Source organism: Coleofasciculus sp. G3-WIS-01 (genome assembly GCF_040223135.1).
GTDB lineage: Bacteria > Cyanobacteriota > Cyanobacteriia > Cyanobacteriales > Coleofasciculaceae > Coleofasciculus.
Window position 1 is genome coordinate 1 of record NZ_JAVJZI010000253.1, and the last position, 54,961, is coordinate 54,961.

Sequence of the window (54,961 nt, forward strand, 5' to 3'; positions counted from 1 at the left end):
GGATGTGGGTTTGGGGCATAACGGCATCGATGGAAACGTCTACTTAATCTATTTTGACAGATTTCGCTCTAATAATTCAAGCTCAGCGGCTCAATTGCTAGAACAAGAGTACAGGTTCTAAATGACCCCCAATATCCTCTAATTGCTCACGTTGGCTCAAACCTTCCGTCTGTACTAACCTGTTATTCGGTCAGGCAAAGGCTTGTGGGTGTTGGGTTTTGTCCCTCAACCCGCACGATTCAAACGGCGGCTCTTTACACTTTAGCCCAATCCCCAACCCAAACTTTCACAAAATTTTTACATTTATAGTTTATAGTGTATATGGGCTATTATAAATTAATCAATAATTGGCTTTTAAATCTATTAAACATAAGATATAATTATTGATAGACAATTAAAAATTTGATAAGGCAATAATGATTACAAACCATTTATATAGGATTGTCTATATAATCGTAAACAGCTTCTAATAAATAGATGATCTGACAGCAGTAAGTCAGACTATTTATTAATCTTCATCCACGATAAATTCATGGTAACCCGAAAACAGGTCAGCACTTTTCTGGCGGCTACAGCCGTAGTTTTCCTTTCAGGTTTCTGGAGTCTTAAACGGCTTCACGCCCAGCCGATAACGGCAGCCGATGACGGGATAGGAACGGTGATTACAACTCCCGATGGTCAAACCTTTAATATTGAAGGGGGAACGCTTTCCGGTGATGGCGCGAATCTATTCCATAGTTTCCAGGACTTTGGACTCGATGCTAATCAAATCGCTAATTTCTTATCCAATCCCCAAATTCAAAATATTTTGGGGCGAGTGGTAGGGGGGAATCCCTCTATCATTCAGGGGTTAATTCAAGTCACGGGAGGAAATTCTCATCTATTTTTAATGAACCCGGCTGGGTTTGTTTTTGGTGAAAATGCCAGTTTAAATATACCCGCTAGTTTTACCGCCACCACGGCGAATGGGATTGGTTTTGGCGAGGGTTGGTTTAATGCGGTGGGGGACAATAACTATCAAGATTTAGTCGGGTCTCCGACTCAGTTTGCCTTTACCGGGAATTCATCGGGAAGTATTGTCAATGCGGGAAATTTGACTGTCGGCGGGGGAGTGGATTTAACCTTTCTGGGCAGTAATGTTATCAATACTGGGACCTGGGGGATTCATCCTATATTGAACCGATTATTTCGACTGAGGCTGATGTGTCATCGTTGGCGGTGGCGGATATCTTTAGCCAGAGTCTGTCTAATCTCTACCAACCCACCACCGCTAATCTGAATGCCTTTGCCTCTAATGGTCGCGGCGGTGATGTGACACTGGCGGCAAAGGGGAATATTACCACGAGTCATATTAGTGCCTTTGGTGGAATCGGGAGTGGTAATGTCAGTGTGGCGAGTCAAGTCGGTGATATCCAGACGAATGTGATTTTCTCGCAAACGACGACGGGTTCTAGTGGTACGGTGAATCTGGATACCCCTGGGGGTGATATTTCGGTGAACCACATTGCCAGTTATGCCCAATTGGGGAGTGGGGGTGATGTGAATTTAAAGGCGACTGGTGGCGTTAGGATTAATAATATTGCCTCCTTTGGTCAGATACGTAGTGGCAACGTTAGCATTCAAAGTCGCGATCGCACGATTACTACGGCTGATATTCAAACCTTAGCTCCCAATGGCAGCAGTGGCAATATTTCCTTGAACACCTTTGAGATTGACGGCGATATTCAATCAGCCAACTTAAGAACCATCGCCGACGCCAAATCCGGACAAATTCAGGTTGTTGCAGCAGATGGGGCGATTCTTACTGAAGATTTAGAATCCATTGCCGAAACTGGAGACTCCGATGATATCACGGTTGCAGCCAATCAGCAGGTAACAACTCAATCGATTCTATCCCTAGGAGGTGAAGATAGTGGAGATATCGCCGTCACCAGTAGCCAGAGTACCGTCACCACAGAAGATATTGAAACCCTTGCCGAAACCGGGAATTCCGGAGATATCCAGGTGACGGCTAAGCAGGATGTGCAGACTCAGGCGATTCATTCCCAAGGGGGTCAAAATAGCGGAGATATCGCCGTTACCAGTAATCAAGGGAACATTACCACCGCCGATATTGCAAGTCAAGGGAAAACAGGTGAGGCAGGTAACATTATCCTCTATGCCGAAAAAGATATCACGACCCATGATATTACCTCCACTGGCGCGATTAGCAGTGGTGATATTAACTTAACCACGCTAACGGGTAGGATTAATACTGGGTCATTACATACCGATACGGGTTCGATTCATCTCAATTCCCCGTTAATGAATGCAGCTAATTTGACGGTTCATTCCGTTGTCGCTAATTCCGATAAAACCCTATCCGAACTGGAAACCCGTCTGGAAAAAGAGTTTGCCGCTTATTTTGGCAAAAACTTACAACCTACACCCGTTACCGCCAACCAGATTCAAACCCATTTAGTAGATATTCAGCAACAAACCGGGAATCGTTCAGCCGTGATTTATGTGAATCTCCCCGATATCACCTCACCTCAGTCCAGCCTAGCGGGTGATGTCAAACTGGTGGTAATTACTCCCGAAGGAGAAACTCAGACAATTACAGTGACTGGGGTAGAACGCGCCCAGTTACTGGATACCATTAAAGACTTTAGGGCGAAAATTGCCACATCCTATAGGCGAGAAAATCACAGTTATTTACCGATAGCGCAGCAATTGTATCAATGGTTAATTTCTCCCTTAGAAGAGACATTCAAAACGGCTAACATTGATACCCTAGTCTTTTCCATGGACGGTGGGTTGCGAAGCCTACCCATTGCCGCCCTGCATGATGGGGAACAGTTTTTAGTCGAAAAGTATAGCTTGGGGATTATTCCCAGTTTTGGCTTAATTAACCCAACCTATAAAACTCTCGAAAATGCTCAAGTTTTAGCCACGGGCGCGAGTCAGTTTACCGATAAAAATGCTTTACCGGCTGTTCCGGTTGAGTTATCCGTGATTAACCAAATGTGGAATGGAGACGTGTTTCTGAATGAAGACTTTATCCGGTTTAATTTAGTTGAATCCCGTCTGGGGAATCGCTATCCCATTGTTCATTTAGCTACCCATGCGGAATTAAATTCGGGTTCTGTGGAGAATTCCTATATTCAGTTATGGAATGAGAGATTAAGCTTATCGGATATGCCTCAACTGGGTTGGAAAGACGCTGAGGTGGAATTATTAACCCTGTCCGCTTGTCGCACAGCCGTGGATAATCCAGGGGCAGAATTAGGCTTTGCCGGATTAACGGTAGCATCAGGGGCAAAGTCAGCTTTGGCGAGTCTTTGGTCGGTGAGTGACGAAGGAACATTTGCGTTAATGACGGATTTTTATCATCAGTTACAATCAGCAAAGGTTAAATCAGAAGCCTTACGTCAGGCACAACTTTCGATGATTCAGGAACAGATTCAAATTGAAGCGGGTGAATTACGCAGTGCGGGGATGCGAGGAACGGTAATATTACCCCCAGAATTAGCCGATTTAACCAATACCAGTTTATCCCATCCCTATTATTGGGCAGGGTTCACATTAGTAGGGAACCCCTGGTAATTGTGTGTAGGGGCGGGTTTAGGAACCATTGTAGGGGCGGGTTTAGGAACTAAAATTAGCTAGTCAGAACTAACTGAACAACAAAACCCGCCCTACCGCACAGATAACTGAACAAAAAATAGCCCTAATTCCGAATAGAGTAATTTTTTGGTAATGAAAATGTTGAAGTGTTTTGCGGGTTTTAAAGTCTTGATAACCGGAGGAGTTATTATGTCGAGTGTCCTAGTTTCATCGTTAGGGTATAGCTTGAAATTTCCACCAACGGATGGGACAGGGGCACCGGAACGAACGGCGAGTGGGGGGCGACGTGATTTGTCTTGTCTGCAAGCGGATTCGATGTCGTTAACGGCGTTAGTTCCTCGGAATAATTTGGTAACAACGGTTAGTGAAACACCTAGCTTATTCTTTGATATTCCCCAAACCCGGGCAAAGACGGCGGAATTAGTGCTGATGGATAATCAGGGGAATGAACTTGCCCAGAAAATGATTCCGTTAACGGGTGAAGCGGGTGTGATGGACGTTAAGTTACCCGCTACGGCTAAACTGGAAATGAATCAGATTTATCGCTGGGAATTGGCGATTATTTGTAATTCTCAAGATAGAACTCAAGATGTATTTATTCAGGGGAAACTCCAGCGCCGGGAATTACCAGCAGAATTAGTCCGTCAGTTGGAGACATCGGATTTACCCCAGCAAGCCCAACTCTATGCAGAAGCCGGAATTTGGCATGAGTCACTTGCGATCGCGCTACGATTACGTGATACCTATCCTAACGCTTTGGCAGGGCTTTTACAATCAGTTGGGTTGTAGAGACGTAGCTACCATCATCCCGATACGACTAAACCTGCCCTAACCGAATTGTGTGTAGGGGCGGGTTTTACTATTATCGTTTCTGATACTCCCCAGATGCAACTAAACCCGCCCCGACTGAATTATTTTTAACACCAATGTAGCAGAGGAGGGAGAAGGATTGGGGCAAAAATTGTATAAAATTATGGAATAACCAGAAACAATAGTATTAAACAAAAGATGTGGATTGCTGCTTGAATAGCAAGTATGACGTATGACAAATAACGCCTAACGTATGACAAAAGACCAATGACGTATGACGAATGACCAACCTGAAAAAATGGCTTTGGCAAGGACGAGGGATATGGATTACTGCCCCAAGTGTGACGGTATGTGTTATCCTATTCCGAATGCTGGGATTGTTGCAGTTATGGGAATGGGCAGCTTATGACCAGTATATGCGCCTACGTTCACCTGAACCACAGGATCAACGGATTGCCATTGTCGGAATTGATGAACGGGATATCCAAAGTTTGGGACAACCGATTCTAGCAGATGGGGTTTATGCCAAACTGATTCGGAAATTGAAAGCCAGACAGCCTCGAGTCATTGGCTTGGATATTTTTCGGGATATCCCCATCGAACCGGGACATGACCAATTAGTCAAGGTCTTTGAATCAACGCCAAATCTGGTGGGGATTGAAAAAGTCGTCGGTGAGACAAAACGGGAAATTGTTGCACCACCACCGGCTTTGAAGGTAAGAGGACAAGTCGGGGCGAATGATTTAATCGTTGATGCGGATAATAAAGTGCGACGGGGGTTAATTTCTGTTGATAAACCCACCGGGGAAACCGTCTATAGTTTTAGCCTACATTTAGCGTTACGTTATCTGAAGACAGAAGGAATTCAGCCAGAAATGATACCCGGAAGCCAAAATTGGAAATTAGGCGAGACAATATTTCGACGCTTTCAACCCAATGATGGCGGATATGTGCGGGCGGATGCTGGGGGGTATCAGATACTGGTGAATTATCGGGGTGGGGCGAAGCACTTTGAGGTTGTTTCCCTCAAAGATGTTCTCAATCATAGATTACCACCCGACTGGGGACGCGATCGCATTATTTTAATTGGCGTTGTCGGTGATAGTTTTCCTGACTTTTTCACCACGCCTTATAGTAGTGGATTATTTTCTGGGGTTAAACCCATGGCGGGTGTAGAGGTTCACGCCAATCTCACTAGCCAAATAATTAGTGCGGCGATGGATGGGCGCCCTCTGATGCGAACCGTCTCAGACGTGGCGGAAGGGGTATGGATTTTCCTGTGGGCGGGAATTGGGGCGGTACTAACCTGGTTTTGGCGCCATACTGGCTGTTTAAGCCAAAAATCTTATCACAGAAGAGTGGGACAAGTTTTCGCGGCTGGGATTTTACTGGGAATTACTTACCTGGCTTTTCTATACGGCTGGTGGCTAACTATTGTACCACCATTAATGGCATTTACTGGATCATGTGTCGCCATTACTGCCTATATTGCCCACACCGCTGCGGCGATTCAGAGAACCTTTGGACGGTATTTGAGTCCTGAAGTGGTGGTGAATTTACTGGAAAATCAGGATGGCTTGAAACTGGGGGGGAAGCGACAAAAGGTTACGATTCTCACGGCGGATTTAAGGGGGTTTACTGCCCTGTCTGAAAAGATTCTCCCGGAAGATGTGGTAAATATATTGAACCTCTATTTGGCATCGATGTTAGAGGTAATTTTATCCTATCAGGGTACCATTGATAAGTTTATGGGAGATGGCATTTTAGTCATCTTTGGCGCACCGACGATGAGAGAGGATGATGGGGAACGGGCGGTGGCTTGTGCGGTGGCGATGCAGTTAACCATGAGTCGGGTTAACGCCAAGATGGAAGAGTTGGGTTGGTTTCCCCTCGATATGGGTATTGGGATTAATACAGGGGAGGCTGTGGTTGGTAATATTGGCAGTGAAAAACATAGTGAATATACGGTAATTGGTAACCAGGTTAACTTGGCGTTTCGCATCGAATCTTGTGCCATTGGCAATCAAGTTTTAATTTCTGAATCCACGTTACAGGAGGTGGGAGCGTTTCGTTTGACCATTAATGGTTCCCAACGGGTGCAACCGAAGGGGGTACAACAGCCGATTACAATTTATGAAATTGGCGGGATTGGTGAACCTTATAATTTAGTTTTGTCTCAGCACAAAGACGTATTCTGTTCTCTGCGTCATCCTATTCCCATTATTTATACCCTGTTGGACGGAAAAACGCTGACGAGTGCAATTTTCCGAGGAAAGATGATTAAACTATCTAACCAAGGGGCAGAAATTTGCATTCGTTCTCAGGATGAGCCTTTTATTCCACCCCCGTTGAGTGATATTAAGATTAATTTAATCAATATTAATATTGATGATCGCAGGACTATTAGTGAGGATATTTATGCTAAGGTTTTAGAATGGTCTGAAACGGCTGGCAGTTTTTACATTCATTTCACGTTTATACCGACGACAGTCACGGGAATTCTATCAAGTTCGGTTGAATAATTTACACGTTGGTGAAAATAAGGCAGAAGATAGAGGGCAACAGGGAAGGTAAGGAGTAAGGAACTAATGTACTACACCGAGCCTAAATCATCCCATCCCTAGAGACGTTCTGCTGAAACGTCTCCTCCGGGTGCAATGTCTGCTCAAGTTCCTAATCACCAATCAGCTTACAGCTCGATCATGGGACTTTAACAATTTCTTTACAGTCTCGACGATTTCTTGGGGATGACAAGGCTTGGCTAAGTAAGCATCCGCCCCTTGCTTCATCCCCCAGTAGCGGTCAAAATCCTCTTTTTTCGCCGAACACATTAACACCGGGATAGTCTGAGTTTCCGGTTCCGATTTCAGGCGACGACAGACTTCATAGCCATTCATGCGGGGGAGGACAATATCCAAAATCACCAAATTTGGGTGAAATTGCTGAATTTTCTCCAGCGCCTCCACACCATCCCCAGCCACAATTACCGTCAGCCCTACACGCTCAAGCAGCTTTGAGAGCAAATGTTGTTGGGTGAGATCGTCCTCTACGACTAACACTGTACTCATAAAAACCTATACCTACCCTGGCTCTCTAGCTTTCAAGCATTATAACATTTACTCTCTGGCAATAAATATCGCCATCAGGCGGATTTTGGTGACTCCGGTTCCGCAATCTGGCTGAATTGGGGGGAGATGGGACATCAAAACTCGGTCAGGGCGGGTTTGAGAAAAGGTTATCATTAGTAGCTGGCGATCGCATCACCTAAACCCGCCCCTATACATTCAACACTCTCTGTTCTTTCATCCGTGTGGTGTCTTTTTCCACCTCCGGTTGCACTTGCCAGAAATCCCCCAGAATCCTAGCCACTCAATCCCCAACGCCCAATCTCTGTTGATAGACTTCTAAATGAAAATAAATAGCAGCGATCGCAATAGGGCTCATTAGGACTAGAGGTGCTGAATGGTTTATTTTATTATCACTTGGCTTTTTCTGATTGGTGTTTGTTTCTCAATTGGCACAGCTATTGTGAATCGGTTGAAAGCCGATCGCATTGATCGTCGAGGCGATCGCTTCATCGCCGCCGTCTGGCTGGGAATCATTTTCCTGTGTGTCTCCCTGCTGGCAACTTCCTTGATTTTACCGTTATCTAGCGCCGTTGGCTTCCTCCTTGCCATCGGTTTAGTCGCCCTATCTCTGTTGTCTCAGCCAACCCGGAGTGAACTGGCTGCGGTGCGATCGCGTCTTTCTCCCAGCTTTATCGTTGGATTTCTTACCTTAGAACTAATTATTGCCGCTTTTACCAGTCAAAAAATAGTCTGGTTTGACACCGGACTCTATCACTTTGGTTCTATGCGATGGATGTCTCAATTTGGCGCGGTTAATGGATTAGCGCTAATCAATGCTAAGTTTGGCTTTACCTCTTCTTGGTTTGCTCTCGCCGCGCCGTTAACTTCACCAATTTTTGGCAGTCGAGTCAGTGCGATTACCAATGGCTTTATCTTCCTTATCGCTATTTTACAATCTCTAATTACGCTCAATCAAATACTCAGCCGTAAAGGACGCTTATCGGACTGGTTTTTATTGATTTTTTCAGCTATTGCCATTCTCGTTTACACGGGGACTGTATTGACGGGTTCACCAATACTCATCTCATTTTCTCCTGATGTCACAGTTGCTTTCCTTATTGGAGTGACAGCCTGGACAATTCTGGTTATTTCACATAGCGCTCAGTCTTCTTTAGGAAATACTAATGCCAAAACGCCTCTTTTCGATGCTAAAACTATCCCCCTAATTCTATCAGCCGGAGCCGTAACCATTAAGCTTTCGGCTCTACCGCTGCTCCCCATAGGATTTCTTTTTTATCTAATCGGTAATCAGTTTAAACTACAAATTAAGCGGCTATTGACAGGTGGTGCTATTACTATATTAATCCTATCACCCATGGTTTTATATAGCCTGACCACATCCGGATGCCCCCTGTATCCTTCAACCTTTATGTGCCTCGACCTGCCTTGGTCAGTTCCCATCGAAAAAGCCATAAAGGAAACTCAACCCATCAAGTTCTGGTGGGTGTTTTCGGATTCAGAGGAGTCAGGATTAACGGCTATAGCTTTAGGAGTTTGGCGATGGCTAAAAGGTTCAGTTAAATCTCAAATCATGGCTTTGATTACAATTTTTGTCATTCTTTTCTCTATCCCTATATTCCGTCAATTTAGAAAACACCTTAAATTAGGGACTGTCTGGATATTATTATTAGGATTACTCGGTATTACATTTATTATGATTCAAAGTCCTTTGCTCCGGTTTGGCTTGGGCTATTTTCTGCTTATTCCGGCTTTATTTGGGGCAATATATGGTCAAAGACTGTTTGAAAAAATTCCCTCTAAATTGACCCAGCCCCTGTCTCGATTCACTCACACCCTAAAACAACCTCAAACAATCTTATTGGCTTCCCTATTTGTCATTGGCTTGACTACTGTTGGTCTGATTCAGGATAATGCTCAATCCCGATTAATTTTACCTCCTCCCTTACCTAGTGCTAATCTAGTATCTGACCAAGTGAATGATGTTACTTATGTCTATCCAGCAAACTGGAAAGTCCGATGTTGGGCATCTCCATTACCCTGTTCAGCAGTACCGATTAAAAATATCAAGCTTCGCGACCCATCACAGGGAATTGGTGCTGGGTTTGTGTATGTGAAATAAGCACCTAGACATCTATTTTGTCGGGCTGATTTAAAGATTAATCACCCTGAAATAAGCATTTTTAGATCGCCGAAACCCTTGATATACCGTAGGGTGGGCACTGCCCACCAGCATACCAGTCATTCCCATTCGAGTTAAAGATTGTCAAAACCCGGTTTCCTATGCGCGAAGTGAAGGGTCATTTCTGTACCCTGTTCCCTAGTCTCAACAGTAAACTTTAATGAAAGTCCGACCACTTAGTCTATTGTCAGATATGGCGACTTATCAAGACCGAGAAGCATTTATTCCCTATCGTCGCAGCGACTTAATCGAACTGTGCCTAGACGATGGACAGTTGCCTAACGAGAAGGTGCAACAGTTCCGGGATTTCTGTACTTTACTTTCCGCCTATTATCATTTTAAGTTTCATGCCTATTTGGAACGGTTAAAGAATAATTATGATCCGTTCAACCCTGATGCTGATACTCAATCGAGAGTTGAACTCACTCCCGATAAATTAGCCGAACGCGAGGCGAATGTGGTTACAGACTTTCAGACGATTCTCGAACGCGCCAATTATGTTCCCCTCTCTCCGAATAATTTACAACGCGCCTTTAAAGAAAGGTCATTAATTCAACTGAAAACTGCTGTTGATTTTGATGAATTTGACCAACTCGTCTGCTACTGTCGCGGGGATTATGAAGAAACCATTCAGGTCAAAAAGTTTATCAGAAAAAAAGATAAAAAAATCAATGTTTTTGAACGAGTCGTTTTATTGATTAAATTCAAAGACGCCGATTATTTTCAAAGCAAAGGTGACAAATTAGACTCCCTCCAGTTCACACCAGGGAAGATGTATCTCTATTTTTACAAGAATATCCCTAAATTTGACCTAGAGCTCCTCTTCCCCAATATCAAAATTAGCATGACCTGGAAAGACCGTCTCTTCTTAATCGTTCCAGCTATTGGTGCCGCTATTCCAATCATCCTGAGAGTTCTGCCTAAACTTCTCATTGTTATTGGGGCTATTTTATTTTTTACGATGGGACCATCGGTTTTGGAGATAGTCCAGGCAAGTGAAGAAGATGTCCGGGATATTATGCCCGTCCTCGTTGCTGTGTTATCGCTACTGGTGACATTAGGGGGATTTGCCTACAAGCAGTATAGCAATTATAAGAGTAAGCAGATTAAATTCCGCAAAACCGTAACCGAAACCCTATTTTTTAAGAATATGGCAAATAATGCCAGCGTGTTTCATGCCTTAATTGATGCGGCGGAAGAGGAGGAATGTAAAGAAATCATTCTGGTTTATTACCATCTGTTAACTAGCCCTAAGCCCCTAACCCCTGAACAGTTGGATAACCTAATTGAAACCTGGATGGATGATAAGTTTGGCACAAAGATTGATTTTGATATCAATGGCCCGATTCATAATTTAGAAGAGATTCGGGGTAAATTGGTGCAAGATGGTAAAGATACGGCAAGTCTTTCGGAAATCCCCTTATTGACGAAAGATAAGCAAGGATGTTGTCAGGTTCTGCCTTTAAATGATGCTAAACGATTAATTGATTACATCTGGGATCATATCTTTCTTTACACCTGAATCATCAAGCGCTTCGTTTAGGGAACAGAGAATAGGGAACATCGTTGGGGGGATTCTCCCGTGAATGAGGATGGTGTTCCGATTTGGACACAGGAAGATTGGTATAATTCTGCTTGGCAACCCTTTCAAGTTCCTGGCAAACTTGAAGTGCCAAAGGGGGAACGTTTTGCTTGGTTGCGGGTTAAATTACCCCCAGGTCAATGGCAATATCCTAGCTTAGATAGGCGTGGTATTCCCTATCTAGAAGCCTATCTGAATAGTCAGCTTATCGATAAATTTGCCGTAGTTAATGGTTCAAAATTGATTAGTTAAAGTTATCACACCAAGTACGGGAGAGCCCAAAAGACTGACGTTTGCCTTATGGTACATCTGTAGGGGCGGGTTTTACTATTATCGTTTCTTCGCCTAACCCCGATGTGACTAAACCCGCCCCCTACATCATGGCGACTATTCAACTTCCCATTCAAAGCGGGTTAAGCTAGATTCAGTCCTCAATTTGCCCAGGTGTTAGGATTGCGGGAGTCGCTGTATGTCCAGATTGCTGATAACGCAATATCAAGCAGAAGTTGAAAAAATACAAAGAGAAGAAACCCAGAGATCCTACCATCCGCGAAAAATTCAATACCTACAAGTTTGCCGATTACAAAGAACAGGTGATTAATTTGCTCCAACGAGTCTGCACTGTCAGCGTTAGAACAATGGAAATATCCCCCACACGCTTCCTAACCCTTCCCCAAAGAGCGCTACACTAGAAAACGCTGCCTCACATTCGAGACTTATGCCATCTTCTCACCAACCTCTGACCTACCCCACCACCCGCCAAGCTGACCAAGTAGACGACTATCATGGCACGAAAGTCGCTGACCCCTATCGCTGGTTAGAAGATCCCGACTCCGAAGAAACCAAAGCCTGGGTAGAAGCGCAAAATAAAGTCACCTTCGGCTATCTCGAAGACATCCCCCAACGGGAATCCCTGAAGCAGCGCATCACCAAAGTCTGGAATTACGAAAAATATGGCATTCCCTATAAAGAAGGGAACCGCTACTTCTATTTCAAAAATGATGGACTTCAGAACCAAAGCGTTCTCTATACCTTAACCTCTCTCGATGGAGAACCCAGAGTCCTGATTGACCCCAATACCCTCTCCGAAGACGGGACTATCGCCCTATCGGGTGCCGCTATGAGTGACGACGGGAACCGCATGGCGTATGGTTTATCCACCTCCGGTTCCGATTGGCAAGAATGGAAAGTGCGGGATGTGGAAACGGGAGAAGATTTATCGGATCATCTCCAATGGGTAAAGTTTTCCGGTGCATCCTGGACAACGGATAATCAAGGGTTTTTCTATAGCCGTTATGACGAACCCAATGATGCCACAAAATTAGAAGATGCTAATTATTATCACAAACTCTATTATCACAAACTCGGCACAGCCCAATCCGATGATCTGCTAATTTATCATCGCCCTGACCAGAAAGAATGGATGTTTAATGGCTCAGTAACAGAAGATGGTCATTATCTGATTATTTATGTCAGTCAAGGAACTGATCCGAAGAATCTGGTTTTCTACAAAGACTTACAAACCCCCGATTCTCCCATCGTCGAATTGATTTCAGAATTTGAAGCGAATTTCAGTCTGATTGACAATGACGGGTCAATCTTCTGGTTCCAAACTGACTTAGATGCTCCACGAGGTCGGGTGATTGCCATTGATATTCATAACCCAGCACGAGAGAACTGGCAAGAACTTATTCCCCAAGCCGAAGAAACTTTAGAAGGTGTCGGCGTTCTGAATAACCAATTTGTCGCCGATTACCTCAAAGATGCCCGTTCTGCCATTAAGATTTTTGACCTCAATGGTGCCTTTGTTCGGGAGGTAGAATTACCGGGAATTGGTTCAGCCGGGGGATTTGGCGGGAAGCGTTATGATACGGAAACCTTCTATGTGTTTACCAGTTTCACTACCCCAGCAACGATTTACCGCTACGATATGGTAACGGGGGAAAGTTCCCTATTTCGCCAACCGACAGTAGACTTTGATCCGACTCAATACGAAACGCGGCAAGTGTTTTACCCGAGTAAAGATGGGACACAAGTGCCGATGTTTATTACCCACAAGAAGGGGTTAGCATTGGATGGCAATAATCCCACCTATCTCTATGGTTATGGTGGTTTTAATGTCTCCCTAACTCCCAGCTTTTCGATTAGTAATCTGGTGTGGATGGAGATGGGAGGCGTGTATGCGATTCCGAATCTCCGAGGCGGTGGAGAGTATGGCGAAGATTGGCATCAAGCGGGAACAAAGCTGAATAAGCAAAATGTGTTTGATGATTTTATTGCCGCAGCGGAGTGGTTAATTGAGAATAAATATACTCGTCCGCAAAAACTGGCAATTGGTGGGGGAAGTAATGGTGGTTTATTAGTCGGGGCTTGCATGACTCAGCGCCCAGATTTATTCCGTGCTGCCCTTCCTTCAGTTGGTGTCATGGATATGCTGCGCTTCCATAAGTTTACGATTGGTTGGGCTTGGTGTTCTGATTATGGTTCACCGGAAAATCAGGAGGAGTTTAAGGCGCTTTATGCCTATTCTCCGTTACATAATCTCAAGCCAGGAACGGCTTATCCAGCAACATTAATTACGACAGCGGATCATGATGACCGCGTGGTTCCAGCCCATAGTTTTAAGTTTGCGGCGGCGTTACAAGCTGCCCATTCTGGGGATAATCCAGTCTTAATTCGCATTGAAACTAAGGCGGGTCATGGTGCGGGAAAACCGACGGCTAAGATTATTGAAGAGATTGCCGATAAGTGGGCATTTTTGCTGCGCGTAATGGAGGTATAGTCTCCCATGACGAATGACTAACAATAAGCACTGATATCTTCCCCACATTGGTCAGCCAAGTAGCAAAGGGCGCGAAAGCGAAGGCTAACGAATTCGTCATAGAAAGGATTGAGTTTGCACAAGGGAGGAATGTGAGCAACCCGACGCCCAAAGAGGCAGATATCTCGTTCAAATGGGCACTGGGCGGGAATCATTTTGCAGAAGAATCTAGCTTTGGCGGGGTTGTGAATTTCGATGTTCTCTAACCATTGCTTGATGGTTTGCAGTGGCTTGATGGGTTGTTGGGGTGAGGTGGGAGAGTTGGCGGGGTTTGTCTGGGTTTCAACAGGGGTGGAATTGAGCAGTCCGTTTTGGTAGGTGGTATACATGGTTTGATTTGCTCCGTGTGGTTTGTTTGTCTCTATTCATAATGTAAACCAATTTCGCTCTAGTGCAAATATAAAAAACTATTATCATTGATTAGCTCTGCTTTTAGGCATCGTCCTGTTGGGAGCAGTGTAGAGACGTGCCATGGCACGTCTCTTAGCTGGGGGAGAGAAAGTTGTATCTTTGAATGCAACTTGGTATTAATCACCTGTTCATCCCATTGTCTTCTAACCAGTTTGATAATTCTTCTAGACTATTGAAGTCTAAAACATCTTCTCCTAGATGTTCCAATTGTTCAGAAGATAAATTTTGAATCTGGTTAATGATTTCTGGAGACATTGACCCAAACTGTCGCTCCAGTAAACGTAACATCGCTCGGATTTCTCCCTCTCGACGCCCTCGTTCTAATCCTTGCTCTAATCCTTGCTCTAATCCTTCTGCTAATCCATCCTGCTTTGCCTTAATAATAAAACCTCGTTGGTCTTCGAGAAACATTTCTTGCTTACGCAATTTTTCCAATTCCTCTACACTTAAATTCGCTTGATTCGCGATATTCATGGCTTTATCCAGTTCCGGAAGTTGCCTAAATGTGGGTGGAATGACTTCCAAGCTGGGAGCCTCTTTAATAAAGTAAATCCATTTATCAGTTAAACTGTCTAATTCATCAAGGGTTTTAGTAAATTTGGGTAATTCAACAAAGATTAACTCGATTTCCGGATCAGGATAATCAAACAACTCCTGTTTTTCCTTTAAGCAAAAGCGCGTCAGGAATCGTTGAGTCTGGTCAAACATTGGGAAATCGGTAATGGTTAAGGCAATGGCTGGTTTAAGGTGAGAATATCCTTCCCCATATTTTAATTGATTCGCATAAGTTTTAGTCAGGTTATAAATGACGCGCTTCTCAAAGAACGCCACATTGAGTACCTGCATTTCAATTAACACCGTTGAGCCATTATCCAGCAAAGCTTTGACATCTAGATAGCTATCTTTTAGATCAACGACATCCCTGGGATTATAGGGATCAATGATTTCTAAATCCTGAATCATTGAATTGCTCTCATAAATCAAGGCATTTAAAAAGCTAATCAGAATATCTTTGCTGTCCTTTGACCCAAATATTTTCTTGAAGGCAAAGTCAGTTTTTGGGCTAATAAATCTCAGTGTCATAATTTCTCAATAATTTAAGAGTAAAAAATGATTATATCTTTTCCGTTACACCCAGATGCGACTATCGCGACCCCTATAAAGATTTGCAAACAAAACTTGACTCAAGGGAGTTGATCAGCGAAACTACAGACAAGAGCGTAATACGTCTGTTTTCACTGTATTACGTCAGTTGTGGTTAACTCGACTAGGCTGATTGATCCAAAATTAGCTGGAAGCTGAGATGGAACAGCATGTCTTGCCCAGAAATACTGTCCCCATCCAGGCAACCTGCGAGATTGGTTGAGGCGAGCCTATTGATGAAGGATAACCTCTGCTATACCGTTTGCACCTCCTCAATTATTTCAAGTGTGTCTCCCTTTTGGTGACCGGTATGGTAAGCAGCGAGGAGAATTTGGCTGGTTTTGCCCCAGGCGATCGCACCCGTAGCATCAATCGCGATCGCACCTAAATCCCGCCGATTCTCCTTTGCTTCTTTTATGGAACGTGCCATGGCATCGGCTAAGGATAAACCGTCGGTGACGCGCACCACAACCCGTGCGGCGAAGCATTCATCAATGATATCTTCACCAATGCCGGTACAGCTTACGCCGGCTTTCAGGTTGGCGTAATTCCCCGCAGGCATTGCCGAATCACTGACCCGACCAATCCGTTCAAACCCTTTCCCGCCAGTCGATGTACCCGCCGCCAAGCATCCCTGACTATCTAACGCGACTACCCCAATCGTACCCCGTCCGGCTTCCGAGGAAAGGAGTTCAGGTTCGCTAACCACATCCGCCATCGCCCGTTCAAAGTTATCCTGTCTCTCCTGTAGCCACTCCTGTAATCGTTTCTCGGTTAACGGGTTGTAAATGGGTGCATTCACTTCCCGCACCAGTTCCGCCGCTCCATAATCCGAGAGGACGCGATCGGGACAATCTTGCAAAATCTTCGCCAACTCGATGGGATTTTTGATCCGCGATACATTAATCACACCGCTAAAGCGCTGATATTTACCATCCATCAGTGACGCACTCATGCGAATCTGTCCATCAGATTGCAATACCGAACCCGTTCCGGCATTATAGCGAGGTTCATCTTCTAGGAGTTGACAGCCTCGAATCACTGCTTCACGGGCATTTGCACCGGCTAATAACAGAGCATATATCTCATCGAGTATTTTATAAAGAGAATCGCGCACCGCTTGGGTGGCGTCTTTGGTTTTCAGGGCGCTTCCTGCACCACCATGGATAATTAATTTGGGTTGCATCGAATTCACGAACCTCCTTTATGGCTTAAGACAGTTAACTGGCTTGGGATTTGCGTCGGCGACAGCGTTCCGAGCAGAACTTCACATTATCCCAGCATTTTGCCCATTTTTTGCGCCAAGTAAAAGGACGTTCGCAGACGGGGCAGATTTTAGTCGGTAGATCTGACTTAGAACGAACTCGTGCCATCTTGGGTTAAGGAGCCATATAAGGTTGAAATCATTGTACTGTGTACATTTTGAACTTGTCAGGCTGGCATTTTTCTCAAAACACTTCACATCTTCCCTAGCCCTGCTTTTGCCCAAGAAACATTAGCCTCAGGAAAGGCAAGACTATTTTTATCCAGTCAACTGAAAAATTATATAAATGATCTCCCCAAGCGGAACGGAAACAGGCAGTTGCTTGGGGAGAAAATCAGATAATCTGATCTCAGAAGTTAGGCAACAGTTAAATCAACCTGGAAGGTTAAATCATTAAAATCATTGTCACCACCTCCATGCAAATCCTCAAAGCCAAAGGTGTTATCACCCAATAGGCGAATGTGATCAACTTTATCAGGATTCGCACCCAAGTAGGCAAAGTAGGCAATGGGTTCTCCATAACCCAGGTACTGATTCGTTGAATTCTCAGTTAGCCATTCCTCCGTCGTGCCATTAGCAATAATATAAGGAGCGAGAAGACTTCCTCCCTGTAACTGGGTGTTAAACGTCACCATACCTCGATTCACATCGCTAACCACCCGTTGGGCAAGGGCAGCTTGGGCATAACCCTCGTTTCCTGGGTGAATTAGTTGACCTGTCATTGGGTCTTTAACTGCTCCCTCTTCATTTTCAATCACGTACAAGCCGACAGAATTATCAAAGCGAGCCTCACTCTTAATCTCGATAAAATTCGCCTCTACCGGACTGGTTTGCCCGCGTAAATCAATGAGTTCTTTTTCCCCTTGTAATTGAGTTCCTAAGACAGGAGACTCATTCGTTGGTTCACCTGTTAGGGTAAGACTCTGGTTACCCTCTGCCATTGGGTTTTGCCCATTGAGAGTAAACTGATTGCTGTCCAACCAATCATTTTGGGGACTGAGTTGAGGCTTGGCATTGCCGTTATTCCTTGTCCCACGATTTACCGTTAAGTCAAAGACATCACTGATTTCTCCTCCATTACCATCATTAGCGGTGAGAGTAATCGAATTCGTGCCGACGGCTTTGTTGCGGAGATTGCCACTAATTAAACCCGTTTCCGGATTCAGGTTTAATCCTTTGGGTAAGCCGATAGCCGAGTAGGTGAGAGAGTCGCCATCAGGGTCAGTGAAATAGTCACTGATGTCTAAACTGTAAAATTGTTTGGTTTGAGCTGTTTGGTCAGCAATAGGAGAGAGTAAAGTGGGGTCATTGTTAACCACAGGTGCGGCGGCGATATCGAGTTTAAACCCATCGCTTTTTGTCCCACCTTGACTATCCGATGCTGTGACCAAGATATTCAGGGTTTCATCCCCATTATTCGGTGTACCTCTGAATATACCTTTATCTGGGTCAAAACTTAACCAAGAAGGAAGTGCGCCTCCATCTTTTAACGTGGCGCTGTAGGTTAATCTATCGCCATCAGCGTCACTAAACTTATTGGTGATATTTAAACGGAAGGATTCGTCTACCTCAACCGTTTGGTCAGCAATGGGAGAGAGTAAAGTGGGGTCATTGTTAACCACAGGTGCGGCGGCGATATCGAGTTTAAACCCATCGCTTTTTGTCCCACCTTGACTATCCGATGCTGTAACCAAAATATTCAGGGTTTCATCCCCACTATTCGGTGTACCTGTGAATGTACCTTGATCTGGGTCAAAACTTAACCACGAAGGAAGTTCGCCTCCATCTTTTAAAGTGGCAGAGTAAGTTAAATCCTTGCCATCAGTGTCACTAAACTTATTGGTGATATCTAAAGTGAAGGATTCGTCTACTTCAGCCGTTTGGTCAGCAATAGCGGTGACTAACAGGGGAGCAGTATTAATCACATTACCGCCACCAGTTAAGCCGGAATTTACCAATAAAGCCCCCACTTTAACCAGGGGGTTCCCCACAGTATGCGTCGGAACTAGACCACCGTTATCCTGCAACGGATTCAGTTGGGCATCGATAATTTTAATCCCGGCAGTTGCATTGTAATCATTCCAGTTCTTTGTGGCTTTCGGCGGAAACTGAACATTCCCACCCTTGTCAATTAATTCCTTATTCGTGTGTTGTTGAATTCCCCAATCGTTTGTGCCATTATCTGCTGTATTCTTGTAAAAGATGGTGTTCTTGACGCTGACCTTAGCATTCTTACCAGCCGATACACCGCCACCAACCCAGCTAGCGTTATTGTAAGCGATGGTTGAGTTGGTAATTTCGGTGGGACTGTAGAGTGTCATTCCACCACCGACACTCCCTGATGTATCTCCAGTGGTTTGATTACCCGAAAAGGTGCTGTTAATAATTTTAGTTGGAGCGTCATAAGTCCATAAAGCACCGCCCTGATGGGCTGCTTTATTATTGGCAAAGGTTGTATCGCGGACGACTAATCCTTTGTTGAGTCCATTACTGAGTTGAACAACGGCACCTCCGTTCCCTTTATTTCCTCCATTAGGGAGTGCTAAAACTTCGTTATTTTTAAAGAGGCTACCTTGAATACTTACATTGTCTTGCGTACCCGTGTAGAGATAAGCTGCACCGCCTTCAGCCCGACCTTTATTCCCGTCAAAGACACTATTGATAATCCGAATTGTGCCAGAGGTTGAATCACTTCCACTACTGGCGCGGTCTGTGTAAACTGCACCGCCGTAACCTCTTAAGGATGGATTTTTGTTTCCCTTGTCATAAAATGCTGCAGTGGTATTGTTGTTGATGAACTTCGAGTTTTCAATGGTTAACTTGCCTTGGAGACTATTAATTGCCCCACCGTTAATGCCTTGGTTGTTGGTAAATTCACTATTGGTAACGGTGAATTTTCCGGGACTGACAAAGGCAATAGCACCGGCGCCGCGTTCATCATTTCCAGCAACGGCTTTATTTTTATCAAAGGTACTGCCATTAATCGTTAATTCGGTTTCCCAGGCGCTGTAGATTGCGCCGCCACCATTATCAGCGACGTTGTTCTTAAATTGAACATTATCGACCGTTAAGGCGCCTTGGTGAGTGATCTCGATCGCGCCGCCGCGTTCCTTAGTATATCCGTTGATCAGGTTAAGGTTTTTTAAGGTCAGGCTGGCGTTGAAATCTTGATTTGAGTTAACAAAAAATAGGCGGGATTGTTTGTTCCCGCTAATCCTCAGCCCTGGAGCGTCAGCCCCATCAATTGTTATATTTTTACCTGGGCGGATTTCCAGTTGACCTGTTCTGAGGGTAATGGTCTTTCCGGCAAGGCTGGAACTGAATTTAATCGTATCTCCTGATTGAGCTAAGGAAATCGCATCTCTTAAGGAACCTGAGCCATTGTTTTTTGTATTGGTCACAATGAGCTGTTGTGGCATAATTCAATCTCCGAGAATTTTTGGCGAATTACGGTCTTTTTGTCGTTTTTAGCAGGTTTAAGGTAGGAGAGAGTAGTGTGGCGATATGTGATGAGTTATTCTTCTCCAACAAAATGAGATAAACAAGTTCCGCTCCTGTTTCTAGTTTAACGCATTGGAATTACACCCTCTATATCTATCAATAGGACAAGAATCAAAAAATGACAGGTTGAATTGACGATACTTTACTAAATCTTAATAAAATTTTTGTATTTCTATGATGAAGGCTTTATCAAGCTAAAGTAGAATAAACCTGAAGACAGGGAAGGGAACGGCTGGAGAAGAGGGTTTAGGCGATTGTGTGGGGAAAAAGCCGCGATTTATCCGAGAATAGGAACAAAGGCAGTAAATTAGCAGACTATCTGTCCGCAGACAAGGCATGACATTAGCGAATGTGCGAATTATCTTGGTTGAACCCGCAGGTGCTTTAAATATAGGATCAGTTGCCCGTGTGATGAAAAATATGGGGTTGCACCAGTTATGGCTTGTCAATCCCCATTGTAATCCGAAGGCATCACCAGCGCGGCAGATGGCGGTTCATGGTGTCGATGTTTTAGAATCAGCCCAACAGGTGGCAACGTTGCCTGAGGCGTTACAGGGATGTCAACGCGCGATCGCAACCACTGCCCGTACTCGTCATTTGCCGACGACTCTGGAGCCTCCCCGCTTGGCATTACCCTGGTTATTGGAGGATGATATCACCTCTGCCTTGATTTTTGGACCCGAAGATCGGGGGTTAAGCAATGATGAACTCAACTATGCCCAGCGATTTGTCTGTATCCCAGCCAATCCAGAGTATCCCTCGTTAAACTTAGCTCAGGCTGTGGCAATTTGCTGTTATGAGCTGGCTCAACTCGCCTCCCCATCTTCTCAGATGAGCCCTGGTAAGACGCACCATGGTGCGTCTCTACATACTCCCCAGACGCACCATGGTGCGTCTCTACATACCACCGCTTCCTTAGATGAAATAGAGGCTTACTTCCAACACTTAGAAGCCGTATTATTAGAGATTGGCTACCTACATCCCCACACCTCGACATCCCGCATGGAAAAGTTCAGACGCCTGTATTACCGAGCCATGCTCACCCCAGAAGACGTCGCCATGCTTAGAGGTATTCTCCGTCAGACAGAATGGGCGGTACAATTTATGCCGAGGTCACAACAGGATGAGTCAGAATCCTAGCTACTGTCTTAGGATATAGACTTTTAGTCGATAAATTGTGAAAATAGCCATGTTCACACCATCAGGAATATGACTGCTTGAAGAGTAAATATCTAGAATTTAGTTGTGTTGGAGGTATTTTCAGTGGCAGTGTCTAGGGGCAGTAAGCATCAAACCGATCGCATCGAGTCTGAACAACGACAAACCTATCGTTATCGTCGGCTTTCTCGTCAACGCCGCCCTCGACAAACCTTGCCCCTGGGAGAGGATATTAATCCTCCCTCATCTTCCCCATCACAACGCCGTCAGCACCCCATTCAACTGCGTGCGGTTCAGCCTAATTCTCAAAACCCCAGTCGCCCCAAAGCCATACCCCTAAACCGTTATGCCCAGTATCCCAGTGAATCCTCGATTTACCCAAATCTGAAGCTACCAAAACTCCGGGCGATTAACGGGATACCCATCAGAGAAACTTCTCTGGGGAATCGTCGGATGAGTCACCCTCCGGCTGCAACTCCACTATCCCAACCTTTGAACCCACGTCAGGAAAATAGCCTCCGTCGGCAAAAGCGGCGCTCAACTGTCTCGACTCCATCAGAGGCGAAACCGAAGCGTCAGTCATCTCGTTCTCAACCCGCCCAGACGGGAAAATCCCGGCGCACTCGGCATTCCCAAAAACGCTTTTCGGGTATATGGATTCAGATTATCCGCCTCCTGATTCTCGGCGTTGGCATTGGCGCGATCGCAGGAACTCTATTATCAGTATTAGATCCCACCAGCAAAATGTCGATGCGATCGAGTGAAGCGGCGGAGGGGAACCCTCAAGAAAGCCCGACGAATCAAAGCATTGCCTCAACCCTCCCCCTGCGCCAAGAAATCACTCCCCTGAAAGCCCAAGTACAAACATTAGTCGCCAAAAATCCTAAATTGCAACCTGGTGTTTTTGTGGTGGATTTAGATACAGGCGCCTACTTAGACTGGGAAAGTAACTCCATCTTTCCCGCCGCCAGCACGATTAAAGTCCCGATTCTGGTGGCATTTTTTCAGGATGTCGATGCGGGCAAAATTCGCTTAGATGAACCCTTAACCATGACACCAGAAATGATCGCCAAAGGTTCAGGGGACATGCAATATCAAAAACCTGGGACGCAGTATAGTGCCTTGGAAGTGGCAACCAAGATGATTACGATTAGTGATAATACCGCCACCAATATGATTATTCATCGCCTCGGCGGTATCCAAGCTGTTAATCAACGGTTCATATCCTGGGGATTAACCGCAACGGCAATCAATAACCCCTTACCGGATTTAGAAGGAACGAATACCACGAATGCCAGAGACATGGCAAACTTGCTGTATAAGGTGAATCAAGGGGAATTATTGACTTTGCGATCGCGCGATCGTTTGTTGGATATCATGCAGCGTACCGTAAATAATTCTCTGATTCCTCAAGGATTAGGTAAAGGGGCGATGGTTGCCCATAAAACGGGGGATATTGGTTCAGTGTTGGGAGATGTGGGTATTGTGGATATGCCCACAGGTAAACGGTATCTCATTGTCACCTTGGTGAAACGTCCCCACAATGATGCGAGTGCCTCGGAGTTAATTCGTAACCTTTCCCGCACGGTTTATGACTATTTCAATAAACCAACGGCGACACCGAGTCTGAACTCGATGCCGATTAGCACACCTGCCATGATGGTGAGTGGATTGCTGATTGGTTTGCAGGGGACGATTTTGTAATTGTCTTATGTCTTATGTCCTTTGTCATTCGTTCAAGCAAAAGGGGAATTCATGCTTCAAGTTGACGTTGAGCGATATGCAATACACAACTATTGATTTATTTGCTGGTGCTGGAGGCTTGACTACAGGGTTTCACTTAGCTGGTTTTCAGACGATATGCGCTATCGATCAAAATCCAAAAGCTTTAGCAACGTTTAAGCACAACTATCCACAAACAACGTTTATTCTGGTAAAGGATATTCGCACAGTCAACATAAGAGAGCTGCGACTAGCGCTTCAATTAGACCGAGAAGAGTTAACCGCCATAATTGGAGGACCTCCATGTCAAGGATTCTCTCGGAACATTCCGGCTGGATACCGATACCTAAAAGATGAGCGAAACCAGCTATACAAAACTTTCTTAGAATTCGTGAAAGAATTCAGACCGTTGTATGTTGTAATGGAAAATGTCCCTGAAATCCTCAAAGCCTATAATGGCACAATTAGAGAAGAGATAACCCGACAATTAGACCGAATGGGCTATGGGGTGACATCCAAATCATTAAATGCGGCAAACTATGGCGTTCCCCAAACCAGAGCCAGAGCTTTCTTTGTTGGTGGTTTGAACGGTACGGCTCCTACACTGCCGGAACCTACTCATCAGGGAGATATTAAATCACTCACCTCTAATCAAAAGACTATTCAATTAAGTATTTTACCAGCGATTGCCTTGCCAATGGTGACTGTCAGAGATGCTATTGGAGATTTGCCCGTACTAGATGCTGGACAAGACTATACCGCACAAACCTATATTTGCGAACCAAAAACTGACTATCAAGCGTTACTACGTCGTGGTAGTAGTAAGCTGGTTAATCACATTGCTCGTCAATTAAGTCCTATACAAATGTCCAGAGCTAAAGTATTAAGAGAAGGGCAAGATGCAAGAGATTTACCGCCAGAACTAGCTCCGAAGAAGCATTACAGTGGCGCTTATGGCAGGCTTTACTGGGATAAACCCGCTAGAACGATTACTCGATGGGTTTTTCATCCGGGTTCGGGCAGATTTTTTCATCCCACACAAAATCGAACTATTACGATTCGTGAGGCGGCACGGTTACATTCTTATCCCGATAAATTTCACTTTCTGGGTTCATATACTCAGATGGCTGATCAAATTGGAGAATCAGTACCTCCTTTATTGGCGAAAGCGATCGCTGATTCTCTTCTTCAGAGAAATCCTCATCATCATCTTACCTTGAATTAAGCTTTTGCTGAAGAGTTGACAAGATGGCGTTCACATACTCGTCAGGTGTAAGACGGTTTCGCTCAATTGTGATCCGAATGGGTTGCTCTGGAATCGTTTGAACTTTGAAGAGTTGTTTTTGATTTTTGTACCAGATTAGTGTTAATTTACCATTAACGGTTCCCTGGAGTCCTTTACCTGCTTTTCCTGTACTTCTATTTATAGACCAGTTCCAGGCAAACTGAGCCGGATCAAGTGGAGTTAGAGGATACTCAGCATAGACATAATCAATGGCATTTTTCTTCTTGCAGAGAATGCCTTCGTAACTATTAGTTACTCCCTGTAGATTGCAATCCTGTATTAATTTTTGATTCCAATGCTCAATGATAGCTTCTCCTAAAGTTGATGGTGGCGAGTCTACTGTCAAGCCAGGAAAACCAAGTGTTGATGCTTTTGTGACTACATCAGCTCGTTGAATTACAAATTGAAAAGTAAATCCCGGATTAAGGTTTGATAATTGAATTGTTTTTAATGACCAACCTGTTTTAGTTCTGATGTCAACAGCATCATGCAGAAGTTTAGTCCGCCCAGATATGGGATCAGAAAGCGGAATTTTCTTAACATAATGAAATATAGCTTCCCAGGAATAATCCTCGATCGAACCAACAATCGGAACGGCAATTGTAGCCGTGATAGCTTCTTTTAGTCTCTCAACTTCATCACTCGTCAGCATTCAGAGATTCCTCTACTATTTCTAGCAGCTCACTCATCGTTATGCCGAGGGCAGTAGTGATTTGATAGAGAATCCGGACAGATGGACTTTTTAATCCTCTTTCCAGTTGGCTAATATACGTTCTATGCAGATCGGCAACCTCTGCAAGGTACTCCTGTGACCAACCTTTCGCCGTGCGAAAGCGCTTGATTTGGGCACCTAAAAGACAATCTAGTTTTTTGAGTGGCATTAAAGATAAGTTAATGCCTTGAATACAATAGTGCTACAGACTAAAGTATTCAAGCCCGGTCAAGTATTCCTAGATGCAAGGATAAGGCAGCCTTGATAGAATAAGTACTTCAAGCTGTATCGTCCTTGCCCACCTATAACTATTTTGGGAACTCGCCTAGGTGGGCAAGATGTCAACTTTAAGAAAATGATCGAGAAACTGAACATGGAAAAGAAAAACTTTAAGGCTTTTACCAATCTAAATCCATTAAAAAAGAATGCTATTCAACTGTGCGGTCAAGAATTTGTTGATTCGTTAACAGCAAACGGTATATACGCGAAAAATGATCAATTTTGGATAGAGGTTAACAGAAAACTAAATATTCCATACGATGCCTACGATCAAAGAAAAATTAGAGAGAAAGTGGATAGGGAACAAGCTTTGGCAGAAGAAAGAGCGAGAAAGAAAGCCGAAATGGAAAGATTACTATCCCACAAGGAAGAACGTTGCTCTAAAAATATAATGGACTGGACAATTGTTGTTTCCGAGATGCTCGAAACAGACGAACATGGAAATAAGTTTGTTGCTGAATGTACGAAAAGTTCAGGCTTTAAACTACCTCCTCAGTTATCTAAGACTTTAGAAGAAGCCTACGGTAGAGCTTGTAATCTTGTCCATGAAAATGAAAAACAGTTACAACAATACAGAAACTTTATAGAGCATTACCAGGTTTTGAAGCCTTTATATCTAATGCTTATATATCTGTCGGGTCGGGATGAATACAATCCTTATCTGGAAAATTACCAAGAAAAACCTTGCAGAGAAAATTTTATCGGTGTCAGGTTTGGTGTCATATTTTACAAGAGCAAGAGATTTGACTATGATATAATTGATCAGTTAGAAAAAGAAGGACTCCTAGAACGTTCAAGCACTGGCAAGAGCGTTATCCTGTTAAAAAAAGGGATGCAAGTTGCAAGAGATATGCTAAAAACAATTAATATGGATGGAGTGGAGAGGTTACTCGAACAGAGAAACTATCATGAAGACTACATTAATTACAAAAGTCAATCAGAAGAAGAGTAGAGACGTTGCATGCAACGTCTCTACAAGGTTTTTAGGGAATTTTAAACATTCATAATTAAGATGGGGGCGGGTTTATTTACATCCGGGTGAGAAAAGAAATCATAGTTGTGAAACCTACCTCCAAACAATCGGTCAGGGCGGGTTTATTTACATCTGGGTAAGAAAAGAAATGATAGTTGTGAAACCCGCCCCTACATTGTTATTCTTCAGCACAGGCGAAAAGACACCTACAGTTCCTCGTTCCCTGTTCCCCCTGAAGATTATCTAAAGTTATAGCCGACTCCCAGCAACAGTCCCACAGCAGGGTTATCAAACAGCGAGGCGCTCACGGAAGCCGTTGCTGTCAATTGAGTCGCCAAAGGTACATCCACACCTCCCGTAGCCAGGAAATCCACTGAACTGTCATCTCCTGTAGAGATAGCGATTCCAGCGCCGATATAAGGAGAGACTCTAGCACCCACGTCTTCGGTGATGTCCGCCGTCACGTCGGTGACACCAGGGGTAAAGTCAAGTGTTACAGGTAGCATAATCGTGGGCTCATCTTCAATGAGGACTGATGGACGAACCGATACATTGCTGGTTGAGCCAATTTTGCTGAAGATAGCGAAGCTTGTTTCACCCAGAGCCGTATCACCATCTCCCAGTCCAATATTACCGCCAATTCCGATATAGCTTGAACCTGAACGAGTCGCTCTACCCGGCGATATCTCTGTTGTATCAATGTCTAGGGGTTCGGTTGGAGCATCCGGTGGAGGTACGGTTTGCTGAGCCAGGTTGGGTGGGGGAGTTGCAGGGAGTATATTTCCTGCATCGCGAGTTCGGTTGAGTTCTGAATGATTGGTGGGTAAACTCCTCTCATCGAGAGACACTGCGGAACCTTTTAAACTCTGTGCACTGGTTGAAACATTTTGCCACGGATATGGCGAATCCATTCCCTGGTGAGCAGAGGATTCCGCTGTTTCTGCTCGAACTGACGGTATACTCGACACTATTATCAACGCAATAGTACTGAGCAACGAACAAGTTTGTCTAAAAGCGAAACTATTCATACTTATACCTTCTGAGTAGAGAAATCCTGTCAAAACGTGCTATTAAAATCTATGGGTATCCTTAACCACCAAATTGGGCAGAAAATGGCACGATTCCCTAGATTTAGCTAGAAAAAGCTTAGCGGTGATTACTTGGTTTGACTTCTACCTAGAGAAAATATAATATCTACCTAAAGGTAGATAGAGCAAAGAGCGTCGGTATAGTAAAGACAGCAGTCTTTAAAAAGGTTTCTGTAACAAGCCGTCACAATCTGAGTATTTGTCATGGTTTGCGCCCCGCTCCGTTCAGAATGGCGTATTATAACCGTGCAAAGTATACCTTAAGTTAAATTGCCTGTTTCACTGCATTCAGTTCAAAATGCCAGTGAGGGACGCTGAATGGGAAATCAGTATTATTTATTATGGATATCAGCACCGTTTGGGAAGACTTAGCTTGGCAACAAGGTGGCAAAATTGTTTATTTAATTCTAGATGGGGTGGGCGGATTGCCTGATCCAGACCGAGGCGGGACGGAATTACAAGTCGCCCAGACGCCGAATTTAGACGAATTGGCAAAAGAATCCAGTTGTGGTCTATTAGAAATTGTCGGTCCGGGAATTACACCGGGTAGTGGTCCGGGTCATTTGTCTTTATTTGGTTATGATCCCCTGAAATATAATGTAGGTCGCGGTGTTTTATCAGCGTTGGGAATAGAGTTTGATCTCAAGGAAAATGATATCGCGGCGCGGGTGAATTTTGCCACGATTGATAAAGAGGAGAATGTTACCGATAGACGAGCGGGTCGAATTGCTACCGAGAAGAATCGCCGTCTCTGTGAAAAGATTCGGGACAAGGTTAGCTTGGATTTTGAAGGGGACTACTTCTTTGAAACCGTCAGCGAACACCGGGCGGTATTTGTGTTAAGGGGTCAGGGATTAGGGGGAAATTTAGCGGATACTGATCCGCAAACCACAGGCGTTCCCGCTAAAGAACCGACGCCTGCATCAGAGGACTCAAAGAATACCGCCGAGTTGGTGCGATCGTTTATTGATCAGGTACGGCAGGTTTTAGCGGATGAAGATCCTGCCAATGGCATTTTAATGCGTGGGTTTGAGCAATATCAACCCTTGCCGGCAATCCGCGATCGCTTTAAACTTGATGGTGTTTGCGTGGCTGATTATCCCATGTATCGGGGAGTGAGTCGCTTAATCGGCATGGATGTTGTCCCGCGTCCCGGTGGAATGAAACAACGGTTTCAGGCGCTGCAAAAGGTTTATGGGGAAAAGTACAATTTCTATTTCCTCCATGTTAAGCATTCCGATAGTAAGGGAGAAGATAGTAACTTCGAGGGTAAGGTAAAGGTCATTGAAGAAGTCGATCAGCTTTTGCCTTTAGTTACTCGACTCAATCCTGATGTGTTAGTCGTGAGTGCAGATCATTCTACACCTGCGATAATGGGACAACACAGTTGGCATCCTGTCCCAGTCATGATTCATAGCAAATATGCCAAAGTGGATGACGTGGCGACATTTGATGAATATGCTTGTGGGCGGGGGATGTTAGGATTACGTCCTGGGGTGCAGTTGATGGGGTTAGCGTTGGCACATGGGGGACGGTTACGCAAGTATGGGGCGTAACCAACATAAATCGGACAGGTAGGGGCGCACGCTCCGTCATCCGTGTCAACTTAAGACTTTGTATGACTAGCGAGCAAAGTTTAGATCCCCCTAAATCCCCCATGGAACAAAAGCGAAGCATCCTTTGGCTTCCCCCTTTTTAAGGGGGACGGGAGGGGGATCAAAAGGGGGACTTTGATTACATTTGATGTAGCCGATGATAATCTCAATGCCATTCAAAATTTATTAGATGTCAGGTTTGTATAAAATGTTCAAGTTAACCAAGGGAGTTGGGTTTCGTTCCAAGGGCTCAACCTACTCTCGTTGACGTGCTTCCTAACCCAGTATTGGACTTTGGACAATGACCTGGACTCCGGAACAAATCCTCGCACTCGCCCCCGATGCTAAGTCTGCCCAAAATGGTCAAGGCTTGGCACACTTATCGAAATGGCAAGGATTGGGACGGAATCAGGATGCGGTGTGGGGAGAATTCCTTGGAAGTGGAAGTCAACCCTATCAAACCCAAATCGATTTAGGCGAAACGGCGTTTAAATGCAGTTGTCCGAGTCGTAAATTTCCCTGCAAACATGGACTCGGACTCTTATTACTTTTCGTCAATCAACCCGATAGTTTTAACCCAAATCAATCCCCCGACTGGGTAAACGATTGGATTACCACTCGCCGTCAAAAACAAGCTAAAAAGGTAGAAAAATCAGAAAACGTTGCTGATCCCGTTGCTCAAGCCAAACGCGCCGCCAAACGGGAGGAAAATGTGACAGGGGGTGTGCAAGAATTAGACCGTTGGTTGCGCGATTTAGTCCGTCAGGGATTAGCCAAGTTACCGGAAAAAGACTATAGTTTTTGGGATACGGTCGCCGCCCGGATGATTGATGCTCAAGCCCCCGGATTGGCGCGTCAGTTACAGGAGATTTCGGGTATTCCTTATACGGGGGTGGGTTGGCAAGAACGCCTTTTGCAACGGTTGGGACGCCTGTATCTATTACTCCAAGGATTCCAACGCCTAGAAAGTTTACCCCCCCCCAGACAAGCCGATATCCGCACGGCGATTGGTTGGGGGCAAAAAGAAGAAACCGCTACCTCGATTATCCGCGATCGCTGGTTAATTTTAGGACAGTGCATCGAAGACCAGGATAACCTTAAAGCGCAACGGATATGGTTACAAGGACAACAGACGCAACGATTCGCCCTCATCCTTACCTTTGCCCATCATTCTCAACCCCTAGATACCAGTCTCATCCCCGGTACTCTCCTCGACGCCGATTTGGGATTCTTTACCAGTGCTTATCCGTTGCGGGCAATTGTCAAAACCCGTCACGCCCCAGCCATACCGTTTACAGAGATAGAGGGGGAACGCGCGATCGCAACTGCCCTAACTCAATACACAAATGCTTTATCTTGTCAACCCTGGTTAGACCAATTTCCCCTAAGTTTACAAGGCGTTATTCCCCAGAAATATAACAAAGGTTGGGCATTGCGCGACGGTGCTAATCAGGTATTAAGCCTCACCCCTAGCTTTACAGAGGGTTGGCAGTTATTTGCCCTGAGTGGGGGACATCCCATTACCGTGTTTGGCGAATGGAATGGTGATGACTTTTTTCCCTTAAGTGCTTTTTCCCAAGATCAGTTTATCGCGTTTTGATGGATAAGAGCGGGTTCGTAGTCAGGGCTTTAGCCCTAGATTTGGTTAGATTTACTGGTGTTAACGCAAATTACAAGCCTTAAACCCTTGTATACAAAGCCTTATGGCACAAAATTGTAAAACTTGTCAATTTTGTAAATTAGCGCTATATTGCCTAATAAGTCATAATTGGGTTAAAACAATATAGTACTTTAGTACTATTGCACTATAAGGAAAGCCTGTGAGTTCTTTCAAGCAACTCCCATTGTCAGACCTAAGAGAAAGCCTGCCAAAATTTAAGCGCCAGGTTCAGCTAGGTATGAAGAGAATTGCTGCTACCTATTACGGTCAAGTTGTTGCGTTTTTAGTGCCTTTGAAGGATTTAGAAGAAGCTGAAAAAGATGGTGCTATTGGTAAGACTGAGGAAATATCTTTATCAGGTTTCCGGCTAAATATGACGGAATGTTGGGAGCGTTTACAGGTTGACGTTGATTGCATTTATGTAACCTATCATACACGCCGAGCTGTTGCCTTTGTTAGTCCTCGTCTCACAAATTATCTTCCAATCCCAGTTTCAGAAGTTGCTCACAAAATTCTTGCCATAGATAATGGTCTTATTGAAGTAGAAAATTTACTTGAGGAGAAATAATTAATGTTCAAGATATGCGCCGATCCAAAGCTGCAAGAAAAATTAAATAATCCACAGAAATATTTTCCTTCTGAAGTATGCCAAGAGCTGAATCAATTCCTAAAGGTTTTAGAAAGGGATGGTCAATTTACTAAGACAGATTTCTACGACATAAACACTAATAAAATTCCGGGTATAACTTGTAGTTTGTTTTATCGACCTGATTTTGTCAAAGGTGAAGTATTGATAATTGATGTAAAAATAAAACAAGCAGACTTGTTCAAAACAAGATTTAAAATTACGGATGATTGGGATGATAAAAATGTTGTAGAATCTATACCTCAGTATGATCAGCCCAAGAAAATAGTTAAGGCTCTAGTGTTAATTCACCAGGGAATCACCGATTCGTATAATTTAGGTTACGCATTAGGGCATACAGGAAAGAAGAAAGAATATATTTCGCGACATGGACAGTATGCACAACATGCTTTAGAGCAACTCAAGTTGATTGTCAGAAAACGACAAGGCAGGCAATTATCACCAGAGTTAACTGAGAAAGGAAGACTAATTGCCGAAGGGTTCGATGAGGATTTACAGTTCAGACTACTCATTGAAGCAATGTTGAATTATCCTCCTGTCTGGCGAATTATTACTGCCGTTTCGGAAAAAGAGAGTCAACTGGATAATGAACCGATCTTAAATGATGATCTTGTTAAAAAACTAGCTTTTCCAGAAATATTGCGGGCTGCTGATACAAGTAATCGTCGTTCTCAAACCCTGAAAAATTGGATTAAATGGATTGCTAAATACTCTGGTATTCCTATTCGTCTGCATAAAGGTGGTGTACAACTGACTATTCCAATGCTATATAGTGAAGGGAAGAAAGATGAAAATGCCGATACAGACTGAGAAGAAAATGTATGATTTTAAGAGCCAAGAATTTATAGGTAAACATGGTGAAATGATACTTGATAAATGGTTTGGTTCTGCGTATAAAATTCTAGATGTTTCTGGTATTAAGAAATATCAGGATAACTGTATAGATAGAATATTTATGCGTCTAGATGGAACTACAATTAGTGTTGAATACAAATTTGATCTAGCTTCCTCTAGGACAGGAAATCTATTTTTTGAAACTGTCTCGGTAGATAATAAAGATATTCCGGGCTGGGGATGGCGATCACAAGCTGATTACTGGATATTTCTACTTCCTTCAGTGGAAGTTTTTGTAGTTGAACCTGGAAAGATGAGAAACCTAGTTTGGCAATATCGTGGGGAAGCTAAAGAGAAAAAAGTTCAGAATTTAGGCTACAAAACTTTGGGGATTCCAATTCCTTTATTCAAGGTTAAAGGAATTGCTTATTGCGTTAGTCAGCTTGATCAAGAAATTCCAGACTTAAAATAACGCTCTTGTGTCACTTTCGGAAGAATGAAAACTGAAACCCTTATTCTGAAAAGGGTTGGTAATGTGTCCTTATTGGCTCTTCGGGAATTATGGTGATAATAAAAAGTTATTGAAGTGGGTCAAAAGCTTGCGGTATATGACTTTTTCTGTTCCCTATTACCTAAAAACTAGGGGTTCCACCACAAGTACCAAAGAGCCATCCCATCTTCGGTAAAGCCTCAATGAGTCTCTGGCAAGACGTAATCACCACCGCCTTAGTTGGCACAGAGAGACGAACTCTCACGCTTACTCCAGCAACAAATCAACTCGGTCAACTTTTATCCCAACTTAATCCTACTGACCCAGAAGCCACATTACTCAGCGCGGCTGGGGCAATTTCTCTCTATCACCGCGCCGGACAACGCCCGATTACCGATAATCAACCCCTACCCCAACCTTGTCCACCTGAAGATAAACCTCCCTGTAGCCCCCGCGCCGCCCACTATCTGAAATTGATGCTACAAAAAGAACGGGCAAAACTCTTACCTGAATGGTTAACCGCCGCCGCTACAGCCGGATATCGTGTCCCCGACTATTGTTTGCCAGAGTTACTCGAACTCGGACGCACCTCACCTCAGTTACGCCCTGAGATTCTCCCCATTTTAGGTCAGCGGGGACGTTGGTTAGCCGCCCATAATCCAGATTGGCATTATGTGGGAGATGAGGATATCGAACAAACTTGGACAAGGGGAAGTCTAGACGCCCGCAAACTCTTATTACACCATCTGCGGCGTGAACATCCCGCCTCGGCACGGGAACGACTTGTGGCTGTGTGGCAACAAGAATCGTCAGATGGCAGAATCGCCTTGTTAGAAACCCTGCAAATTGGCTTAAATCGAGAGGATGAGCCATTTTTAGACACTGCGCTGGATGACCGCCGCCAAGAGGTGCGACGCCAAGCGGCTAATTTATTGGCGCAGTTACCGGAATCGGCTTTATGTCAGCGGATGCAGCAACGCATCCAATCCGCTATTACATTTCGACGCAGGCGCAACCGTTTGCTTCTAGATTTTATCCTCCCTGATTATAATGAACAAGAGATAACCAGAGATGGTATTGATAGCAAACAGCCGCCTCAGTTATTAGGGAATAAAGCCTGGATGATTTTACAAATTGTCGCCGCGACTCCCCTTTATCTTTGGTCAGAACTTCAGGAAGAATCCCCGGCTGAATGGATACAAGCCGCAAAACGGAGTGAGTGGGATAGTTCTTTGGTTGAAGGATGGGCAGTGGCGGCGATGGGACAACAGAATCCGGAATGGGCAGAGGTTTTACTGCCGTTTTCTAGTACGTTTAAGGGCTATTTAATCCCGCCAAATCAATTAATTTCTGGGTTAATCGATGTCCTGTCTCCTGAACAACGAGATAGCTTTTTCTTAAATTTATTTCAATCTAGAAAAGTCCCATTTGACAGCAAACATCCGGCGTTCACTTTATTAACTCATTGCCACTCTCCTTGGAGTACCGAACTGACGGGTACTGTTTTAGACGGTGTACGCCGCTATTTGGCTACAACTGATAATCCTTACGATTGGTCGCTGTCTACGGCTTTAAAAGAGTTTGCCTATTTTATGAGTCCTGATGTTGTCCCCGAACTCTCGACCCGTTTCAGCAATATTGTTCCGGAAGGGTCGGCTTTAGCCTCCTACTGGACGGAAGTGATTGATGAAGTAGTGGCAGTTCTGAGTTTGCGCTATGAAATGAGCAGAGAAATTTGAGCGTCAACGGTTTCTTGGTTTATTGGTCTATATCTGCCAATAAAGTTAATAAATCATCCCAATTATTCAACTCAAACATAGCATCGCTTAACTCTTCTAAAGCTGACAAAGACAAACCTTCTACTAAGCTATTGAGTTCCGCTGTCTTGTCTGGAAACCGCTTATTCAGCAGACGCAGGACTAAAGCGCGTGCTTCTGTAATGCGACCTTCTTGGCGACCTTCTTGGCGACCTTCTTGACGACCTTCTTGACGACCTGCTTGACGACCTGCTTGACGACCTTCTTCCAGCGCCTCCTCCCGTGCTTCTTCGGTAGCATATTTGATGCGTCCTATCTCATCTCGCAACTGCATGGCTCGACGACTGACTTCCTCAGCTTCTGCTGGTGTCAGGTTCGCTTGATTGGCTATGGTTAAAGCTTTTTCTATTGCCGTAACTTCTGCCAAACTTTCTGGAATTTCTTCTAAGTCTTGAGCCTGGGTCATAAAATAAATCCATTTCTCTGCCAATGTCTGTAACTCTGGTAATTTTTTCACAAATCTCGGTAATTCTAAAAAAATTAGCTGCAATTCATGTTCAGGATATTCCGATGAGCTTTCTTTGTCTTTGAACACAAAATGATGAATACATTTATGGCTTTCTTTGAATAGAATAAAGTCGGTGATTGTTACCGCAATCACAGGGGTAATTTCCAGGTAATAGTCTCCTGATGCCAACTGATTAGCATAAGCTTTGCAGAGATTGTAGGTCACTCGCTTATGAAAAGCGGCTACCCTGGCGACCTGCATTTCAATGAGAACAATTTCTCCACTGTTTAGAATAGCCCTGATATCCAAGTAACTATCTTTTAAGGTTTCGACTTGACCGGGATTGTAAGGGTTGACAATGGTTAAACTAGAAATGACACTTTCTCCATTGTAGACAATTGCATTTAAGAAGCTGATGAGAATGTCTTCACTTTGGTCTGAACCAAATATTTTTTTGAAGGCATAATCGATTTTGGGGCTAATAAATTTCATCTTAGTCATAATTTATTCATCGCTTAAACTAAATCGCTTTCCACCCCTGACAAGATTACAAGAATGGACTAAATCTAACGAGTTGAGATAAATGGTGAGAAAGTTAGTTTAGTATAGCAGGTACGGAAGAGCCTTTTTCAGGACAAACAACTGTGAATCGTTCAAAGCTAAACAATCAAAACTTTTTATTGCGTGAACATGCCGAACAAGAGTTTGCCGAAGAATTGGCGGAACTGGCAAAAGCGGATCAACGCCAGCGCCCCCCAAACTGGAATTTATCCCCTTGGGCTGTCACCTTATACCTATTGGGAGGTACACTAGAGAACGGGTTTGTGGTATCGCCTAAGTATATCGGCGATCGCAGACTCATAGAAATAGCTGTCGCTACCCTAACCACCGACCGAGCCTTACTGCTGATGGGGGTTCCGGGAACCGCTAAGTCTTGGGTATCAGAACATTTAGCCGCTGCTATTTCTGGTGACTCAACCTTACTGATTCAAGGCACCGCCGGCACCAGTGAAGAATCCATTCGCTATGGTTGGAACTATGCCCACTTACTCGCCCAAGGTCCCTCGATGGATGCTTTAGTGCGTAGTCCGCTGATGGTGGCGATGGCAGAGGGTAAAATTGCCCGGGTGGAAGAGTTAACTCGGATTCCGGCTGATGTCCAAGATACGCTGATTACGATTCTCTCAGAAAAGATGCTACCGATTCCGGAACTGGGGGATGAGGTGCAAGGGATTAAAGGCTTTAATATTATCGCCACAGCGAATAATCGCGATAAGGGTGTCAATGACCTTTCTAGCGCCCTCAAACGCCGCTTTAATACTGTTGTCCTTCCTCTGCCCAAAACCATCGATGAGGAGGTAAGTATCGTCCAACAGCGGGTAGAAAGCTTAGGACGTGCCTTAGAACTCCCGGTGCAAGCCCCCGCTTTAACCGAAGTCCGGCGGGTGGTGACGATTTTCCGAGAATTGCGTAGTGGTATCAGCGAAGATGGTAAAACTAAACTAAAATCTCCCAGTAGTACCCTGAGCACAGCGGAGGCAATTTCGGTGGTGAATAGTGGGTTAGCCCTAGCTGCTCATTTTGGCGATGGACATCTCAGCGCTGAGGATATTGCCTCTGGACTGGTGGGTGCTGTGGTTAAAGATCCGATCCAAGATAAGCTGGTGTGGAAGGAGTATCTTGAAACGGTGGTCAAAGAACGCAAAGGCTGGACTGACTTGTATCGCGCTTGCCGAGATTTCGGAGCTTAGGGTCAGGTTTTTCCAGTCAGCGATTCCTGTCGCTACCATTACATGTAGTGCTTGAGCATAAGTGAGATGTTGCCCATAGAACCTTCTCCAGACTCTCCACCCTCATCGGCTCAGTCATCTACCGACGCGGTGAGTTCAGATACGTCCGATTTACCTGAGGGACATGTTCTCATTGTTCAAGATGATCGAGGACGACATCGGTTTGTTTTAGATGGTGAACTCTATTCTATTGGCAGAGACCATGATTGTGATATTCGTCTGTTCTCACAGTTTGTCTCGCGCCACCACGCCACGTTAATGCGAGTACAGGGTGAGGATGGTCATGATGCCTATCGCATTGTTGATGGCAATCTTAAAGGAAAGTTAAGTTCTAATGGCTTGTTGATTAACGGTCAAAAGCGGCAAAGCTATGATCTGCAAAATGAAGAGGAGATTGTCTTTGGACCCCAGGTGAAGGCGGTTTACTATAGAGTGCGTCGGGAGCCGGTTGATGGTTAACTCTCTTATGTCTTATGTCTTGCGTATGTCAGATATATCTGACTGGTGGGCAATGCCCACCATCCTTAAGGAGTGTACTATTCGTCCTTAAGTAGGTTGGTGGAAATCAACCCCACTCTATTAACTTCTGTAAATAGTTCTCAAACCCTTACATAACATAACATAAGACGAATGAGGATAAGCAGGTAGCAGGTAGGTTGGGTTGAGGTAACGAAACCCAACGTTTTACTAGGTTTGTTGGGTAACGCTGGCGCTCTACCCAACCTACAATTTTTCTGCCTCCCTGTGACGGAAGAATCCCCCGGTTAAAACGCGGGGGAGTGTCAATTTACGACTTAAGATACAGTCTGATCTAAATCTTAAGAGTCATGCCAAGAAACGGTTATTTTTCTTACATTTAGGTATAGTCAATTTTACGGGATAGCTATCTCCATACTTTCTAAACTTATTGGTATCGAAACAAATCAAGCAGACAGCTAGGATTAGGACAGATTTTGGGGGTCAAAGTGAGGTTGTAGGCGTGCTCTCAAGTCGCTAGCCTGTCGTGGCTCCCGCTGCTGAGGCATAAATGCAGGGACGGTAAAAATTAATATAACTCACAGGGATACAACTATGAGCGCTACCTATAACTTCAACCTAGTTCTCCTTTCCATGGTAATTGCCATTATTGCTTCCTACACCGCACTGGATCTGGTGGGGCGTGTCACGATGGCGACAGGGCGAACTCGCCAGTTTTGGTTGGCTGGGGGTGCAGTGGCGATGGGGATTGGTATCTGGTCGATGCACTTTATCGGTATGCTGGCGTATAACTTGCCTATTCCTATATCTTATGACCTCTCCAGTGTTTGGGTGTCGATGGTGGTGGGAATTCTGGGTTCTGGAGTGGCGTTGTGGCTGGCTTCTCGTCCTCAGATGGGGTGGTTGCAACTGTTGTTGGGCAGTATGGTTATGGGATTGGCTATTGCCGCGATGCACTATACAGGTATGATGGCAATGGAATTAGAGGCGGTTGCTAGTTATAATCTGACACTGGTGGCGGTTTCGATTGTTGTTGCGATCGCGGCTTCTTTGATTGCTCTATGGCTAGCCTTCCAACTGCGGTATATCCGGGCTGATTCGGGAATGTTGCTGAAGCTGGCGAGTGCTATCGTGATGGGTTTGGCGATCGCGGGGATGCACTATATTGGGATGGCGGCGGTTCGCTTCCAAGGGACGGATTTAGGGGTTGTGCCTTCATCCCCCGCCATTAACGATTTGTGGCTGGCTCGGTTTATCGCCCTGGCGACTTTGTTTATCTTAGCCATACCCCTAATTACCTCCTTATTTGATCAACGCCTGAATGTGGAGAGGGCAAAAGCAGAAATCTTGCGCCACAGTGAGGAACGGTTTCGGGCGTTGGTGCAAAATTCCTCGGATTTCATCGCCGTGGTGACAGCCGAGGGGATGATTCTCTATACTAGCCCATCATTGGATCGGGTGTTGGGCTATAACCCTGAGGATTGGCTGGGTAAAACCCTCTGGGGATTTGTCTTCAATGAAGATATTCCCATCGCCGATGGTCTGTTAAGCCAGGCTCTTGATTCCCCCCACACAAATGTAACCGTTGAATTGCGTTTGCCAAACATGGCTGGGGAGGTGCGAGAGTTTGAAGTCATCGCCAATAACCTGCTGTTTCTGCCTAGTGTGGCGGGGATTGTCCTTACCTATCACGACATTACCACAGGGAAGCAGACGCTTCAGGCATTGCGTGAGTCGGAACAACAAGCTCATTCCTTTGCCCAACGGGAAGCATTACTTAATTATCTGGCGCGAGAGATTCGCAATTCCTTGGATGTGGATACGATTCTCGATACGGCTGTTTTCTCTGTCCGCAGTTTGTTAAACCTGGATAGGTGTCAATTCCTCTGGCGGGTTCAAGAGGATGGAAAACCCAGTATTGCCATTACTCACGAGGCGCGGAAATCGGGTTTATCTTGTCAGCTAGGGTATCACTCTAATCCGGAGGTTATCTCTCTGATCCAATCAATTCAGGATTTAGAGATGATTCAGATTAATGATGTCACCCAAGACCCTGACCTAAATGCCACTCAGCGCCAACTCCTGACTCGTGCTGAGGTTACAGCTCAGCTTATCTTACCCCTAAAAACCAATTCGGGTCAAATCGGTGCCTTAGTCTGTACCGATTGCCGTTCGCCCCGTGCTTGGAGTTCTAGTGAAGTCGAACTCCTCAGCGCTGTTGTCGATCAACTCGCGATCGCGATTGACCATGCTCAATTGTATACCTCTGCCCATACCACGGCGGCGAGGGCGACAGCGCAGGCGGAGAAGTTGCAGCAAACGTTGCAGAAGTTACAACAAACTCAGGCGCAACTGATCCAAAGTGAAAAGATGTCCGGCTTGGGTCAAATGATTGCCGGGATTACTCATGAACTGAATAATCCGGTTTCGTTTATCTATGGAAATATTAAACCCGCTCATCAATATGCTCAAGACTTACTGCGCCTATTAAAACTCTATCAGCAGCACTATCCTGAACCCCCGGCTACCATTCAGGAACAAGCTGAGGCAATGAATCTGGACTTTGTGGTGGAAGATTTTCCTAAACTCTTAGGCTCTCTGAAAATAGGGGCGGTGCGGATTCGGGATTTGGTCAAATCCTTGCGGAATTTCTGCCGCTTGGATGAGGCGGATGTGAAGCCGATTGATATCCATGAAGGAATTGAGAATACTTTACTGATCTTGAGTAATCGGCTCAAAAGAAAGGAACATCATCCTCCCATTGAAATTATCAAGCATTATGGTCAACTCCCCCAAGTTGAGTGTTATGGGGGGCAATTAAATCAGGTGTTTATGAATCTCCTCGATAATGCCATTGATGCCCTGGATAATCAACCCCCGCCGTTACAAATCACGATTGCTACAGAGGTTCTAGAGGAGACGGATCAGGTACGGATTCGGATTCAAGATACGGGTGAGGGGATCACGGAGGAGGTAAAAGCTCATTTATTTGACCCGTTTTTCACTACTAAACCCGTCGGTCAAGGGACGGGTTTGGGTTTGTCGATTAGTTATCAAATTGTCGTGGACAAACATCAGGGTACATTAACTTGTTTCTCTCAACCTGGAGAAGGGACGGAGTTTTGGGTCGATATTCCCATTTCTCAAACTCCCATCCGAAAACCTGTCTATTCAGTATCCCCGAAACGGGTACGTGAAACCTGTGAAGTTTAATCGGGATTGGGGATTTGTCATTGATCAATGGATAATTAATAATTGATAATTGACAGGTGTTCATTATCCATTGTAAATTTGTGAATGATCACGACATGATTCGGGCATAATTAAGAGGTTGTATCTATGAAAATATTACTTTTAGCGACTGCATATAACAGTCTAACCCAGCGCACTCATTTGGAGTTGGCGTATCGAGGTGATCAGGTTTCCATTGAATTAGGCTTAAACCAGGAGGTGATGATTGAAGCCGTGGAACTTTATCAGCCGGATTTAATTATCGCCCCGATGCTCAAGCAGGTGATTCCGGAAACAATTTGGCGGCGTCAGGTGTGTGTTATTATCCATCCGGGTATCAAGGGCGATCGCGGACCTTCGGCTTTGGATTGGGCGATGATGAATAATGTTGAGTATTGGGGTGTCACGGCGTTACAGGCAAATGAAGAAATGGATGCGGGGGATATCTGGGCTTCGGTTACTTTTCCCATGCAGTCGGTGAGTAAAAGTTGTTTGTATCGCAGCCAACTGACTCAAGCGGCAATTCAGGCGATTCTACAAACGGTGGAACGGTTTGAATCGGGAACTTTTACTCCAGAACCCCTTGATTATAATAAACCGGATGTGCAGGGGTGTTTACGTCCTTATATGAAACAGCGATTCCGAGCCATTGATTGGAGTTATGACTCTACATCTACTATTGTTCAGAAAATCCGCTCTGCCGATAGTCAACCGGGTTTATTGGATCGGATTTATGGTAAACGGTATTATCTCTATGGCGCTCATCCTGAAGATACCTTAACAGGAACACCAGGAGAGATTATTGCCCAACGCCACGGGGCGATTTGTCGAGCCACTGTTGATGGGGCGGTTTGGATTTCTCATCTGAAACAGAAAACCCCGAATCGCTTATCCTTAAAATTACCAGCGGCGTTGGTATTGGCAGATCAGTTAAAAACAGTACCGGAATCCGACGTACCGTTGGAGGTTTCCCCTAATCGCCAAACTTATCAAGAAATCTGGTATGAGGAAAAAAATCAGGTGGGTTACCTGCATTTTGACTTCTACAATGGGGCGATGAGTACAGATCAATGTCGGCGATTACGCGACGCCTTTATTTATGCCCGTAGCCGGAAGACTAAGGTGATTGTCTTGATGGGGGGACAGGATTTTTGGTCGAATGGGATTCATTTGAATGTGATTGAAGCGGCTGAGAATCCGGCGGATGAGTCTTGGCGCAATATTAACGCTATGGATGATTTAATTCATGCCATTCTGACAACAGATAGTCATCTGGTGATGGCGGCGTTACAGGGAAATGCGGCGGCTGGGGGTGTGATGTTGGCGTTAGCTGCTGATCGGGTTTATGCGCGTCGGGGGATTGTTTTTAATCCCCATTATAAGCGGATGGGATTATATGGTTCAGAGTATTGGACTTATTCTCTCCCCAAGCGGGTGGGTTCTCAAAAAGCGCAAGAGTTGACGGATATTTGTCTGCCGATGGGGACTCAAGTCGCCGAAGAAATTGGACTGATTGATGAGGCGTTTGCGGAGCAACCTAATAGTTTTCGCCAGCAGATTCAGTGGGTGGCTGAAGAAATTGCTCACCATCCCGCTTATGGGAAACAGTTAGCCCTGAAGCATGAACAACGGCAACGGGATGAGCGGTTTAAACCCTTAGAGGCTTATCGAAATGAAGAGTTAGCTCAAATGAGACGCAATTTCTATGAGCCTGATCAAGATTATCATCAACAACGGTATAATTTTGTCTATAAAATTACGGCGTCCCAGACACCGCGTCATTTAGCGATTCATCGTCAGGTGCCCCATTCGGAAAAGGTATGTTCATTGATTTCTTTTCCCTGAAATAGGGCGGGCTGCACAACCCTAAAACCCTGTAGAGACGCGCCATGGCGCGTCTCTACATGGTATCGGGACAGGAACATTCCCCTTCGGGACACGGCATTTCCCCTTCGGGACACGGCATTTCCCCTTCAGAACAGGAACATTCCCCTTCGGAACAGGAACATTCCCCTTCAGAACAGAAAACGCCGAGTAAAAGACTTGAATGACCGAGATTTGAGGGTCAACGGTTAGGATTGTCCTGGCGTAGTGGAGTCTTCATGCTGCGGCTTTCGGGATTTACGGGCAAACCGTTGTCCCATTTCCTCGATGAGGGTATCCAACCCGCCGACATTCCCACTGGCTTTAGCATAGTTATAGACCTGCAACGCGGCGGTATAAGCTTCGCTACCCACCGCCAAATAGGTATCATCGAGTAATTCGTGTAATTGTGCGATCGCCAGCAACAGGGGATACAATGTTTCTGACAATTGTACATCTTTGCGAAATTCCTCTATATCAAAGGAGCGGGGTAAGAAGTCAGGATTCTGTGTCGCCACCTCTAACGCCTTGGTGACAAACGCCCGACTCTTATCCCCCATCTTGGGTAATGATTTGCGTTCCTCTGGACTCAAATCGACCAAGAAGGTTAGGTTTGTCTTAATTGTGGCTACCGCCTGCATCACGGCTTCTCGTTGTTCTGGTGTTAATGTTGCGCTAATTGGAGTCATCGTTTTCGAGCCTACTCTAATTTTTATTTTACTGGGCGCAACAATTAAAGGATGTAATAGCGCCATTTATGTAGAGACGCGCCATTTATGTAGAGACGCGCCATGGCGCGTCTCTACAATGGTTCCTTTGTCCTAATCGATGTGTCTACTGCTATACATTTTAGGTTAAGGAATGTGAACTAATTTTGGCAACGCCATCTGTGGTGAATTTGACAAAAAAACACGATATGTAGGGGAGTCAGACTGAGAAATGAGCATCCATATCTTTGGCATACGTCATCATGGACCCGGATGTGCGCGATCGCTGCGTCATGCCTTGCAAAATCTCAACCCAGATATCCTCTTAGTTGAAGGTCCCCCAGATGGGGATGGGATGCTGCCTTTAATTACCCATCCCCAGATGCAACCACCTGTGGCATTATTGGTGTACCGACCCGACCAACCCCAACAGGCGGTTTATTATCCCTTTGCCATCTTTTCCCCAGAATGGCAAGGGATTGATTATGCCCTAACTCAAGGGATTCCGGTGCGGTTTATGGATTTACCTTTAGTGCATCAGTTGGCTGGGGAAGAACGTAGAGACGTTCCACCGGAACGTCTGGGAGATAGGGCAGATGGGGTATTCGTAGGGGCGAAGCATTCGCGCCCAAATCTATCGGTTTTCTATTCACATCTCAACGCGAATGCTTCGCCCAATCCCCATCGAGAAGATAGGGGAGATAAAATTCACGATGATCCCTTGGGTTATTTGGCAAGAATCGCCGGCTATAGCGATGGGGAACGCTGGTGGGAACAGTTAGTCGAACACCGCCAGGAGAGTACAGATGTATTTGAGGCGATTTTAGAAGCAATGACGGCTTTGCGTCAGGAGATACCCGCCAGAGATGATCTGAGGGAAGCGCAACGGGAAGCCTATATGCGGAAACTGATTCGGGCGGCGCAAAAAGAAGGGTTTCAACGCATCGCCGTAGTTTGTGGTGCATGGCACGCCCCCGCTTTGGTGGATATGCCTGGGGCGAAAGCAGATCAGGCTTTGCTTAAGGGATTGGCGAAAACGAAAGTTGAAGCCACTTGGATACCTTGGACTTATGGGCGACTGGCATTTAAGAGTGGTTATGGGGCGGGGATTGAATCGCCGGGTTGGTATAGCCATTTGTGGGATTGTTATCAGGATGGGGGAGACTCAACCCTGAGTCAGGGCGGGTTTTGTACAAACGTTACTATCAATCGTGATCAGAAAGTCTCTAAACCCGCCCCTACACTATCAAAACTTGGTCAGGGCGGGTTTTGTACGAACGTTACTATCAATGGTGATCAGAAAGTCCCATTACCCGCCCCTACGGATACGTCAGGAAACATATCAACAATCAACGATCAACAATCGGCGATCGCGATTCGTTGGTTGATTAAGGTGGCGCGGTTATTGCGTCAGGAAGATTTAGATGCGTCATCTGCCCATATTATTGAAGCGGTACGGTTAGCAGAATCTTTGGCAGCATTGCGCGATCGCAGCTTACCCGGTTTGTCTGAGTTAAATGAAGCGACGCAAACGGTGCTGTGTTTTGGTAGTGATGTACCTATGGGTTTAATTCAAGAGCAACTGATTGTGGGTGAACGATTGGGAGAGATTCCTGACGAGACTCCCCTGGTTCCCTTACAACAGGATTTACAGCAGCACATCAAACGCCTGCGCCTCCCTGCCAATGCTACCGAGAAACAGTATGAATTGGATTTACGCAAAACAAATGACTTAGCGCGATCGCATCTTCTCCATCGCCTGGATTTACTTGGTATTCCTTGGGGGATACGACAATCAACCAAAGGAAAAGGAACCTTTAAGGAAGGGTGGCGCGTTCAATGGCATCCTGAATTTGCCGTTAAACTCATTGAAGCCGGGATTTGGGGCAATACTATTGATTCTGCCGCTACAGCTTATGCTCGGAATCAGGCACAACAGGCTCAAGGGTTACCCAGTCTGACTCAGTTAGTCGAAAAAGTCTTATGTGCAAATTTACCTGATGCGTTACCGGAAGTGATGCATCGCCTGCAAACTGAAGCCACCCTTAACCGAGATGTCGCCCAATTAATGGAAGCTTTACCCCCCTTGGCGCAGGTATTGCGCTATGGCAATGTGCGCCAAACCGATACTCGGATGATTATCTCAGTGGTGGATGGCTTGGTGACTCGGATTTGTCTAGGTTTACCCTTAGCTTGTGCATCTTTAGATGATCAAGCAGCACGGCATATCGATCAGCTTATCCAACAAGTAAATCACGGGATTTCCATCTTGAATAATCCTGAGTATAAACAATCATGGCAACAGGTATTATGGCAACTGACGGATCAATCTAACCTCCATGGGTTAGTATCGGGTCGAAGTTGTCGATTATTATTGGATGCTGGGGTATTTAATCAGAATGAAGCCTCCCGTCGGTTAGGATTAGCCCTATCTCAAGCCAGTGAACCCCCTCAAGCCGCAGCTTGGATGGAAGGGTTTTTGCAGGGGAGTGGATTGTTACTCTTGCATGACTATACTTTGTGGCAGATAATTGATGATTGGATTACTCAGCTTCCTGGGGAAACCTTTATGGGGATATTACCCTTATTACGTCGCACCTTTGCCACATTTTCTGTGGCTGAACGACGACAAATCGGTGAACGAGTGAAACAGGGAATCTCGGTTCAGAGGAGGGGGATAGGGGAGGAAGAATTGGATTGCGATCGCGCCAATGCCGTTTTGCCGATTGTGGCACAGTTATTAGGCGTGAAATAGTAGGGGCGGGTTTAGGGAATCACGTTTCACGATTAATGATATCGTTGATACAAAACCCGCCCTTGTGTAGGGGCGGGTTTAAGGAATCTCTTGTCGCGATTGATGCTAACGTTGATACAAAACCCGCCCTGACTCAGCTTTGATTAAACTTAGAGTCCTAATTACAAGCAGTTTTTGAGCCTTGACTTTTCATATTCACCGTTTGAGCCGATTGTTCCCAGAAAAAACCCACGACATTGGCTACCTGTGACAAGAAAAGCAGGAGTGCAAGCAATAGACTCGGTTGTTTAGAAGGCTGTGAAAACGGATAAATCAGTAGGTTGGAATAAAATGAGAACGGTTCTACCTCAATCTTGTCTAGGACCTCCTCCAATAATGACAACTGGATGATGGGTCAAGGATTTTCCTCCGGATTTTTTAGGGTGTAGATAAGTAGGGGGTTAAAATGAGTTGTCGATTACTAGAGAAACCAGAATTGAGGCACCGACTAATTCACGAGAAATTGATGCAAAAATTCGTTGTTCAAGCGCTAACAAGTTGACCCAGGGGACTGTTTTCCAGATTTGGATTGTTGGTTGAGAGGTTTGCCAGTGGTGACGAACTAATCCGATCGCAAAGGCTAATCCGCTATAAAAATAGTATAGCCAGTGCCAGGGTACGGTTTGCAGGGCGAATAGGAAGCCGCGTTTTTGATGAAAGAATTGATAGACTGAGGCGTTGATTGCCAACAGCCCTAGACTCAACAGAGCGACGCCAATCCATGCAGCCGATAACCACCAAACGGCGATTAGAGCCGCTAATAAGGTATAGACCAAGACTACACTGATGCAGTTGGCAAGGTTGAGATTTAAGTCGTTGACCATTTCGCGATCGCGTAATATGATCGCTGTCCAAGGGATTGCCCGATAAAATATATCCGCTCTGAGCAGGGAGTAGGTTCTCCAGCACTTCAAATGCTTGACTTGAATCGTTTTTCGCAAGCCAATTTGATACCCGTTTCGTTTCAACCTATTGCCTAATTCAATATCTTCCACACAAGGGAGACGATAACTTTCATCAAAGCCGCCAACTGCTAAGAAAATATCCCGCCGGATTGCACCACAAGCACCCCAGAAAGTAGAGGCTTCTTCTGATCCGGTTTGATGGGTATAGTGATGGAATAAATTTTTGTATTGGGACAAGAAATTCGGCGCCCCCGGCTGATCATCGTAGGAGCCAATTAAGGCGGCGAGTTCATATTCCTGGCTGAATGTTGTCGCTACTTTACCGATGGTGTTATCGTGTACCTCGACATCGGCATCGACAAAGAAAAGAATATCACCGCTTGCTGCTTTAGCGCCTAAGTTGCGAGCTTTCGCCGGTCCGCCAGAGGTAGGAACTCTAATCACTTGAGCGCCAAAATCTTGAGCTAACTCCCACGAACCGTCAGTATCGCCGTCAGCGACGACAATCACTTCCGATGGCTGGGGTGAGGCTTTCGCTAAACTGGAAAGACAACGACGAAACGCTTCACCACCGTTATAGACAGGGATTATTACCGATATTGTCGGTGTTGTGGTAGAAGGTATCATCTGGCTCTTGGTAATGTGGTTCGTTGGGGCTAGCATAGTTGATAGCTTTGTTGACGACATCCATCTGAGGTCAGATAGACATTAAAATAATTTAAGTAACGGTTCAGAGAACGAAGAATCCCCGCCCTAAAAGTGCGGGGATTGTCAAATTCTAAGCGATCGCTTGTCCAATCTTGTGGACTTTGATCAAACTCGTGGTTCCCGGCGTACCAATGGGAACACCGGAGGTAATCACCACCTTGTCCCCATACTCGGCTAACTCCATCTCCACGGCGGCATTGACTACATTAGTTAACATCTGTTCAGCGTTGTGTACAGGGGTAATCAGATAAGGTTGCACACCCCAAGACAAAGCCAACTGACGATAGGTACTTTCTTCTGGCGTAAAGGCAATAATCGGGGTTTTGGGGCGATATTTAGACACCAGTCGGGCGGAACCCCCGGATGAGGTGTTGCACATAATTCCCCGTGCGCCTAATTGACTGGCAATATGACAAGCCGCTTCGGCTACGGATTCGGTGGTGCTAATACTACAACTGGGAAACTCAGACGATTGTACCAATCCTTCTACTAGCACTTTTTCCGTCTGGATAGCGATATTGTTCATCATTTCCACGGCGGCGATGGGATATTGTCCTACAGCGGTTTCACCCGAAAGCATGACCGCATCCGTTCCATCTAAAATTGAGTTGGCAACATCCGTGGCTTCAGCCCGAGTCGGATCAGGGGCACTGATCATCGACTCCAGCATCTGGGTGGCTGTAATCACAGGTTTACCGGCTTGGTTGCAGCGACGAGTAATCTCTTTTTGGATTAAAGGAACCTTATCCAACGGCGTCTCTACCCCCAAGTCACCGCGAGCAATCATAATTCCATCAGCAATATGGAGAATTTCCTCTAAGTTTTCCACCGCTTCCCGTTTTTCAATCTTGGCAATCACACGGGTTTTAGCGCCTGCGGCTTCAATCATCCGCCGCACCGGTTCTAAATCACTGGCGCTTCGCACAAAAGACACCGCCACCCAGTCAATACCCGATTGCAGCCCAAAACGTAAATCGGTCATGTCTTTTTCGGTTACTGAGGTAACGGGTAAATAGGTTTCAGGTAAGTTGACGCCCTTTTTAGAGGAAAGGAGTCCACCAATTTTCACCAAGGCGCGAATACTATCCGTATCCCGTTCTGTGACAATCAGCTTGACTCGACCATCATTAATGGAAATCGGTTCACCCACGCGCACCATAGCAAACAGGGTGGGAATCGGCAAGGGAATCTCTTCAGCATTGTTGCCTTCCTCATTTAACACAAATCTCACTTCATCACCGGTGTTCACTTGAATTCCGTCGGGAGGCAGTTTTCCCAGCCGAATTTTAGGTCCGCATAAATCTTGCAGCAGGGCTAGGGGCTTGTGATGTTGGCTGCTAATTTCCCGGATTTGCTGAATCGTCTGCCCGTGAAACTCATGGGAACCGTGGGAAAAGTTTAACCGGGCAACATCCATCCCGGCTTCAATCAAGGCTTCAAGGCGTTCGGGTGAGGCGGTAGCTGGTCCAATGGTACAGATAATTTTAGTGCGACGCATAGGATACTGGGTCATAACGGCAATAGAACTGATGTTCTCTCTCTAGCGTTTGATTTTCAGGGTCTACACACCCCTACCAATCCAACGTCCGCCTAACCGGATGATTTTGATCCGGGATGGCGTGGGAGAACACCTGTCATGAAGATAGATCAACTTTCTGGGAAAGACGCTATCTGAAAGCGGGAGAAATTATTAAAGTCCACGGGAGGGAAATAGTATCCGGAGCAGGGGGAGCCAAGATGTCGGGTGTCGGGTATTGAGGAGCAATGTTCCAGACGTGCTTTTCAATCGTCTGGGTGCGGAGGAGTTAATTCAAAATTCTTGCACTGGGTGGGGGCGGGTTTAGGGACTAAATTTAGCTATTCACCGATAACGGAAAAACTTGCACCCGCCCTTATTTTTAAGACCAATGAACAATGAAAAATCAACACTTATTGCGCTGTAACTAATCCTTTATTTAATTGCCGCATATATTTATCTAAATCTCCTGCCACTTTACCGGATAAAAAATAAGCGCCGAGTAAATTGGGAAAAGACATGGCGATTAACATGCCATCGCTAAAATTAATTACGACACCAGAACTTAAAACGGCACCCGTAAAAACCGCCAGGATAAACAACACCTTATAGATGATTACATTGTTCTGTCCAAACAAATAATCCCAACAGCGTTCGCCGTAATAACTCCAGGAAATCATTGTAGAGAAGGCAAAAAAGAAAATCGCGATCGCGAGCATCAGGGGAAACCAGGAAATCGCTGTACCAAAGGCGACTGAGGTGACTTCCGCGCCACTGAGTTGATTAAATTCGGGATTGCGATAGACGCCTGTAATCACAATCACCAATGCCGTCATATTGCAGATCACTACCGTATCAATAAACGGTTCTAAGAGAGCCACAATCCCCTCCCGCACAGGTTCTTGGGTTCTGGCGGCGGAATGTGCGATCGCGGCTGAACCCACCCCCGCTTCATTAGAAAATGCTGAACGCCGTAATCCCTGAATCATCACGCCAAAAACTCCCCCCTCCACCGCCTCTGGAGATAACGCGCCGTTGACAATCGTCAGTATCGCCGCCGGAATTTCCATAAAATTCGTGATCAGAATCCACAGCGCCGCTACAAAGTAAATCACACACATCGCCGGGACAATTGCACCCGCCACCATCCCAATCCGTTTAATCCCGCCAATAATCACCATTCCCACTAAACTAACCAGAATCAAGCCATAAAGCCAACTGCGCCCCACAAACCAGGGTACAACTATAGTTATCGCCGCATAAGATTGGTTCGCCTGAAACATACTTGCGCCCCCGAATGCACCACAAATACCCAGAATGGAGAAGATAACGGCTAACACCTTCCCCAGGTTCTGATGTCCCATTTCCGCCAAACCTGCTGACAAATAGTACATCGGACCCCCAGCTACTGTACCATCGGGTTTAATTACGCGATATTTCTGCCCCAGGGTACATTCAACAAACTTACTTGTCATCCCAAACAGTCCCCCCAGCGTCATCCATACCGCCGCACCGGGACCCCCTAAACTGATTGCGATCGCGACTCCAGCAATGTTACCCAATCCCACAGTAGCCGAAAGCGCCGTTGCCAGGGCTTGAAAATGAGACACCTCCCCGGCTTCTGTCGGATCATCATACTTTCCCCGTAACACCTCAATGGCGTGCCAAAAGCCTCGGATGTTAATAAATTTCATCCGCAGGGTGAAGAAAATCGCACCGCTAACCAGCCAAAGGACACTGAAAGAGAAAACACCTAGGGTCAAAAACTGCACTGTGGTCTGCTCACTCAGGATACAATGATATCACCCAATGAGGACAGACGCACGCGATCGCTCCTCAAGCCAACTTGACAAATCCGCCAAACTGTTGAAATCTAAAAAATCTTCTCCTAAGCTTTCTAAATCTTCAACAGATAAATCCTCAATTTTGCGGCTGAGCGTCGCCGGGATGTCTCCAAAACGCTTTTTAAGTTGGCGCATGATTAAGGCAAGTGCTTCAGTGAGTCGTCCTTTCTTTTCAGCATAAGTAATTCGTCCTTTCTCATCTTGCAGCATCATCCCTCGCCGATCAACAATGTCCAATTCTTCTACTGTCATTTGTCACCTCTTCGGCTTTTCAACGCTACGATTAAGGATAATCATCATTGGAAGCTATCGCGTTGAGGTTTATTGAGGACTAAAAAACCATGAGTGGAAAAAAGATCTTAATGGTAGTTGGTGATTTCGTCGAAGACTACGAAGTGATGGTGCCGTTTCAGGCATTGCAAATGGTGGGACATACAGTTCATGCCGTTTGTCCTGATAAAAAGGCTGGGGAAACGGTAAAAACGGCAGTTCACGATTTTGAAGGGGATCAAACCTATAGTGAAAAACCGGGTCACAATTTCGCGTTGAATGCCACATTCAGTGATGTTGTAGCCGCCGATTATGATGCATTGGTGATTCCTGGTGGACGCGCCCCCGAATATATTCGCTTAAATGAGAGGGTTCTAGAAATAACCCGCCACTTTGCCCAAGCTGATAAACCCATCGCGGCTATTTGTCACGGATTGCAGGTTTTAGCCGCCGCCGATGTTCTAGAAGGGAAAAGCTGTACCGCTTATCCAGCTTGTGGACCTGATGTGAAGTTGGCAGGAGGATTATATACCCACATTCCTCCTAATGAAGCGATGGTGGATGGAAATTTAGTCACCGCACCGGCGTGGCCCGCGCACCCGGCTTGGTTAGCTGAATTTCTGAAATTGTTGGGGACAAAAATCGAACATCAAGAGATGGCGGCGGTGTAATCCCTTCTCCCTTACCTTCTGTCCTCTGCCTTGGAGCCTTTTTGAGGCTACGCCCCAAATAAGAGTAACCAAATCGGTAAGGTGAGTAAAAGTCCTGTAGAACCAACCGCCAGTGCTGTCACAGTTAACTCGCGATCGAGTTCATAAACTTCGGCGATGACTAAAGTGGCAAAAGCTGGCGGCATTGCCATTTGCAGAACGATCGCTAACTGCGGCTTACCAATTATGCCAAACTGCGATAATGCCATCCCTAATACCAAGGGAATCAGCAGCATTTTAATGCCCAGACTCACCCCAGCTTGTCTAACTTTGCGCCAAGACGCCAACTGACTCAAACGCATACCAATCAGAATTAGTGAAAGCGCGATCGCACTCCAAGCAAATCCGGTCATTCCCTCCTCCAGCCATCCCGCTAACGGCACCTGACGCAACGCCAATCCGATGCCCATACTCCACAGCGCCGGATTAATCACCAGCGATCGCACTAACTGCCCCTGACTCTTATTAACCCGACCAAAACGTGCTGCCAATACTACACCTAAACCATACGCCCCGAGTAAGGTTCCTAGCATGTCATAAAATAGCGCCCAGCCAAAATAGTTTTCTCCCAATAACGCCAAGTTAATCGGAAAACCCAAATACCCCGTATTCCCCACCATCGACGCCAGCAAGAAACTCCCTTGAGTGGGTTTATTCCATGCATGGGGATTATCATTTGTCAAGCCTTGTTTGGCGACAAACTGACCCCCACCCCCCTTCATCCAAAACCAAGCCAAGAGAGCGCCCAATAAAATCGCCACCCAAGCTGCTATTGGAGCAATCCAAATCTTTCCCGATAGATCCGCCCCCCGTAGAAACGTAATAATACTGATAGGAACCCCAATCCAGAACAGAAATTGACCAATAAACGTTGGTATCCACTGGGGCATCAAACGTCCCAACACCCATCCGAGTACCACACCACCCCCTAGCTGGAGGTAAAGTTGGAACAAGGGTTGTAGACGCTCTGGATCTAGACTGAGCATTAGAGGATGATTAAACAGACAACGGTTTTGATAATAAGCCAGTCTCTCAGAAAACAAATTGGCACAGACTACATAAGTGAAGTTGCCAACCTACAGAGAATGAAATTGGCTTGATTAGTACGCTCAGGAGTGGAGTTTTGAATACCCCCGATTTTCCAGGAAAACCCGCCAACCTATCCGAATCAACAGAGGAGGATATTCCCGTAGCGGTGCGGGATACACCCGACACCCGACGGCGATCGCACCTGTCACCGTTTCTGATTATCATGGCAGTATTAGGAGGCGGCGCGATCGTTTTGGGGCTAATCCTATCCTCGTCCACCTCTCAATCCCCCCAAAGGGTTACCTCTTCCCCACAACCCACCACAACGGATACCTCCACCCCAGCTAATCCAGAAGAGAGTGATAACGACGTCGATAATCTTTTGGGACACCTCCCCTACGAAGAAGCCCCCCTATCCGAACTCGAACCCATTACCTCAGATGGTCGCATTAAACTACGAGAAGCGGCGGCAAAGAAATTTAAAGCGATGAGGGCAGCCGCTCAAGCCGATGGTGTGATATTAGTACCAATATCCGGCTATCGTACATCCGAACAACAGGAGCATTTGTTTTTTGACATCAAGGCGCAAAGGGGACAAGTCGCAACAAAACGGGCTGAAGTGAGTGCGCCTCCTGGTTATAGCGAACATCACACGGGTTATGCTGTCGATATTGGCGATGGCAGAACACCCGCCACAAATCTGAACACCAATTTTGAGAATACGGCGGCTTTTAAGTGGCTGGAAAAGAATGCCGCTTACTATAGCTTTGAGTTATCCTTTCCCAAAGGTAATCCCCAAGGTGTGAGTTATGAACCGTGGCACTGGCGCTTTGTTGGCGATCCTGATAGTTTAGAAACCTTCTACAAAGCTCAAAATTTGGATCGTCCTGATTCGGAACCGTCTCCTTCTCCCTCAGAACCAGAGGGTAAGCAACCCCGGTCTAAAGACGCGGGGCTTTAGCCAAGTAAGTTGAAGCCGTGCTTACCAGCCTAAGACTTTATTGTCTACGTTATCGGCAAGTGTTCAAGACCTACCAGTGGATGCGTAGCTAGTTCCCTGCTCTAGAACCGAAAAGTTAAACAGTTTTAAGGTCACTGAAACAGTGCTTTTTGGATAGTTACCGACCGATAACATTGGCGAAGCTAACGTTACTGAAAAGGAGAGACACAACAATGTCTAAACAACCCAATTACGTTTTTGTTCTTGATACAAACCGCAAGCCCTTGACCCCTTGCAAACCATCAGTAGCACGGAAGTTGCTGAATGCTAGCAAAGCCAAAGTCTTTAAGTTGTATCCATTTACAATCATTTTGAATAAGGAGGTAGTTGACACACCAGAACCTTTAACCCTAAAAATTGATCCTGGCTCAAGAGTGACGGGATTGGCGATACTCGCCGATTCAAATCTTATCTGGGTAGCCGAATTAACTCATCGTGGACAGGCAATCAAGATGTCACTAGAATCGCGTCGCTCGTTACGTCGTGGACGCCGGAATCGGCATACACGCTATCGTCAGGCTCGATTTCTTAATAGAACACGTCCTAAAGGTTGGTTAGCTCCAAGTCTTCAACATCGTGTAGGAACAACTCTAACTTGGGTTGATAAACTCTCAAGGTTAGCGCCAATAAAAGTGGTTGTTCAGGAGTTGGTCAGGTTTGATTTACAGCAACTGGAAAACCCTGAAATATCCGGCGTTGAATATCAACAAGGGGAGCTGGCTGGTTACGAAGTTCGTGAGTACCTGCTTAATAAATGGGAAAGAAAATGCGCTTACTGCGGCATTCAAAATGTCCCTCTACAGGTAGAGCATATCCAGCCCAAAGCTAAAGGTGGTAGTAATCGGATATCTAATTTGTGTCTAGCTTGCGAAAAGTGCAACATCAAGAAAGGGGCTAAAGATATCGATGTATTTCTAGCCAAGAAGCCTGATGTTTTAAAAAGAGTTCTCGCTCAAGCTAAAAGACCTTTAAAAGATGCTGCTGCTGTTAATTCGACCCGTTGG

Annotated in this window: 42 protein-coding genes and 3 pseudogenes; 29 read left to right on the top strand and 16 right to left on the bottom strand. The window is 45.4% G+C overall.

All coding sequences use genetic code 11. The features are described from left to right. Positions 1-532: 532 nt before the first annotated feature. The 4 genes and pseudogenes from RIM23_RS26810 to RIM23_RS26825 all read left to right on the top strand — a co-directional run. A pseudogene (locus tag RIM23_RS26810) lies at positions 533-1,156 on the top strand (two-partner secretion domain-containing protein); the annotation flags it as partial. Positions 1,157-1,203: 47 nt separating this feature from the next. Beyond that, on the top strand, positions 1,204-3,585 hold the full coding sequence (locus tag RIM23_RS26815; protein ID WP_446370978.1) for a CHAT domain-containing protein: 2,382 nt from the start codon (positions 1,204-1,206) through the stop codon (positions 3,583-3,585). A 210-nt stretch (positions 3,586-3,795) separates the two neighbouring features. Further along, entirely contained in the window at positions 3,796-4,395 is a 600-nt protein-coding gene (locus RIM23_RS26820; protein ID WP_446370980.1) for a DUF928 domain-containing protein, read from the top strand. 302 nt (positions 4,396-4,697) lie between these two features. Continuing rightward, entirely contained in the window at positions 4,698-6,938 is a 2,241-nt protein-coding gene (locus tag RIM23_RS26825; protein WP_446370982.1) for a CHASE2 domain-containing protein, read from the top strand. 162 nt (positions 6,939-7,100) lie between these two features. On the opposite strand, the gene RIM23_RS26830 is transcribed toward RIM23_RS26825, so the two are convergent. Then, entirely contained in the window at positions 7,101-7,484 is a 384-nt protein-coding gene (locus RIM23_RS26830) for a response regulator transcription factor (RefSeq protein ID WP_446370984.1), read from the bottom strand. Positions 7,485-7,878: 394 nt separating this feature from the next. Between RIM23_RS26830 and RIM23_RS26835 the strand changes: the two genes are divergently transcribed. The 6 genes and pseudogenes from RIM23_RS26835 to RIM23_RS26860 all read left to right on the top strand — a co-directional run bounded on the left by RIM23_RS26835 (position 7,879) and on the right by RIM23_RS26860 (position 14,048). Next, the gene (locus RIM23_RS26835) at positions 7,879-9,624 is read left to right on the top strand and encodes an LIC_10190 family membrane protein (protein ID WP_446370986.1); all 1,746 of its coding nucleotides are present in this window, start codon (positions 7,879-7,881) and stop codon (positions 9,622-9,624) included. A 220-nt stretch (positions 9,625-9,844) separates the two neighbouring features. Further along, positions 9,845-11,206, top strand: coding sequence for a DUF3754 domain-containing protein (locus tag RIM23_RS26840; protein WP_446370988.1), 1,362 nt, complete (start codon positions 9,845-9,847; stop codon positions 11,204-11,206). Between the two features lie 60 nt (positions 11,207-11,266). Next, positions 11,267-11,518 (top strand): hypothetical protein, encoded by a 252-nt coding sequence (locus tag RIM23_RS26845; RefSeq protein ID WP_446370990.1) that lies wholly within the window; start codon positions 11,267-11,269, stop codon positions 11,516-11,518. Positions 11,519-11,559: 41 nt separating this feature from the next. Beyond that, entirely contained in the window at positions 11,560-11,688 is a 129-nt protein-coding gene (locus RIM23_RS26850) for a hypothetical protein (RefSeq protein ID WP_446370992.1), read from the top strand. 84 nt (positions 11,689-11,772) lie between these two features. After that, positions 11,773-11,958: pseudogene (locus tag RIM23_RS26855) on the top strand (hypothetical protein); the annotation flags it as partial. 26 nt (positions 11,959-11,984) lie between these two features. Next, a complete protein-coding gene (locus RIM23_RS26860; protein ID WP_446370994.1) occupies positions 11,985-14,048 on the top strand; it encodes a prolyl oligopeptidase family serine peptidase in 2,064 nt (687 codons plus the stop codon). Between the two features lie 17 nt (positions 14,049-14,065). On the opposite strand, the gene RIM23_RS26865 is transcribed toward RIM23_RS26860, so the two are convergent. The 5 genes from RIM23_RS26865 to RIM23_RS26885 form a co-directional block, all read right to left on the bottom strand. Next, positions 14,066-14,416, bottom strand: a complete 351-nt coding sequence (locus RIM23_RS26865; RefSeq protein ID WP_446370996.1) for a Mo-dependent nitrogenase C-terminal domain-containing protein — start codon at positions 14,414-14,416, stop codon at positions 14,066-14,068. Between the two features lie 202 nt (positions 14,417-14,618). Continuing rightward, positions 14,619-15,575 carry an Rpn family recombination-promoting nuclease/putative transposase gene (locus tag RIM23_RS26870; protein WP_446371052.1) on the bottom strand — a complete coding sequence of 319 codons (957 nt, stop codon included), beginning with the start codon at positions 15,573-15,575 and terminating at the stop codon, positions 14,619-14,621. 319 nt (positions 15,576-15,894) lie between these two features. Then, positions 15,895-16,827 (bottom strand): isoaspartyl peptidase/L-asparaginase, encoded by a 933-nt coding sequence (locus RIM23_RS26875; RefSeq protein ID WP_446370998.1) that lies wholly within the window; start codon positions 16,825-16,827, stop codon positions 15,895-15,897. Positions 16,828-16,861: 34 nt separating this feature from the next. Beyond that, the gene (locus tag RIM23_RS26880) at positions 16,862-17,014 is read right to left on the bottom strand and encodes a DUF2256 domain-containing protein (protein WP_446337469.1); all 153 of its coding nucleotides are present in this window, start codon (positions 17,012-17,014) and stop codon (positions 16,862-16,864) included. A 247-nt stretch (positions 17,015-17,261) separates the two neighbouring features. After that, positions 17,262-20,324 (bottom strand): putative Ig domain-containing protein, encoded by a 3,063-nt coding sequence (locus tag RIM23_RS26885; protein ID WP_446371000.1) that lies wholly within the window; start codon positions 20,322-20,324, stop codon positions 17,262-17,264. 418 nt (positions 20,325-20,742) lie between these two features. On the opposite strand from RIM23_RS26885, the gene RIM23_RS26890 reads away from it, so the two are divergent. From RIM23_RS26890 to RIM23_RS26900, 3 genes are all read left to right on the top strand, one after another. Next, positions 20,743-21,546 carry an RNA methyltransferase gene (locus tag RIM23_RS26890; protein ID WP_446371002.1) on the top strand — a complete coding sequence of 268 codons (804 nt, stop codon included), beginning with the start codon at positions 20,743-20,745 and terminating at the stop codon, positions 21,544-21,546. A gap of 123 nt (positions 21,547-21,669) precedes the next feature. Further along, entirely contained in the window at positions 21,670-23,268 is a 1,599-nt protein-coding gene (locus tag RIM23_RS26895; RefSeq protein WP_446371004.1) for a serine hydrolase, read from the top strand. A gap of 76 nt (positions 23,269-23,344) precedes the next feature. Beyond that, positions 23,345-24,511 (top strand): DNA cytosine methyltransferase, encoded by a 1,167-nt coding sequence (locus tag RIM23_RS26900; RefSeq protein ID WP_446371006.1) that lies wholly within the window; start codon positions 23,345-23,347, stop codon positions 24,509-24,511. Here the strand turns inward: RIM23_RS26900 and RIM23_RS26905 are convergent. Beyond that, complete coding sequence (locus RIM23_RS26905) at positions 24,498-25,223, bottom strand: hypothetical protein (RefSeq protein WP_446371008.1); 726 nt, start codon at positions 25,221-25,223, stop codon at positions 24,498-24,500. The genes RIM23_RS26900 and RIM23_RS26905 overlap by 14 nt on opposite strands. Beyond that, positions 25,210-25,452 (bottom strand): helix-turn-helix domain-containing protein, encoded by a 243-nt coding sequence (locus RIM23_RS26910; RefSeq protein WP_446371010.1) that lies wholly within the window; start codon positions 25,450-25,452, stop codon positions 25,210-25,212. Before RIM23_RS26910 ends, RIM23_RS26905 begins: the two co-directional genes overlap by 14 nt. A 204-nt stretch (positions 25,453-25,656) precedes the next feature. Between RIM23_RS26910 and RIM23_RS26915 the strand changes: the two genes are divergently transcribed. After that, positions 25,657-26,514: a hypothetical protein gene (locus RIM23_RS26915; protein WP_446371012.1), complete on the top strand. Its 858-nt coding sequence runs from the start codon at positions 25,657-25,659 to the stop codon at positions 26,512-26,514. Between the two features lie 260 nt (positions 26,515-26,774). Here the strand turns inward: RIM23_RS26915 and RIM23_RS26920 are convergent, their stop codons facing one another. Then, the gene (locus RIM23_RS26920) at positions 26,775-27,383 is read right to left on the bottom strand and encodes a hypothetical protein (RefSeq protein WP_446371014.1); all 609 of its coding nucleotides are present in this window, start codon (positions 27,381-27,383) and stop codon (positions 26,775-26,777) included. A 581-nt stretch (positions 27,384-27,964) separates the two neighbouring features. On the opposite strand from RIM23_RS26920, the gene RIM23_RS26925 reads away from it, so the two are divergent. From RIM23_RS26925 to RIM23_RS26950, 6 genes are all read left to right on the top strand, one after another. Further along, on the top strand, positions 27,965-29,179 hold the full coding sequence (locus RIM23_RS26925; protein WP_446371016.1) for a 2,3-bisphosphoglycerate-independent phosphoglycerate mutase: 1,215 nt from the start codon (positions 27,965-27,967) through the stop codon (positions 29,177-29,179). 340 nt (positions 29,180-29,519) lie between these two features. Further along, complete coding sequence (locus RIM23_RS26930; RefSeq protein ID WP_446371018.1) at positions 29,520-30,818, top strand: SWIM zinc finger family protein; 1,299 nt, start codon at positions 29,520-29,522, stop codon at positions 30,816-30,818. A 220-nt stretch (positions 30,819-31,038) separates the two neighbouring features. Further along, positions 31,039-31,446, top strand: a complete 408-nt coding sequence (locus RIM23_RS26935; protein WP_446371020.1) for a hypothetical protein — start codon at positions 31,039-31,041, stop codon at positions 31,444-31,446. 3 nt (positions 31,447-31,449) lie between these two features. Continuing rightward, positions 31,450-32,334 (top strand): DUF7226 domain-containing protein, encoded by an 885-nt coding sequence (locus RIM23_RS26940; protein WP_446371022.1) that lies wholly within the window; start codon positions 31,450-31,452, stop codon positions 32,332-32,334. Beyond that, entirely contained in the window at positions 32,312-32,830 is a 519-nt protein-coding gene (locus RIM23_RS26945; RefSeq protein WP_446371024.1) for a hypothetical protein, read from the top strand. Before RIM23_RS26940 ends, RIM23_RS26945 begins: the two co-directional genes overlap by 23 nt. A gap of 221 nt (positions 32,831-33,051) precedes the next feature. Next, positions 33,052-34,587 carry a DUF5691 domain-containing protein gene (locus RIM23_RS26950; RefSeq protein WP_446371026.1) on the top strand — a complete coding sequence of 512 codons (1,536 nt, stop codon included), beginning with the start codon at positions 33,052-33,054 and terminating at the stop codon, positions 34,585-34,587. A 19-nt stretch (positions 34,588-34,606) separates the two neighbouring features. Here the strand turns inward: RIM23_RS26950 and RIM23_RS26955 are convergent, their stop codons facing one another. After that, positions 34,607-35,605, bottom strand: a complete 999-nt coding sequence (locus RIM23_RS26955; protein ID WP_446371054.1) for an Rpn family recombination-promoting nuclease/putative transposase — start codon at positions 35,603-35,605, stop codon at positions 34,607-34,609. A gap of 152 nt (positions 35,606-35,757) precedes the next feature. On the opposite strand from RIM23_RS26955, the gene RIM23_RS26960 reads away from it, so the two are divergent. The 5 genes from RIM23_RS26960 (at position 35,758) to RIM23_RS26980 (ending at position 42,662) form a co-directional block, all read left to right on the top strand. Further along, positions 35,758-36,864, top strand: a complete 1,107-nt coding sequence (locus tag RIM23_RS26960) for an ATP-binding protein (protein ID WP_446371028.1) — start codon at positions 35,758-35,760, stop codon at positions 36,862-36,864. A 66-nt stretch (positions 36,865-36,930) separates the two neighbouring features. Further along, positions 36,931-37,362, top strand: a complete 432-nt coding sequence (locus tag RIM23_RS26965; protein ID WP_446359103.1) for an FHA domain-containing protein — start codon at positions 36,931-36,933, stop codon at positions 37,360-37,362. A 612-nt stretch (positions 37,363-37,974) separates the two neighbouring features. After that, entirely contained in the window at positions 37,975-40,593 is a 2,619-nt protein-coding gene (locus RIM23_RS26970) for an MHYT domain-containing protein (protein ID WP_446371030.1), read from the top strand. 126 nt (positions 40,594-40,719) lie between these two features. Continuing rightward, positions 40,720-42,456 carry a hydrogenase maturation protein gene (locus tag RIM23_RS26975; protein WP_446371032.1) on the top strand — a complete coding sequence of 579 codons (1,737 nt, stop codon included), beginning with the start codon at positions 40,720-40,722 and terminating at the stop codon, positions 42,454-42,456. 44 nt (positions 42,457-42,500) lie between these two features. Then, the gene (locus RIM23_RS26980) at positions 42,501-42,662 is read left to right on the top strand and encodes a hypothetical protein (RefSeq protein ID WP_446371034.1); all 162 of its coding nucleotides are present in this window, start codon (positions 42,501-42,503) and stop codon (positions 42,660-42,662) included. A gap of 21 nt (positions 42,663-42,683) precedes the next feature. Here RIM23_RS26980 and RIM23_RS26985 read toward each other — a convergent pair whose 3' ends face one another. Beyond that, positions 42,684-43,163: a hypothetical protein gene (locus tag RIM23_RS26985; protein ID WP_446371036.1), complete on the bottom strand. Its 480-nt coding sequence runs from the start codon at positions 43,161-43,163 to the stop codon at positions 42,684-42,686. 250 nt (positions 43,164-43,413) lie between these two features. On the opposite strand from RIM23_RS26985, the gene RIM23_RS26990 reads away from it, so the two are divergent. Next, complete coding sequence (locus RIM23_RS26990; protein WP_446371038.1) at positions 43,414-45,936, top strand: DUF5682 family protein; 2,523 nt, start codon at positions 43,414-43,416, stop codon at positions 45,934-45,936. 440 nt (positions 45,937-46,376) lie between these two features. On the opposite strand, the gene RIM23_RS26995 is transcribed toward RIM23_RS26990, so the two are convergent. From RIM23_RS26995 to RIM23_RS27010, 4 genes and pseudogenes are all read right to left on the bottom strand, one after another. Beyond that, the gene (locus RIM23_RS26995; protein WP_446371040.1) at positions 46,377-47,543 is read right to left on the bottom strand and encodes a glycosyltransferase family 2 protein; all 1,167 of its coding nucleotides are present in this window, start codon (positions 47,541-47,543) and stop codon (positions 46,377-46,379) included. Between the two features lie 115 nt (positions 47,544-47,658). Beyond that, positions 47,659-49,086: a pyruvate kinase gene (gene pyk / locus RIM23_RS27000; protein ID WP_446371056.1), complete on the bottom strand. Its 1,428-nt coding sequence runs from the start codon at positions 49,084-49,086 to the stop codon at positions 47,659-47,661. Between the two features lie 431 nt (positions 49,087-49,517). Continuing rightward, on the bottom strand, positions 49,518-50,876 hold the full coding sequence (locus tag RIM23_RS27005; protein ID WP_446371042.1) for an alanine/glycine:cation symporter family protein: 1,359 nt from the start codon (positions 50,874-50,876) through the stop codon (positions 49,518-49,520). A 30-nt stretch (positions 50,877-50,906) separates the two neighbouring features. After that, positions 50,907-51,200 (bottom strand): annotated as a pseudogene (locus tag RIM23_RS27010) (DUF4351 domain-containing protein); the annotation flags it as partial. A gap of 89 nt (positions 51,201-51,289) precedes the next feature. On the opposite strand from RIM23_RS27010, the gene RIM23_RS27015 reads away from it, so the two are divergent. Then, positions 51,290-51,889: a DJ-1/PfpI family protein gene (locus RIM23_RS27015; protein WP_446371044.1), complete on the top strand. Its 600-nt coding sequence runs from the start codon at positions 51,290-51,292 to the stop codon at positions 51,887-51,889. A gap of 47 nt (positions 51,890-51,936) precedes the next feature. On the opposite strand, the gene RIM23_RS27020 is transcribed toward RIM23_RS27015, so the two are convergent. Then, positions 51,937-52,914, bottom strand: a complete 978-nt coding sequence (locus RIM23_RS27020; protein WP_446371046.1) for an AEC family transporter — start codon at positions 52,912-52,914, stop codon at positions 51,937-51,939. Between the two features lie 137 nt (positions 52,915-53,051). Here RIM23_RS27020 and RIM23_RS27025 point away from each other — a divergent pair, with 137 nt between their 5' ends. Continuing rightward, complete coding sequence (locus tag RIM23_RS27025) at positions 53,052-53,918, top strand: M15 family metallopeptidase (RefSeq protein ID WP_446371048.1); 867 nt, start codon at positions 53,052-53,054, stop codon at positions 53,916-53,918. A 212-nt stretch (positions 53,919-54,130) separates the two neighbouring features. Then, the coding region (iscB, locus tag RIM23_RS27030) for an RNA-guided endonuclease IscB (protein ID WP_446371050.1) at positions 54,131-54,961 on the top strand (831 nt) is incomplete at its 3' end.

What these genes read in the sequence shown, in the direction of transcription:
- RIM23_RS26820 (WP_446370980.1), top strand. Translation starts at nt 3,796, where the DNA reads ATGTCGAGTGTCCTAGTTTCATCGTTAGGGTATAGCTTGAAATTTCCA.
- RIM23_RS26825 (WP_446370982.1), top strand. Translation starts at nt 4,698, where the DNA reads ATGACCAACCTGAAAAAATGGCTTTGGCAAGGACGAGGGATATGGATT.
- RIM23_RS26830 (WP_446370984.1), bottom strand. Translation starts at nt 7,484, where the DNA reads ATGAGTACAGTGTTAGTCGTAGAGGACGATCTCACCCAACAACATTTG.
- RIM23_RS26835 (WP_446370986.1), top strand. Translation starts at nt 7,879, where the DNA reads ATGGTTTATTTTATTATCACTTGGCTTTTTCTGATTGGTGTTTGTTTC.
- RIM23_RS26840 (WP_446370988.1), top strand. Translation starts at nt 9,845, where the DNA reads ATGAAAGTCCGACCACTTAGTCTATTGTCAGATATGGCGACTTATCAA.
- RIM23_RS26860 (WP_446370994.1), top strand. Translation starts at nt 11,985, where the DNA reads ATGCCATCTTCTCACCAACCTCTGACCTACCCCACCACCCGCCAAGCT.
- RIM23_RS26865 (WP_446370996.1), bottom strand. Translation starts at nt 14,416, where the DNA reads ATGTATACCACCTACCAAAACGGACTGCTCAATTCCACCCCTGTTGAA.
- RIM23_RS26875 (WP_446370998.1), bottom strand. Translation starts at nt 16,827, where the DNA reads ATGCAACCCAAATTAATTATCCATGGTGGTGCAGGAAGCGCCCTGAAA.
- RIM23_RS26880 (WP_446337469.1), bottom strand. Translation starts at nt 17,014, where the DNA reads ATGGCACGAGTTCGTTCTAAGTCAGATCTACCGACTAAAATCTGCCCC.
- RIM23_RS26885 (WP_446371000.1), bottom strand. Translation starts at nt 20,324, where the DNA reads ATGCCACAACAGCTCATTGTGACCAATACAAAAAACAATGGCTCAGGT.
- RIM23_RS26890 (WP_446371002.1), top strand. Translation starts at nt 20,743, where the DNA reads ATGACATTAGCGAATGTGCGAATTATCTTGGTTGAACCCGCAGGTGCT.
- RIM23_RS26900 (WP_446371006.1), top strand. Translation starts at nt 23,345, where the DNA reads ATGCAATACACAACTATTGATTTATTTGCTGGTGCTGGAGGCTTGACT.
- RIM23_RS26905 (WP_446371008.1), bottom strand. Translation starts at nt 25,223, where the DNA reads ATGCTGACGAGTGATGAAGTTGAGAGACTAAAAGAAGCTATCACGGCT.
- RIM23_RS26910 (WP_446371010.1), bottom strand. Translation starts at nt 25,452, where the DNA reads ATGCCACTCAAAAAACTAGATTGTCTTTTAGGTGCCCAAATCAAGCGC.
- RIM23_RS26915 (WP_446371012.1), top strand. Translation starts at nt 25,657, where the DNA reads ATGGAAAAGAAAAACTTTAAGGCTTTTACCAATCTAAATCCATTAAAA.
- RIM23_RS26925 (WP_446371016.1), top strand. Translation starts at nt 27,965, where the DNA reads ATGGATATCAGCACCGTTTGGGAAGACTTAGCTTGGCAACAAGGTGGC.
- RIM23_RS26930 (WP_446371018.1), top strand. Translation starts at nt 29,520, where the DNA reads ATGACCTGGACTCCGGAACAAATCCTCGCACTCGCCCCCGATGCTAAG.
- RIM23_RS26940 (WP_446371022.1), top strand. Translation starts at nt 31,450, where the DNA reads ATGTTCAAGATATGCGCCGATCCAAAGCTGCAAGAAAAATTAAATAAT.
- RIM23_RS26945 (WP_446371024.1), top strand. Translation starts at nt 32,312, where the DNA reads ATGAAAATGCCGATACAGACTGAGAAGAAAATGTATGATTTTAAGAGC.
- RIM23_RS26950 (WP_446371026.1), top strand. Translation starts at nt 33,052, where the DNA reads ATGAGTCTCTGGCAAGACGTAATCACCACCGCCTTAGTTGGCACAGAG.
- RIM23_RS26955 (WP_446371054.1), bottom strand. Translation starts at nt 35,605, where the DNA reads ATGAAATTTATTAGCCCCAAAATCGATTATGCCTTCAAAAAAATATTT.
- RIM23_RS26965 (WP_446359103.1), top strand. Translation starts at nt 36,931, where the DNA reads ATGTTGCCCATAGAACCTTCTCCAGACTCTCCACCCTCATCGGCTCAG.
- RIM23_RS26970 (WP_446371030.1), top strand. Translation starts at nt 37,975, where the DNA reads ATGAGCGCTACCTATAACTTCAACCTAGTTCTCCTTTCCATGGTAATT.
- RIM23_RS26975 (WP_446371032.1), top strand. Translation starts at nt 40,720, where the DNA reads ATGAAAATATTACTTTTAGCGACTGCATATAACAGTCTAACCCAGCGC.
- RIM23_RS26980 (WP_446371034.1), top strand. Translation starts at nt 42,501, where the DNA reads ATGGCGCGTCTCTACATGGTATCGGGACAGGAACATTCCCCTTCGGGA.
- RIM23_RS26985 (WP_446371036.1), bottom strand. Translation starts at nt 43,163, where the DNA reads ATGACTCCAATTAGCGCAACATTAACACCAGAACAACGAGAAGCCGTG.
- RIM23_RS26990 (WP_446371038.1), top strand. Translation starts at nt 43,414, where the DNA reads ATGAGCATCCATATCTTTGGCATACGTCATCATGGACCCGGATGTGCG.
- RIM23_RS26995 (WP_446371040.1), bottom strand. Translation starts at nt 47,543, where the DNA reads ATGCTAGCCCCAACGAACCACATTACCAAGAGCCAGATGATACCTTCT.
- pyk (WP_446371056.1), bottom strand. Translation starts at nt 49,086, where the DNA reads ATGCGTCGCACTAAAATTATCTGTACCATTGGACCAGCTACCGCCTCA.
- RIM23_RS27015 (WP_446371044.1), top strand. Translation starts at nt 51,290, where the DNA reads ATGAGTGGAAAAAAGATCTTAATGGTAGTTGGTGATTTCGTCGAAGAC.
- RIM23_RS27020 (WP_446371046.1), bottom strand. Translation starts at nt 52,914, where the DNA reads ATGCTCAGTCTAGATCCAGAGCGTCTACAACCCTTGTTCCAACTTTAC.